This window comes from Exiguobacterium sp. s5 (genome assembly GCF_018618075.1).
Lineage (GTDB): Bacteria > Bacillota > Bacilli > Exiguobacteriales > Exiguobacteriaceae > Exiguobacterium > Exiguobacterium mexicanum_A.
In genome coordinates this window covers 57246-114916 of the sequence record NZ_JACSLK010000006.1, presented here as the reverse complement: position 1 = coordinate 114916, position 57671 = coordinate 57246, and the positions used below count along the sequence as shown (strand labels likewise).

At 51.7% G+C, this 57671-nt stretch carries 60 protein-coding genes, 2 tRNA genes and 1 other annotated feature (2 of these 63 cut by a window edge); of the genes, 44 read left to right on the top strand and 18 right to left on the bottom strand.

Annotation, left to right across the window (positions count from 1 at the left end; all coding sequences use genetic code 11):
• The 3 genes from KNP60_RS12630 to KNP60_RS12620 form a co-directional block, all read left to right on the top strand.
• On the top strand, positions 1-516 hold the 3' end of the coding sequence (locus KNP60_RS12630) for an LCP family protein (protein WP_214797602.1). 714 nt of this gene lie to the left of the window's left edge; only the last 516 of its 1230 coding nucleotides appear in the window; its start codon lies off the left edge, out of view; its stop codon occupies positions 514-516.
• A gap of 79 nt (positions 517-595) precedes the next feature.
• Positions 596-1300 (top strand): SDR family oxidoreductase, encoded by a 705-nt coding sequence (locus KNP60_RS12625; protein ID WP_034781176.1) that lies wholly within the window; start codon positions 596-598, stop codon positions 1298-1300.
• Between the two features lie 27 nt (positions 1301-1327).
• Positions 1328-1546 carry a PspC domain-containing protein gene (locus KNP60_RS12620; RefSeq protein ID WP_034781174.1) on the top strand — a complete coding sequence of 73 codons (219 nt, stop codon included), beginning with the start codon at positions 1328-1330 and terminating at the stop codon, positions 1544-1546.
• Between the two features lie 34 nt (positions 1547-1580).
• Here the strand turns inward: KNP60_RS12620 and KNP60_RS12615 are convergent, their stop codons facing one another.
• The gene (locus KNP60_RS12615; protein WP_251128517.1) at positions 1581-2432 is read right to left on the bottom strand and encodes an aldose 1-epimerase family protein; all 852 of its coding nucleotides are present in this window, start codon (positions 2430-2432) and stop codon (positions 1581-1583) included.
• Positions 2433-2506: 74 nt separating this feature from the next.
• Between KNP60_RS12615 and KNP60_RS12610 the strand changes: the two genes are divergently transcribed.
• Entirely contained in the window at positions 2507-3058 is a 552-nt protein-coding gene (locus tag KNP60_RS12610; RefSeq protein ID WP_138859961.1) for a TlpA family protein disulfide reductase, read from the top strand.
• Positions 3059-3103: 45 nt separating this feature from the next.
• Here the strand turns inward: KNP60_RS12610 and KNP60_RS12605 are convergent, their stop codons facing one another.
• From KNP60_RS12605 to KNP60_RS12590, 4 genes are all read right to left on the bottom strand, one after another.
• The gene (locus tag KNP60_RS12605; RefSeq protein WP_016508383.1) at positions 3104-3310 is read right to left on the bottom strand and encodes a DUF3006 domain-containing protein; all 207 of its coding nucleotides are present in this window, start codon (positions 3308-3310) and stop codon (positions 3104-3106) included.
• 395 nt (positions 3311-3705) lie between these two features.
• Positions 3706-4506, bottom strand: a complete 801-nt coding sequence (locus tag KNP60_RS12600) for an MBL fold metallo-hydrolase (protein WP_034781170.1) — start codon at positions 4504-4506, stop codon at positions 3706-3708.
• 180 nt (positions 4507-4686) lie between these two features.
• A tRNA-Gly gene (locus tag KNP60_RS12595) sits at positions 4687-4760 on the bottom strand.
• A gap of 16 nt (positions 4761-4776) precedes the next feature.
• Positions 4777-4850 (bottom strand) — tRNA-Gly (locus tag KNP60_RS12590).
• A gap of 128 nt (positions 4851-4978) precedes the next feature.
• Here KNP60_RS12590 and KNP60_RS12585 point away from each other — a divergent pair.
• From KNP60_RS12585 to KNP60_RS12575, 3 genes are read left to right on the top strand one after another with little or no spacing between them, the layout of a single operon-like run.
• On the top strand, positions 4979-5338 hold the full coding sequence (locus KNP60_RS12585; RefSeq protein ID WP_214708704.1) for a hypothetical protein: 360 nt from the start codon (positions 4979-4981) through the stop codon (positions 5336-5338).
• A gap of 2 nt (positions 5339-5340) precedes the next feature.
• Positions 5341-5895: a hypothetical protein gene (locus tag KNP60_RS12580; RefSeq protein ID WP_034781166.1), complete on the top strand. Its 555-nt coding sequence runs from the start codon at positions 5341-5343 to the stop codon at positions 5893-5895.
• The gene (locus tag KNP60_RS12575) at positions 5892-6305 is read left to right on the top strand and encodes a hypothetical protein (protein ID WP_034781164.1); all 414 of its coding nucleotides are present in this window, start codon (positions 5892-5894) and stop codon (positions 6303-6305) included. The genes KNP60_RS12580 and KNP60_RS12575 overlap by 4 nt, the downstream gene beginning before the upstream one ends.
• Positions 6306-6347: 42 nt before the next feature.
• Here KNP60_RS12575 and KNP60_RS12570 read toward each other — a convergent pair whose 3' ends face one another.
• The 3 genes from KNP60_RS12570 to KNP60_RS12560 all read right to left on the bottom strand — a co-directional run bounded on the left by KNP60_RS12570 (position 6348) and on the right by KNP60_RS12560 (position 12092).
• Positions 6348-9296 carry an SH3 domain-containing protein gene (locus KNP60_RS12570; protein ID WP_214797601.1) on the bottom strand — a complete coding sequence of 983 codons (2949 nt, stop codon included), beginning with the start codon at positions 9294-9296 and terminating at the stop codon, positions 6348-6350.
• A 161-nt stretch (positions 9297-9457) separates the two neighbouring features.
• On the bottom strand, positions 9458-10387 hold the full coding sequence (locus KNP60_RS12565) for an alpha/beta fold hydrolase (RefSeq protein ID WP_214797600.1): 930 nt from the start codon (positions 10385-10387) through the stop codon (positions 9458-9460).
• 19 nt (positions 10388-10406) lie between these two features.
• Positions 10407-12092, bottom strand: coding sequence for a formate--tetrahydrofolate ligase (locus KNP60_RS12560; protein WP_214754266.1), 1686 nt, complete (start codon positions 12090-12092; stop codon positions 10407-10409).
• 242 nt (positions 12093-12334) lie between these two features.
• Between KNP60_RS12560 and KNP60_RS12555 the strand changes: the two genes are divergently transcribed.
• From KNP60_RS12555 to KNP60_RS12435, 25 genes are all read left to right on the top strand, one after another.
• Complete coding sequence (locus KNP60_RS12555) at positions 12335-13240, top strand: carbohydrate ABC transporter permease (RefSeq protein WP_034781156.1); 906 nt, start codon at positions 12335-12337, stop codon at positions 13238-13240.
• Entirely contained in the window at positions 13237-14142 is a 906-nt protein-coding gene (locus KNP60_RS12550) for a carbohydrate ABC transporter permease (protein ID WP_251131399.1), read from the top strand. The genes KNP60_RS12555 and KNP60_RS12550 overlap by 4 nt, the downstream gene beginning before the upstream one ends.
• A gap of 104 nt (positions 14143-14246) precedes the next feature.
• Positions 14247-14488, top strand: a binding site (T-box leader).
• A 66-nt stretch (positions 14489-14554) separates the two neighbouring features.
• The gene (asnA, locus tag KNP60_RS12545) at positions 14555-15538 is read left to right on the top strand and encodes an aspartate--ammonia ligase (RefSeq protein WP_138859955.1); all 984 of its coding nucleotides are present in this window, start codon (positions 14555-14557) and stop codon (positions 15536-15538) included.
• A gap of 182 nt (positions 15539-15720) precedes the next feature.
• Positions 15721-17016, top strand: a complete 1296-nt coding sequence (locus tag KNP60_RS12540; protein WP_034781154.1) for an ABC transporter substrate-binding protein — start codon at positions 15721-15723, stop codon at positions 17014-17016.
• Between the two features lie 147 nt (positions 17017-17163).
• Complete coding sequence (locus KNP60_RS12535; protein ID WP_214754265.1) at positions 17164-18351, top strand: right-handed parallel beta-helix repeat-containing protein; 1188 nt, start codon at positions 17164-17166, stop codon at positions 18349-18351.
• The gene (locus KNP60_RS12530) at positions 18338-18883 is read left to right on the top strand and encodes a nitrous oxide reductase accessory protein NosL (protein WP_052090279.1); all 546 of its coding nucleotides are present in this window, start codon (positions 18338-18340) and stop codon (positions 18881-18883) included. Before KNP60_RS12535 ends, KNP60_RS12530 begins: the two co-directional genes overlap by 14 nt.
• Positions 18884-19687 (top strand): ABC transporter permease, encoded by an 804-nt coding sequence (locus tag KNP60_RS12525; RefSeq protein WP_251128358.1) that lies wholly within the window; start codon positions 18884-18886, stop codon positions 19685-19687.
• Entirely contained in the window at positions 19674-20393 is a 720-nt protein-coding gene (locus tag KNP60_RS12520; protein WP_214797599.1) for an ABC transporter ATP-binding protein, read from the top strand. The genes KNP60_RS12525 and KNP60_RS12520 overlap by 14 nt, the downstream gene beginning before the upstream one ends.
• A 63-nt stretch (positions 20394-20456) precedes the next feature.
• Entirely contained in the window at positions 20457-21917 is a 1461-nt protein-coding gene (locus KNP60_RS12515; RefSeq protein WP_214797598.1) for an MDR family MFS transporter, read from the top strand.
• 35 nt (positions 21918-21952) lie between these two features.
• Positions 21953-23062, top strand: coding sequence for a PQQ-dependent sugar dehydrogenase (locus KNP60_RS12510; RefSeq protein WP_251131398.1), 1110 nt, complete (start codon positions 21953-21955; stop codon positions 23060-23062).
• Between the two features lie 94 nt (positions 23063-23156).
• Entirely contained in the window at positions 23157-24356 is a 1200-nt protein-coding gene (locus KNP60_RS12505; RefSeq protein ID WP_052090278.1) for a M48 family metallopeptidase, read from the top strand.
• Positions 24357-24463: 107 nt separating this feature from the next.
• Complete coding sequence (locus KNP60_RS12500) at positions 24464-26212, top strand: sensor histidine kinase (protein ID WP_214797596.1); 1749 nt, start codon at positions 24464-24466, stop codon at positions 26210-26212.
• The gene (locus tag KNP60_RS12495; RefSeq protein WP_034781142.1) at positions 26209-26916 is read left to right on the top strand and encodes a response regulator transcription factor; all 708 of its coding nucleotides are present in this window, start codon (positions 26209-26211) and stop codon (positions 26914-26916) included. Before KNP60_RS12500 ends, KNP60_RS12495 begins: the two co-directional genes overlap by 4 nt.
• Before the next feature lie 15 nt (positions 26917-26931).
• Complete coding sequence (deoD, locus tag KNP60_RS12490; protein ID WP_034781140.1) at positions 26932-27645, top strand: purine-nucleoside phosphorylase; 714 nt, start codon at positions 26932-26934, stop codon at positions 27643-27645.
• 141 nt (positions 27646-27786) lie between these two features.
• Complete coding sequence (locus KNP60_RS12485; RefSeq protein ID WP_214797595.1) at positions 27787-28944, top strand: MFS transporter; 1158 nt, start codon at positions 27787-27789, stop codon at positions 28942-28944.
• A 99-nt stretch (positions 28945-29043) separates the two neighbouring features.
• Positions 29044-30429, top strand: coding sequence for an aldehyde dehydrogenase (locus KNP60_RS12480; RefSeq protein ID WP_214797594.1), 1386 nt, complete (start codon positions 29044-29046; stop codon positions 30427-30429).
• A gap of 173 nt (positions 30430-30602) precedes the next feature.
• Positions 30603-31313: a Crp/Fnr family transcriptional regulator gene (locus tag KNP60_RS12475; RefSeq protein WP_034781136.1), complete on the top strand. Its 711-nt coding sequence runs from the start codon at positions 30603-30605 to the stop codon at positions 31311-31313.
• Positions 31314-31558: 245 nt separating this feature from the next.
• Complete coding sequence (locus tag KNP60_RS12470; protein ID WP_232819585.1) at positions 31559-31678, top strand: cytochrome c oxidase subunit 2A; 120 nt, start codon at positions 31559-31561, stop codon at positions 31676-31678.
• Between the two features lie 22 nt (positions 31679-31700).
• Entirely contained in the window at positions 31701-32171 is a 471-nt protein-coding gene (locus tag KNP60_RS12465) for a cytochrome c oxidase subunit II (protein ID WP_034781134.1), read from the top strand.
• Positions 32172-33857 (top strand): b(o/a)3-type cytochrome-c oxidase subunit 1, encoded by a 1686-nt coding sequence (locus KNP60_RS12460; RefSeq protein ID WP_034781132.1) that lies wholly within the window; start codon positions 32172-32174, stop codon positions 33855-33857.
• A 57-nt stretch (positions 33858-33914) separates the two neighbouring features.
• On the top strand, positions 33915-34520 hold the full coding sequence (locus tag KNP60_RS12455) for a kinase (RefSeq protein ID WP_214797593.1): 606 nt from the start codon (positions 33915-33917) through the stop codon (positions 34518-34520).
• 124 nt (positions 34521-34644) lie between these two features.
• The gene (locus KNP60_RS12450; RefSeq protein WP_214708735.1) at positions 34645-35037 is read left to right on the top strand and encodes a GntR family transcriptional regulator; all 393 of its coding nucleotides are present in this window, start codon (positions 34645-34647) and stop codon (positions 35035-35037) included.
• Positions 35015-35695, top strand: coding sequence for an ABC transporter ATP-binding protein (locus KNP60_RS12445; protein WP_214797592.1), 681 nt, complete (start codon positions 35015-35017; stop codon positions 35693-35695). Before KNP60_RS12450 ends, KNP60_RS12445 begins: the two co-directional genes overlap by 23 nt.
• Positions 35692-36498 carry a hypothetical protein gene (locus tag KNP60_RS12440; RefSeq protein WP_214797591.1) on the top strand — a complete coding sequence of 269 codons (807 nt, stop codon included), beginning with the start codon at positions 35692-35694 and terminating at the stop codon, positions 36496-36498. Before KNP60_RS12445 ends, KNP60_RS12440 begins: the two co-directional genes overlap by 4 nt.
• 9 nt (positions 36499-36507) lie before the next feature.
• Positions 36508-37611 (top strand): hypothetical protein, encoded by a 1104-nt coding sequence (locus tag KNP60_RS12435; RefSeq protein WP_214797590.1) that lies wholly within the window; start codon positions 36508-36510, stop codon positions 37609-37611.
• A 29-nt stretch (positions 37612-37640) separates the two neighbouring features.
• On the opposite strand, the gene KNP60_RS12430 is transcribed toward KNP60_RS12435, so the two are convergent.
• From KNP60_RS12430 to KNP60_RS12420, 3 genes are read right to left on the bottom strand one after another with little or no spacing between them, the layout of a single operon-like run.
• Positions 37641-38282, bottom strand: a complete 642-nt coding sequence (locus KNP60_RS12430) for a hypothetical protein (protein WP_214797589.1) — start codon at positions 38280-38282, stop codon at positions 37641-37643.
• A complete protein-coding gene (locus KNP60_RS12425) occupies positions 38279-39445 on the bottom strand; it encodes a DEAD/DEAH box helicase (RefSeq protein ID WP_034781120.1) in 1167 nt (388 codons plus the stop codon). Before KNP60_RS12425 ends, KNP60_RS12430 begins: the two co-directional genes overlap by 4 nt.
• A gap of 54 nt (positions 39446-39499) precedes the next feature.
• Positions 39500-39922, bottom strand: coding sequence for a hypothetical protein (locus KNP60_RS12420; RefSeq protein ID WP_214797588.1), 423 nt, complete (start codon positions 39920-39922; stop codon positions 39500-39502).
• Positions 39923-40282: 360 nt separating this feature from the next.
• Between KNP60_RS12420 and pflB the strand changes: the two genes are divergently transcribed.
• Both pflB and pflA read left to right on the top strand, forming a co-directional pair.
• Positions 40283-42529, top strand: coding sequence for a formate C-acetyltransferase (pflB, locus tag KNP60_RS12415; protein ID WP_214797587.1), 2247 nt, complete (start codon positions 40283-40285; stop codon positions 42527-42529).
• A gap of 59 nt (positions 42530-42588) precedes the next feature.
• The gene (gene pflA / locus KNP60_RS12410) at positions 42589-43305 is read left to right on the top strand and encodes a pyruvate formate-lyase-activating protein (protein WP_021067805.1); all 717 of its coding nucleotides are present in this window, start codon (positions 42589-42591) and stop codon (positions 43303-43305) included.
• Between the two features lie 39 nt (positions 43306-43344).
• On the opposite strand, the gene KNP60_RS12405 is transcribed toward pflA, so the two are convergent.
• The gene (locus KNP60_RS12405) at positions 43345-44571 is read right to left on the bottom strand and encodes an NAD(P)-dependent malic enzyme (RefSeq protein WP_214797586.1); all 1227 of its coding nucleotides are present in this window, start codon (positions 44569-44571) and stop codon (positions 43345-43347) included.
• A 209-nt stretch (positions 44572-44780) separates the two neighbouring features.
• Entirely contained in the window at positions 44781-45752 is a 972-nt protein-coding gene (rsgA, locus tag KNP60_RS12400) for a ribosome small subunit-dependent GTPase A (protein ID WP_214797585.1), read from the bottom strand.
• A gap of 244 nt (positions 45753-45996) precedes the next feature.
• Here rsgA and KNP60_RS12395 point away from each other — a divergent pair, with 244 nt between their 5' ends.
• From KNP60_RS12395 to KNP60_RS12375, 5 genes are all read left to right on the top strand, one after another.
• Complete coding sequence (locus KNP60_RS12395) at positions 45997-46380, top strand: lmo0954 family membrane protein (protein ID WP_021067802.1); 384 nt, start codon at positions 45997-45999, stop codon at positions 46378-46380.
• A 22-nt stretch (positions 46381-46402) separates the two neighbouring features.
• Positions 46403-47074 (top strand): PspA/IM30 family protein, encoded by a 672-nt coding sequence (locus tag KNP60_RS12390; RefSeq protein ID WP_214797584.1) that lies wholly within the window; start codon positions 46403-46405, stop codon positions 47072-47074.
• 86 nt (positions 47075-47160) lie between these two features.
• The gene (gene liaF, locus KNP60_RS12385) at positions 47161-47853 is read left to right on the top strand and encodes a cell wall-active antibiotics response protein LiaF (protein ID WP_034781097.1); all 693 of its coding nucleotides are present in this window, start codon (positions 47161-47163) and stop codon (positions 47851-47853) included.
• A complete protein-coding gene (locus tag KNP60_RS12380) occupies positions 47850-48878 on the top strand; it encodes a sensor histidine kinase (RefSeq protein WP_034781091.1) in 1029 nt (342 codons plus the stop codon). Before liaF ends, KNP60_RS12380 begins: the two co-directional genes overlap by 4 nt.
• Positions 48875-49510 carry a response regulator gene (locus tag KNP60_RS12375; RefSeq protein WP_114166483.1) on the top strand — a complete coding sequence of 212 codons (636 nt, stop codon included), beginning with the start codon at positions 48875-48877 and terminating at the stop codon, positions 49508-49510. Before KNP60_RS12380 ends, KNP60_RS12375 begins: the two co-directional genes overlap by 4 nt.
• A gap of 86 nt (positions 49511-49596) precedes the next feature.
• Here the strand turns inward: KNP60_RS12375 and KNP60_RS12370 are convergent, their stop codons facing one another.
• The 5 genes from KNP60_RS12370 to KNP60_RS12350 form a co-directional block, all read right to left on the bottom strand.
• Positions 49597-51489, bottom strand: a complete 1893-nt coding sequence (locus KNP60_RS12370; RefSeq protein WP_214797583.1) for an ABC-F family ATP-binding cassette domain-containing protein — start codon at positions 51487-51489, stop codon at positions 49597-49599.
• A complete protein-coding gene (locus tag KNP60_RS12365) occupies positions 51486-52187 on the bottom strand; it encodes a lysophospholipid acyltransferase family protein (RefSeq protein ID WP_034781080.1) in 702 nt (233 codons plus the stop codon). Before KNP60_RS12365 ends, KNP60_RS12370 begins: the two co-directional genes overlap by 4 nt.
• A 94-nt stretch (positions 52188-52281) precedes the next feature.
• Positions 52282-52542 carry a hypothetical protein gene (locus tag KNP60_RS12360; protein ID WP_034781079.1) on the bottom strand — a complete coding sequence of 87 codons (261 nt, stop codon included), beginning with the start codon at positions 52540-52542 and terminating at the stop codon, positions 52282-52284.
• Positions 52543-52627: 85 nt separating this feature from the next.
• Positions 52628-52870 (bottom strand): hypothetical protein, encoded by a 243-nt coding sequence (locus KNP60_RS12355; protein WP_034781078.1) that lies wholly within the window; start codon positions 52868-52870, stop codon positions 52628-52630.
• Between the two features lie 128 nt (positions 52871-52998).
• A complete protein-coding gene (locus KNP60_RS12350) occupies positions 52999-53148 on the bottom strand; it encodes a hypothetical protein (RefSeq protein ID WP_021067792.1) in 150 nt (49 codons plus the stop codon).
• 288 nt (positions 53149-53436) lie between these two features.
• On the opposite strand from KNP60_RS12350, the gene KNP60_RS12345 reads away from it, so the two are divergent.
• From KNP60_RS12345 to map, 5 genes are all read left to right on the top strand, one after another.
• Positions 53437-54288 carry a CvfB family protein gene (locus KNP60_RS12345; protein ID WP_034781077.1) on the top strand — a complete coding sequence of 284 codons (852 nt, stop codon included), beginning with the start codon at positions 53437-53439 and terminating at the stop codon, positions 54286-54288.
• Positions 54289-54451: 163 nt separating this feature from the next.
• On the top strand, positions 54452-55960 hold the full coding sequence (gene cshA, locus KNP60_RS12340; protein WP_214754233.1) for a degradosome RNA helicase CshA: 1509 nt from the start codon (positions 54452-54454) through the stop codon (positions 55958-55960).
• A 100-nt stretch (positions 55961-56060) separates the two neighbouring features.
• Positions 56061-56312: a hypothetical protein gene (locus KNP60_RS12335; protein ID WP_034781064.1), complete on the top strand. Its 252-nt coding sequence runs from the start codon at positions 56061-56063 to the stop codon at positions 56310-56312.
• Between the two features lie 35 nt (positions 56313-56347).
• Positions 56348-57541 carry an EAL-associated domain-containing protein gene (locus tag KNP60_RS12330; protein WP_233005310.1) on the top strand — a complete coding sequence of 398 codons (1194 nt, stop codon included), beginning with the start codon at positions 56348-56350 and terminating at the stop codon, positions 57539-57541.
• Between the two features lie 11 nt (positions 57542-57552).
• Positions 57553-57671, top strand: partial view of a type I methionyl aminopeptidase gene (gene map / locus KNP60_RS12325; protein WP_138859932.1) — the beginning only. The gene runs 631 nt beyond the window's last position; only the first 119 of its 750 coding nucleotides appear in the window; its start codon is at positions 57553-57555; the stop codon falls past the right edge of the window.

The window sequence follows — 57671 nt, the reverse complement described above, 5'->3', positions numbered from 1 at the left end:
ACGGAAACCTCGGTTGACGGTCAAGTCGTGATCACGTTTGAAACGTTTATGGAATTGATTGACCTCGTCGGCGGCGTCAACGTCACAGCGACCCACTCGTTCAGCGAGAAAGGCTTCAATCAAACGTATGAGTACACAGAAGGAGTGTCTTACGCCATGGACGGGGACATGGCGCTCGCCTACGCCCGTCACCGGAAGACAGACACGGACGGTGCCCGCTCTAACCGCCAAACCGAAGTCATGTCGGCCGTCGCCGATAAATTGGCCAGTCCGACGGGGTGGACGAAAATCCCGGCGACGTATCGTTTCATGAAAGACGAAATGGGACTCGAAATGAATCCGTTGCAGATGGCATCGATCGGAATGACGATGGTATTACAGCCGCAGGTGGATAAACTTCAAATCGAAGGAGAAGACGCCTACATCGATAACGTCTATTACTATCAACCGACCGAAGCGAGTGTTCAAGCCATTCGTGACGCCCTCGACTTGACGATGTGGGGAACGGTGAGATAATTTCGCGAAAAGGGTTTGATTCCGTTCCGAAAGAGGAAATTTAATCAAATGAACTACTCTTTTGAGGAGGGAAATTTGAATGAAAGTTTTAGTCATTGGAGCAACAGGAAAGATCGGTAGACGTGTATTGAAAAGTTTAGCGAAATCGCATCAAGTGACCGCTTTAATTCGTTATCCTGAACTACAGGCAGAGTATGAAAAGATGGGTGCGCGCGTGCTCACCGTCGACGTCGAGAAAGAATTGGATAAAGGGATTCACGAGGCGACCTCGGGACAAGATGCCGTCATCATCGCGGCAACGGCAGGGGCAGATGGATCAAGCAAGGAAATCGAACTGCTGGACCGCAACGTCGCGATGAAAGCGATTGACGCTGCTAAAAAAGAACGTGTCCGTCACGTCGTCTTGCTCAGTGCATACGGCGCGGATCAACCGGACGCGGCACCGAAAGAACATTTCAACTTCTTGTCTGCCAATAACGCGGCCGATGAGTATATCGAACATAGCGGTTTAAACTACACGATCATTTGCCCAGTGACAATTGTAGATGGGCCAGGGAAAGGCTCGATTGAGGCATCGGAAGACTTGAGTGATGCGAATGGTGCGACGATTTCTGAAACGGACGTCGCGACGATCATCACCGCTTCGCTCGATAATCGTGGGTTGTATGGCCGTCGGATCGAAGTGAAATCCGGCAGTACCCCAATCAATGAAGCACTCGATTTTGACAGTCGTGGAGAAGTGGCGACTGGAGGCAGAACGACGCTTCGTCGACCACAACGCTAACGAAAATCTGGAGGAGAAGGTGTCCTGATGGAACGAAAATTGTATAAAGATCCGTCTGATCAAATGATTGCCGGTGTCTGTTCGGGACTAGGGAAATACCTCGGGGTCGATGTCACGTTAATGCGCATCATCTTCGTCGTCCTCGCTTTGTTCGGGGGTCCTGGTCTATTGATTTATATCGTCCTGGCCATCGTCATGAAAAAACCGCCGTCAGAGTATGAGGCGGAGCAAGAAAATCGCTTTTAACAAAACGAGCTGACCGCATCGGTCAGCTCGTTTTTTATTCGGTATAGAGCGTGTAAGTCGCCTCGAACGACTCACCAGGGTCGAGCAGTTGCATATCTTCTTTATGGCGGATGTCCTTCCGATGACCTTTGTAGTCAGCGTGTCCGAACCAAGGTTCGAGACAAGCGAACGGGGCGTCGGAGTGTGGAGGCGACCAGATGCCGAAATGGGTGAAGTGAGGGGATTCCATGACGATGGCCCGACCGCTCGGTTGATGTCGAAGCGCTGCGTACTCGATTTGTTCAAAGATGAGGGCATCTTGGTCGAACAAGTGATGAGTCAGCGGGATGTAACGGCGTTCCCCGAGCGGTTGATAGGCACCCGTCAAGTAAGGTCCTTCGAGCAATAGACGGTCGAGTGTTCGCGTCTCCCCAAAGTCAATCGTATAGTCTTCAAACGTCCCCCCGGCAAATGGGATATTAAAGGCCGGGTGCCCGCCGATGCTGAACGGGAGGACGGTATCATCTCGGTTGACGACACGATACGTCACGCTCAACTCTTCGCCGATGAGGCGATAGATGACATTCAGTTCGAATGAAAATGGATAGTGTTTACGCGTCTCGACAGAATCGCGCAGGATAAAGCGGACGTGGGTATCGGAAGCCTCGGCGACCTCGAACAGTTCGTCGCGCGCAAATCCGTGTTGGCTCATCGTGTACGTCATTCCGTCATATAAGTAACGGTCGTCGAGCAGGCGTCCGACGAACGGAAAAAGGATCGGGGCTTGCCGGCCCCAATACGTTGGGTCACCTTGCCAGAGGAGCTCCGTCCCGTCGACGTTCCAACTGGTCATTTCGGCACCGTGTGCTTTTAGTGTGACGCTAACTTTCTCGTTGTAAAGTTGCAAGATAGTTACTCTCCTTTGAATGATATGATAAGTTAAGTTTAGGAGTGAACAGTACACAGGACAAGGGGTAAATCATGCGATTTCATAAACTAGCGATTGGATTGATCATGGCTGGCCTCGTGGCCGGTTTAGGCTATAAAGGATATGACGAGTTTAATAGTCAGGCGAAGGAACCGGCGGTCAGCATCGCCACGGACGATAGCGTACTTGGCGGTCTCGAGGTCGGTCAACGCGCGCCGGCCCTTGAACTGGAGACGGTCGAAGGGGAACGCCTATCGCTCGCCGATTACAATGGACAGCCGGTTGTAGTGAACTTCTGGGCGACGTGGTGTCCTCCGTGCCGTGAAGAACTACCTGAACTGATTAAATTTAGCGATGAGACGGGCGTCCCTGTGCTAGGCGTGAACATCACGAATAATGAACGTCGCGGCCGACGAGATGTCGATGCATTTTTAGAAGAAGTGCCGCTCAGTTTCCCGGTCCTGTTAGACGAAGACGGCGAGGCTGTAAAAACGTATCGCATTGTGGCCATGCCGACGACCTATGTCATCGGATCAGACGGTGTGATCACCGCCAAACAAGTCGGACCGGTCGATTTCGATTGGTTGCGAGACAAAACAAAGTAAATGAACGGACAAAGACAGACTGGGAGTGAACCGGTCTGTCTTTGTCTACTTTTTATAATGTTGTTTGATGAGCGCATCAAAATTCGGTGTCATGTCTTCCTCGAGATAATAGTGATGATTATCTCGAATGATTGTATCGCCAACACGTGCTTCTGATGGCAAGAATCGTCTTGGGATGAAACTCGAGCCGTTGTTCCAACGTAACACGGCATACTTCCCTTCGACCCGCACCAATGTGCCGTACTTAATCATGCCTCTTCCTCCTCAACGAACAGCTTTCTGTCTCTTTATTCTTATAGAGTGTATTCCCACATTCCACAAAAGCTACACATATTTGCGCAAGGCTGGACAAGCAAATGGGAACTCAAAGAGGTGACAAAATTGTGAAGAAAGTTAGAAGAAAACGCTTTCTTTTTTGTTTGTTTTCTTCTATAATGAAGGCACGGGGTGATTTTGACGAATTTGTGAACAATGGGGGTATGGTCAATGTTTTCATCAGCTATGATTGGATTGCTCGCCTTAACCGGCGTGACCATTTATGGGATTGACCGTATGTTCACGGTCCGTTCAGAGCGCATCACAAAGAAATAGGTCTACATAATAGGGGGGATCGCAACGTCTTGGGGAGACGTTGCGATTTTTTTGTGTCAATAATCTTGCTGCCGTGACTCGCGATCTTTCGCTTTTTGTTCGACGTGCTTACGGTTCCGTTCATGGACGCGTTGGAAAAAGGCGTGCTCGGGCCAATGGGGAGACCAAACCCGTTCCTCGGGCAGAGCGAGGATATACTCTTCGGCCGCGCTCAGCCGCTCCATCATCTTGCTGCGATCGTCGCATAAATCGCCATGGCCCGGGACGAGCCAACGAATCTCATACTCATAAATGGCGGCTTGGAGTTTTTGCAAGGAATTCAAATACGCCTCGGCATCATGCTCGATGAACGGAGGCTCGATATTGGACCCGTAGTCGCCACAAATCAGGAGTCGCAACGGTTCGACGATTAAAGACATATGAGTCGACTCGTGTCCGGGCGTCAATAAAAACGTGATGGGGGTAGAGCCGAGTGCGAGCGTCCCGTCCTCGGAGATCATGATGTCGACGGCCGGTTTGACGATGGGGCGATCGATATAATACTGCTCATAAAACGACTGGATCTCGTCTAACTGCGAGCGCGCATCCGTCTCGACGAACGCCTGAGATGCGATGACGGTCGCATCGGGAAACGCATAGGCACCGATAATATGGTCGTAATGCTGGTGCGTATAGATGACATACAGCTTTTTGCCTTGTCGACGCAGTTCGACGTCTCGGCGGATGGTGGCAATCTCTTCAGGCAGCCAGTTCGGGTCGATGACGATTAAGCTCTCATTCGTCTCAATCAACGTCGAAGTCGTTCGCATGAGTGCACTTTCGTAAACAGTGAACGGTTGAAGACGTACTTGAATCACGGGAATCCCTCCTTCTTGTCTTCCATCCTTTTCCCGAATCGTCATCATTTAAGCGTCGCCGGTATGACTGCTATTATCGTGAAAAACAAAAAAAGCAGAACGTCAAATGACGTCCTGCTTCATGCACGGTACACCGTGCGGTTATGTGTGCGAGCAAATTCTCGCGTATATGTCGGTAATTGGAGCGGGTGAAGAGAATCGAACTCTCGTCATCAGCTTGGAAGGCTGAGGTTTTACCATTAAACTACACCCGCATATGAAATTTTAAAATGGAGCGGGTGAAGAGAATCGAACTCTCGTCATCAGCTTGGAAGGCTGAGGTTTTACCATTAAACTACACCCGCGAAACGCTTAACGTTACGGTAATATAATAGCACAGGATTTTAGCTTTGCAAACCCTTTTTTGAAAAAACATTGGTTGTTGCGGCTAGGTCGTCTTGCTAAGATAATAGGAGAGAGGAGTGGATGGGGCATGAGTGAGCGTAAATCCTATTTACAGATGATGAGCGAGGGCTTTCGGATGATGAAAGAAGGCAAACAAATCAATCATGAGACGAAGCTGCGCCAATGGACATTCTCGATCAGCCGTGAGGCGAATTGGCATGTGATTCTCCGGACAGAGCGCTTGAAATGGGTCAGTCCGGCGACCGATCAGTTCATCATTGAACCGTTATTCGTCCAAATCGGGGCATTACAGCTCACGCGTCATCTCGAAACGAACGAAGTACGTTTGACTATCGATGAAGAATGGGGAATTGAAAGTAAGGTCGTCTGTGACGACCAGGAGTGGGAACGATTCGTCGCGTCGCTCAAACAGATGAAGGGGGAGTAGTCGTGAGTCGAGAAAGGCTATATCGGATTGAAGCGGAAGCTCGTGGGAGTGCCTGGCGGGCCCGTGTATTGACCGGCATCCAACGATTCCGCTTTTTTAAAGGGGAATTGCTCGCACCGACTGAACGCCCTTACGTCGTCTTGAGTATCTCTCAAGACATGCAGGCACTTCCCGATTTGATTGAGACGGATATGGGTGTCCTGCTCATCCACGAACGAATCGGCCCGATTTTTATGAACTTATGCCCATATGATATTCAACTCGTTCGAGTCGAGTTGCACACGAGCACCGGAAAGACGGATCAATACTGCGCACTCAACGTGTTACGCCGTTTCGAGATTGAACATCTTGAAGATTCGGGCGAGTATCGACCGTTAGATCCGGATCGGCTCTATTTTTTGTCACGGCAAACCGTGAGACTAAATTTATTCGGGCATATGATTGCCCAAGATCGAAACAGCCAACGCCTTTACGTAACGGAGCGTCTCAAATATGCGCTTCAAGCGAAAATGGTGACCGGGCTGGCATTCAAGAAAACGAAGGAGCAAACAGCATGAAGGAATACGAAATTGACGGTTGGATCCGTCTAGACTACCCAGAACACTTTGAATACAACGAAGAAGAAGACCATGTCAGTTTTTACTCTGTCGAGGCAGATGCGCAAGGGACGCTTCAAATGTCTATCTATGAAGCGGAGGAAGCGCAAGCCCCGAGTGACGCCGCACTTCAAGAGTTGAACACGTTTTTAGGTGAGTTCCCAATCGACGTCAAAGTCGCCCCAAGCGTCACGTCGGAGGCCGGCGGCATGACGACGGCCTACGCGAGCGGAATTGAAGACGGCATGCATCTCGACGTATGGTCGTTGACAGACGGGAAGCGACTTTTGTTTTTGACGTATGTCGCCGATGAAGTGACGAATGAGAAGTTAGAGATCGAATCGATTATCGACTCGATCGAGTGGACATAACAAGAGACACGCGCCAACGTCGGCTGCGTGTCTCTTTGTGTCTTACTGGAATTTCGGAACTTCGAAGTAAAGCGTGTAAGCGTCGAGCTGTTGATACATGTTGTAAATATTGGCCGTTTGTTTTGTTGCCCACGAAATATCGGTGGCATATTGATACGTACCTGGATTGCTCGGATTGAACCGCATCTTATAGAGCGTGTTCTGTTTCCGGCTCGGGTTGTTGATATACGAGTCGCCGATGAACTTGGCCCCGCCGATGATAGCGGCTTCCGGTGTGAACCAACCTTCTTTATAAGCGCGCTCAGCACCTTTGACATGGGCGTTCCCGTCAATCGCACCGATGCCGTACATATTGTAGACGGTCTTCGGCGTGACGGCCTTGCCGTCGACGCTCGAGACGACTGTCCCGTTGGCGAGTGCGGACGTTCCGTGTCCCGTCTCTAATAACGCATGCGACAACAGATAAATCTCGTTGACGTTGTGCGTACGTGAGGCATCGATGAACGCTTGGCCACGGCCTGCTAAAATTCCTTTGCCGACGAGCGATTTGTTCAACACGGTCGCTGTCAAATCTGCACTCTTCGACAAGTCGAGGAATTGGAAATATTCACGTGACGTCGTGGCGAACGAAGTCGGTGAAACTTGACGTGTGATTTCTTCATCCGTCGCAAGACGCCAATTCCGGTCATAGACGCGAATATTGTATCCACTCGGGCGATAGTAGCTGATTGTGTAATACTGACCGATTTCACCGGTGATGGTCACCGTCTCACCCGGGTTGATCACCCCGAACGAGTGCGCCGTCAATGAGGCATCTTTCAACACCTTGACGTTTCCAGCAACGTTGGCGGCGCTGACATATCCCGTCAATAGACCCGATTTTACTTTATACCAAGTCGTCGAGCCGACCTTTTGCGTGCCGAGATATTCGAGCTTCGTATTGCTCGAGAGGCTAGTCAAGCTGGCAGCCGATGATGAGGCGGTTGCTTTCAAGTACTGGAATGAAGTTGTAAATAGCTCTGTCGAGGCGATCGTCCCGGTCGTGGCAGTCGTTGTCGCACGAGTGATGTATGATTTCGGTACATACGCGTTCGCGGCGCGATATGCGTCCGACTGGGCGAACACGTTGCGCTGCTTCGTGACCATCGTCGCGAGCGTATACGGATAAGCAGTCTCTGTGATCACCATCTCTTTACTGCCGGCAACAGGCGGCGTGTACGGTTTCGTATACGTGAGGGAGATGTACCCTTTTACGAGCGAACCGTTGACGAGGTACGAGATGACACCCCAGTCGCTGCCGACGATTGGTTTCACTTTGACGACCGTTCCGTTAGCGAGCGTACCGATAACGTTCCCGTCTACCGGTTTTGTCCGGACGTTCAACGTGCCATTGTTGGCGACGACGACCTCGACTTCCCGTTCAGCTTCTAACTGTTCTTCTGGAGCCGGTGGTTTGTCGGCGAAATAGGCGGCGGTCGCATAGCCCGTGAGCGAGCCGTACTTGATTTTGTACATCGAACTCGTCAAGCCAGCCTCAGAAATTTGCTGAACTTTCGTTCCCGTCGGAATGACGGCAATTTTTGTTTTCGGTGAAACAGACCGGTCATAGAGGACGACTCGTTGCGTCGTATAATAATCGGTCACGACGATCACCTCCGGTTTGTCGACTGAGAAATGGCGTGAAGCTGCATAGCCCGTTTTCCCGTCGTAACGTACTTTAAACCATGAGCTCGACAATCCACTCTGCGAAATCTGCTCGATTTTCGCGCCGAATGGAATCGTGTCAATTTTCGTCGCACCCGAAGCCGATGAACTATACATCGCCACGTTGCGAATCGCGTAATAAGGTTTGATCACAATCACTTCTGGCGGAGTCGTCGAGAAGTTTCGAGCCGCGGCATAGCCGGTCACGCCATCATATTCAATCTTGAACCACGAACTTGCGAGTCCGGCCTCTGACACTTGTATCACTTTGCTACCGGCTCGGATTGTCCGTAGACGTTCCGCCCCTGAAGCTGATGATTTATACAAGACGAGGTCACGAGCGGCATAGTAAGGCGTCCGCACGACGGTTTCTGGTTTTGTCTTTGAGAAATTACGTGCTGCCGCATAGCCGGTCACGCCATTGTAGCGGATTTTGAACCAAGATGAGCTCAGCCCTGGCATCGCGAGTTGTTCGACTTGGGCACCGAGTGGGATCGTCGCGATTTTCGTCGCGCCCGAGGCGGAACTGTTATAGAGAGCGACGTTCTTGACCGCAAAGTAAGGGGTCGTCGCTTCCGGTGTCAAGAGCGAAGTCGAGAAGTTCCGGGCCGGGGCGTATCCAACGGTCGAGCCGTACTCGATTTTAAACCACGAACCGGTCGCGCCGAGTGAGGCGAGGTGCGTCACTTTGGCACCTGCCGGAATCGTTCCGATTTTCGTCGCCCCTGAACCTGTCGAGTCATACAGCACGGCTGTCTTGACAGCATAGTAAGGCGTTTCGACAGGCGTCGTCGGTGTGAAGTAGCGGGCTGCAACGTAACCTGTATATTTCCCGTAAGTCACTTTCATCCACGAGCCGGTCGCGCCGTGCGAAGAGATATAGGTCACGGTCGCGTCTTTCGGGATCGTCGTGAGGATGACGGCAGAAGTCGACGTCGACGAACGCAAGTTGACGTTCGCGTCCGCTGTGTAGGCCGATGCCGTTGTCGTCGCTGTTTTTTCAACGGTTGATTTCAATGTCAAATACGTTGCCGACACGTAGCGTTTTTCGCCCTCGAATTCGATTTGGGCCCAGTTATCGTTCGTTGTGTACACTTGAACGGTCTCGCCTTGCGTCAATTTCCCGACAATGTCCGAAGTGGTCGAAGTGGCGGAACGTACGTTTAAAATAGATGTATTCACGGTTCCTTCGTATGTTGCTGCATATGAATGAGCGGGAACAAGCGTACTCAACATTGTGCTAGAGATGAGGACGGCCGTGCTCAATCGTGTGATTGTTGGCTTCAATGTGTTACCCCTTTCGGTGAATACAGATCAACATGTATGTATTCATGTAGTGTGCGGTCTAAGTATAGCGTACTTAAAAATTGGAAAGAAGAATGTAAATTACAAAAAAGGTAAATGAATTAGAAAAGTGATGTATTATTATGGAAAGAAAAAAGAACCTCCTAGGAAATGGAGGTTTTTTTTTCGATTTGTACGGTTTGATGCATCCAATCGCCGATATCGGTCCACACGTCTTGTCGTTGTCGTTCACGCAAAATCTCATGTCTGGCATTGTCATAGGAGAGAACGGTCAACTCGATATCGGCAATTTGGTGTTTACGAACGATTCCCGTGAGTCCTTCACCGTCATGGACGACCGGATCGTCAGCCCCGACAACGAACAAGATGGGTAACGTTTTCGGATGCTCGTGAATCCGGGCAGTGGACGTCACATCGAGTGAGGCGCGGGCGACCTCATGCAAGTAGCCGAGCGTCGGAATGCCACCGCAATCCGGGTCGTTTACATAGGCGGATACTTCTTCTGGAACGCTTGAAATCCAATCGCTCTCGGTCGTGGCGGGTAAGAACTTTAAGTTGTATCGTCCGAACAGCAAGCGTTCGAAAAAGCGAGATTCATATTGGCTCCCTTTGAACCGGATGGCCAAATCGATCGCATACAGTCCGATCCGCCCGATCCATCCCGAATGTGGAGGCGGAGACACGGCGATGACGCCAGCCAGGCGATGACCTAACCGTTGCCCGAGGCGACGGGCGAGCAGTGAGCCGAAACTATGGCCGAGGACGACAGTCGGCAACTCGTCTTGATAGTGATCGAGGAGTGAGATAGCGTCATCAACCATTTGATCAAATCCTTCATGTGGAGACAAGTGGGCGTAAGTGGACTGATCCCGCGCCAAAGAACCGGCACCGCGGAGATCGCATAGGAATACGTTAAAACCAATTTCTGACAAAAAATCAGCGAATTCGACATATCGTCGGTGATGCTCGAGCATACCGTGAAAGATGAAGCAATTTCCAATTGGTTGTGAGGTGGGAATGTGTAGCACATGCGTCCGATACCCGTCCGCATACGTATGTTCCGTGACGTCCATCTGTATCCCTCCGTGTCGTTTAAAATAATCCGATCGCTTTACCGGTCTCGTCGATTCCCATATTCAAGGCGGCCGGTTGCTTCGGCAGACCTGGCATCGTCAAGACGTTTCCGGTCAAGGCGACGAGGAAGCCAGCGCCGACCGACGGTTTCAACTCTCTTACGGTCACAGTGAACCCGTGCTGGTAGCCGAGTTTCGTCGGGTCGTCTGACAGCGAGAACGGTGTCTTCGCCATACAAATCGGTAAGTGTTGCCAGCCGTTCGCTTCGATTTGAGCCATTTGTTTTTTTGCGGTCGCGGTGAAGGTGACGTCGGCCGCCCCATACACTTCACGGGCAATCGTCAAGATTTTTTGTTCGATCGAATCGGTCAACGCATAGAGCGGGGTGAACGCACTCTCATTCGACTCAATCGTCTCGATGACGGCCTCGGCGAGCGCACGTCCGCCTTGGCCTCCGTTTGACCACACTTCACTGAGCGCCACTCGAATGTGGTTCGCTTCACACCAGTCGAGGACGGCCGCCAACTCTTCGGTCGTGTCTGAATTGAATCGGTTGAGGGCGACGACGGTCGGCAAGCCAAGTTTCCCCATCGTCTCGACATGTTTGGCAAGAAGTTTTAATCCGTTCCCGACGGCCCCGACGTTCTCGACGTGGAGTTGGTCTTTGGCGACGCCACCATGCATTTTCAAGGCACGGACTGTCGCCACGAGGACGACGGCGTCCGGATTTAATTTACCGATGCGTGACTTGATGTGACAGAACTTCTCGGCACCGAGGTCGGCTCCGAATCCGGCTTCGGTGACGACGTATTCACCGAGCTTGAGCGCAGTTTTTGTCGCAATCAACGAGTTGCAGCCGTGAGCGATGTTGGCGAACGGACCACCATGAACAAGCGCGGGCGTCTGTTCGAGTGTTTGCACCAAGTTCGGCTTGAACGCTTCTTTCAACAACAGGGTCGCGGCACCAGCCGCCCCGATTTGTTCGGCCGTGATCGGTTCGTTGTCTTGATCGTAGGCGACGACGATGCGCTTGATGCGCGTCTCAAGGTCGGTCAACGAGTCGGCGAGGCAGAGGATGGCCATGATTTCGGACGCCACGGTGATGTCAAATCCGTCTTCACGTGGTACCCCGTGGGCACTGCCGCCGAGTCCGATCGTCACGTGACGAAGTGCACGGTCATTCAAGTCGAGGACACGTTTCCAGACGATTTTACGGACGTCGATCCCGAGGTCGTTCCCTTGATGAAGATGATTATCGAGCATGGCGCTGATCGTGTTATGAGCTGCGGTGATCGCATGCATGTCACCTGTGAAGTGAAGGTTGATGTCTTCCATCGGCAACACTTGGCTGAAACCGCCGCCGGCCGCACCGCCTTTTAAGCCCATCGTCGGACCGAGTGATGGTTCACGTAGACAAACGATTGCTTGTTTATCGAGTTGATTCAACGCCTGTCCAAGTCCGACGGTCACGGTCGACTTTCCTTCACCGGCTGGAGTCGGATTGATCGCCGTGACGAGGATGAGTTTCCCGTCTTCTCGAGTCGCCATCCGATCGATGACATCGAATGATAACTTGGCTTTATATTTCCCGTATAGATCGAGGTCATCTTCTTGTAAACCGAGTTTTTCCGCAATCTCTTTGACAGGTAGCATCTCGGCTTGTTGGGCAATTGTTAGGTCGGATAACGGTTTAATCGTCGTCATGTATAAAATCCCTCCACTTTCGAACATTGTAATCTATTTAGTCCATTTCATTCGTGAATCGACCCGGAATCAAGGTTTAATCTTTCGTTGGGGAAGACTCGTTCGTGTTGTCATTGAGTTTATCATAACCCATCGCTTCGTAGAATTCACCCATTGAGTGCAATATATTCCACCCTTTCCGTCAAATGTATCCGTTTTCATTTTTGGTCCAGGAAGGTAAGTTGATAGTGGAGGCGATGAACATGACAGAAACACCGAAACGAATCAAACGGAGACGAAATTGGAAGAAGCCGGCGAGTTTTATCGCATTCGTTGGTCCGGCCTTTTTGGCATTTGTGGCAATCGTGCTTATTCCATTTTTCAACGGGATTTATTACAGTTTCACAGATTGGAACGGTGTGACGGGGCAATTGAATATGGTCGGACTGGACAACTACCATCGGATTTTATTTGAAGATGAACAGTTCCGCGCTTCGTTCTGGATCACAACGAAATATACGCTCGTGGCCGTGGTGCTGACGAATATCGTCGGCTTCCTATTGGCTTTACTATTGACGATGAACATTAAGACGCGCAATATTCTGCGCACCGTCTTTTTCATGCCAAACTTGATTGGCGGGCTCATTCTCGGGTTCATTTGGCAGTTTATCTATGTGAAGGGCTTTGAATCAATCGGGGCACTGACCGGGTGGAGTCTGTTCGAGCTGCCGTGGCTAGGTGACGCTCAGACGGCGTTTTGGGGCATCGTCATCGTCGCCATTTGGCAAGGTGGGGGCTATGTCATGGTTATTTACATCGCGGCGCTCCAAAATGTGCCGACAGATTTACTCGAAGCGGCTAAAATCGACGGGGCAAACCGGTTGAAGATGCTTCGTCATATCACCCTTCCCATGATCATGCCGTCGATCACGATTTGTCTGTTCTTGACGATCTCATGGTCGTTCAAAGTATTCGATACGAACTTATCACTGACGAACGGCGGGCCGTTCAAATCGACGGAGATGCTCGCTTTGAACATCTATACCGAATCGTTTGTGAATAACAACTACGGACTCGGCTCGGCGAAAGCAGTCATCTTCTTCCTCGTCGTCGCGGCGATTACCGTCACGCAAGTGTACTTGACGAAAAAGCGGGAGGTGGAGGCATGACGACGGAAAAAATTGAACGCATCGAAGCGAATATCGATCAGGCACCACGACAATTGTTGCCGCAAAAGCCGCTGCGGGCGGGTGGATATACGGCCGGTCTCGGTCTCGTCGAACTGGTGGCGATTTTACTCGGGCTCTTGTACCTCGTCCCGTTCTATTACGTCATCGTCAACTCGTTCAAATCGATCGCCGAGATTTACACGAATACGTCTGCCTTGCCGAACGTTTGGCTCGCCTCGAACTATTCAGAGGCATGGGAGGCGATGAACTACGGACGCGTCTTCTTGAACTCGCTCCTCATCACGGCCGGCGCGAACCTACTGATCGTGCTGTTCACATCGATGGCGGCTTGGAAGCTAGTCCGGACGAAACATTGGATTTCGACGGTCATCTTCTTCTTGTTCGTCGCGGCGATGGTAATCCCGTTCCAGTCAATCATGATTCCGCTCGTGAAAGTATCGAGCGTACTCGGGTTGTTAAACAGCCATTGGGGACTGATGGTCATGTATCTCGGGTTTGGGTCAGGCATCTCCGTGTTCTTATATCACGGGTTTATGAAGTCGATTCCGGAAGAAATCGAAGAAGCAGCCATCATTGACGGTTGCTCGACGTGGGGCGTCTTTTGGCGCATCGTGTTCCCGCTTTTAAAACCGATCACGGTGACGATCGTCATCTTGAACAGCCTTTGGATTTGGAACGACTTTCTGTTACCTTCACTTGTCCTCCGAGACATCGAACTGCGGACGATTCCGCTCGCGACGTTCTATTTCTTCGGACAATATACAAAACAATGGGATTTGGCACTCGCAGGTTTAGTCCTTGGGATCGTTCCGCTCCTCGTCTTTTTCTTCGGTATGCAAAAGCATATTATCAAAGGGATCACGAGCGGCTCGATCAAATAACCCTTCCCAAGGGTCTCCCCCGTCCGCTACACGGGGGAGAATTTTTTTGAAAAAAGCTGTTGACATTCGTCGGAATATTTATAATAATTGGGTCAATTCAATTGTGAACGACATTGAAAGGACGAGTACACAGAAGACGTAAGCAAAGCGAGCCGGGGAAGGTGAGAGCCCGGACTGAAATCTCTGTCGAAGAACCTCCTGGAGTCGCTACCCGAACGCTTTGCAAGTAGACGTAGCCGGAATGTTCCCCGTTATCGGAACTACGAGATGTTCGTCTCGAAAAAGTGAGTAGATTCGTCTACTAATTTGGGTGGCACCGCGGAGCTTGAAGCCTTCCGTCCCATAGTCCATGGGATTGGAGGGCTTTTTTCTATTGCTCCGTCCCAAAATCCCACAATTGGAGGAAGAAAACATGACAACGACAGCAACAAGCAAGATGAAAGCGAAACAACAGGCGATTACAGTAGTGAAGGCGACATTCGAAGACAAGTTCAGCACGGCGCTTGGGTTGACACAAGTGCAGGCCCCGCTGTTCGTCACATCGGCGAGCGGTGTCAACGACCACTTGAACGGCGTCGAACGCATCATTCAGTTCGACACGCAGTATCCGGGACACGAACTTGAAATCGTTCAGTCGCTCGCGAAATGGAAACGAGAAGCGCTCGGCCGTTACGGATTCGAGGTCGGGGAAGGCTTGTACACCCAGATGCGCGCCATCCGTCGTGATGAAGAGCTCGACGCGACGCACTCGCTTCACGTCGACCAATGGGATTGGGAACGCGTCATCGCCCGGGAACACCGGACGACGGAGTACTTGAAGGCGACGGTCGAATCGATTTACGCGGCACTCCGCGAGACGGAACAGACGGTCGAATCGATGTACGGGATTGAGGCGATTTTGCCAGAGTCGATTCATTTCTTGACGAGCCAAGAACTCGAAGACCTTTACCCGACGCTCACACCAAAAGAACGTGAGCACGCGATTTGTAAAGCGTACGGTGCGGTCTTCCTCTCGCAAATCGGTGGTGCACTCGCCTCAGGCGATAAGCATGACGGTCGTGCGGCCGACTACGATGACTGGTCACTCAACGGCGACATCCTCGTCTGGCACCCGGAACTCGAATCGGCGTTCGAATTGTCGTCGATGGGGATCCGTGTCGACGAGACGGTACTCGCTGAGCAGTTGGCTACAGCCGGTGCCGAAGAGAAACGGAAGTACCCGTTCCACCAAGCCGTCCTCGAAGGACGCCTCCCGCTTACCATCGGAGGGGGCATCGGGCAATCCCGTGTCGCCATGTACTTGCTTCGTGCCCGCCATATCGGCGAAGTCCAATCTTCGGTTTGGCCGAGTGAGATGATCACCGCGTGTGAAGAAGCCGGAATCAGCCTGTTGTAATTATATAGAAGAAACTAAAACCAGGACTTTCTTTTTCAATAAGAAAGTCCTGGTTTTCTGTGCAACATTTTCCACCCTACACGTCAATTTTGACACCTACATAATGGAAGCGTTTTCATCTAAAGTTAGGGTGTACCGATTGGAATCATGATTGTCGACTCTATACTTAGGGAGGAAGCGAAATGAAACGTAAATGGAGATTATCGACCGCCGTGATGACGGCTGGGATGGTATTGACTCTTGCGGCCTGTGGCGGCGGGTCGCTTACGGAAGATGAAGGATCGAACGATGCGAACGCGGATAGCGGGGACAAACAAGACGTCACGTTGAACGTCTTCCAGTTCAAGGCGGAAATCGCCAAAGACCTCGAGGCGATGGCGAAAGAATACGAAGAAGAGACTGGCGTCAAAGTGACCGTCCAAACGGTCGGCGGCGGAGCTGACTATGGGGCAGCGCTCAAGTCCCAGTTCGCGTCAGGCAATGAACCGGACATCTTCAATAACGGTGGGTTCACCGAAGCACAAACGTGGAAAGACAAGTTGGAAGACTTGTCGGACGAGAAATGGGTCGGTGACTTGACCGAAGTGGCCAAAGAACCGATGACGATGGACGACAAACTGTACGGGATGCCGATGAACTTGGAAGGCTATGGTTTCATCTATAATAAAGAGCTGTTCGATAAGGCGGGCATCAGCGAACTGCCGAAGACGTTGTCTGAGTTGACGGATGCGGCTGAGAAGTTGGATAAAGCAGGCATCACGCCGTTCTCGGTCGGTTATGCCGAATTCTGGATTCTCGGTATCCATTTGCTCAACATTCCGATGGCGCAGCAAGACGATCCGGATGCGTTTATCCAGGCGCTGAACGAAAATAAAGGAAAATTCGAGGACAACGAGCAATTCCAACAGTTCTTGAAACTGTTCGACCTCACAATCAAATATGGAAATAAAAATCCACTTACGACGGACTATAACACGCAAGTCACTCAGTTCGCTCAAGGTGAGACGGCGATGCTTCAACAGGGAAACTGGGCGCAACAGATGATTCTTGACGTGAACCCGGACATTGAGATGGGCTTCGTGCCAATCCCAATCAATGATGACAAAGAGAAGATGGACCGCCTCCCTGTCGGTGTCCCGAACAACTGGGTCGTCAACAAAAACTCCGAGTATAAGGAAGAAGCGAAGGATTTCCTCGAATGGATGGCGACGTCTGATACGGGTAAAGATTACATGGTCAACAAGTTCAAATTTATCCCGGCGTTCAAATCGATTGAAGCGAACGACCTTGGACCACTTGCAGACGATATCTTGGCCTATTCAAACGAAGGCAAGACGATCTCGTGGAACTGGTTCAAGTATCCGGATGGTGCGGTCAACGAGTATGGCGCACTGATGCAAGCATACGTTGGCGGTCAAAAGACAGGCGACGAGATGCTTCAAGACTTCACGAAAGTATGGGCCGATAAGGCGAAATGATAGCAACACAAGCGGCGAAATGACCCCTTCGCCACTTGTGTTTTTTTTATGAAGAAACTGTCACATGAATCCCATAAAAATGACACACATACCCCCCTAGGTTTTCGTACAATATGTTCTGAAAGCGATTCATCAAGAGGAGGGGTTATGAAACGACTAAGCGGGTTACTCGCGTTATGGTTCTTCTCACCGATTACTGTTCAAGCGAACGAGGAACCGGTGTCGCTCAAAGAACCGATTGTGATTCAATCGAACGAAACGTTTAACGGTGAAGGAAAGCGGTTCAGTAGTTGTGAACATCCTGCGTTTCAACTTGAAGGGACCGGGGCCGTGCTCGAGAACGTCGAGATCGAACAGTGCGAACGGACGACCGTACCCGCGGTGCTCGTCGTGGGACTCGGCCATCAAGTCATCGACGTTACGATTGAGGCGACCGGGACCGGGATCGCCGTCGAGAACAGTTACGGGGTCAGGTTGATTCGACCGAACGTGACAGGGAAGCGTGAGGAGGAAGGAATCTCCATCGAGGATAGCGAGGCGACAGTCATCAAAGGAGCCATCGTCGACCACGTCCGTGACGGCATTTATATTGAAAACGGGACCGGACACGAGTTGACCCGGCCGCTCGTCACGAACTCACGATACGGCGTTCATCTTATGTTCCCGACGGACGTCTCGATTGTGTCCCCGAATCTGCACAACAATGAAACTGGCGCGATGGTGATGGGGACCGAGCGCGTCCGTATCGAGAATGGACAAATCTATGATCAAGTCGGTGCGACAGGAATGGGACTCATGCTGTTCGAAGCGATTGAAACGAGCATCCGTGCCAATGCGATTTATGGGAACCGCGTCGGCATTTATGCCGAAAAATCGGAATGGACGACAATCCATGATAACGGTGTGAACGGAAATGATATCGGCCTAAGGATGAAACGGGCCAACGGGATGACGTTGACCGGGAACGATGTGACGAACAATCGCTATCCCGTCGTATCATTTGAAGCGGCCGATAACGTGATTGTCGGCAACGAATGGGGCGGGCAGACACTCGATTTGACCCAGGACGGGCAGAGCGAGATCCCGTATCGGGCCGACCCATATTTGTTTTTGCTCGCTGATTCGTATGAAGCGTTTGAATTGCTGTACGGGGCTCCAGGGTTGACCGTACTCGAGCGTGTCCTCAGGAGCCCCGACGAGGTCACGCTCACCGATGTTTCGCCACGGGCGACGACGTTCGAGTTAAAGTGGCAGGGAACGGTTGGGGCAACCGTGTTAAGTGGATTATTGATTTTATTATGGCGATTTGGGAGGAAACAAGATGATTACTTATAAGAAGATGGCAGGATTACTTACCGTATCAGGATTGACGCTCGCATTAGGTGCGTGTTCAAGCGCGGCGGCGGAACCGTTTGACATCGAATGGGGCGAGACCGAATGCGTTGTATGTAACATGAAAATCATGGACGAACAGTTCGCTGCCGAGGCAATCATGGACAACGGAAAAGGCTATGCATTCGATGACATCGGTTGTTTGATGCGGGACTGGTATCCGGAACAGACAGAAGAAGACATCGCAGCTATGTACGTCAAAGACTACAACACGAAAGAATGGGTCGACCTTGAAGAAGGAACATTCGTCTACGATAAGATGTCGAAGACACCGATGGCTTACAATATCGTCTCGTTTGCGAAGGAAGCGGATGCTGAGGCATACGTGGACGAGAACGGCGGCATGGTCATGGACCTCGACGACTTGAAAGACCATTCATGGGAGCGCGGGGAAATGAAACAGCATAAAAAGATGAACGCAGATGATGACAGCAAGATGAGTGAGAATGATTCCTCAGAAGGCCACGGACAGTAAATGATGCTGTGGCGGATCGAGTGGTCGCGCACGTTACGTCAAAAAGAGAGTTACGTCTTCCTGTTCACCTGGATGGTGACGCTCGTGCTGCTTGGCGGTCTCGGACAAGCGCTACCGGTGGCGACCGCCTACACGAACGTCAACGCGACATTACTCACCATCATCGGACTCGTCTTACCGCTTTTCGTCATGTTGACGACGGCGCTCCAGTGGGGAGGGGAGCGGGAGTCGAAACGTTTGCGTCTCTTGACGACGTACCCGCTATCGATGTTTCACCTCGTCTGGATGCGTTACACCGCCTTTCTCGCGACGCAGGCTTTAATTGTCACGCTCGCCTATGCGCTCTCGTCATTCTTCGTATCGATGCCTCTCAAGACGTGGGTCGTCCTTTGGGCATATTCGCTTGGGCTCATCGCGTATGGGGCGGCGTTCGGGACATTCGTTGGCGTCATCGGTCGAAATCGGCTTCAAGCCGTCCTCATGTCTTTCCTCGTTTGGACTGTCTTGATTTTGTTATGGCCGACGGTGCTCGTCAGTGTCATTGCGTGGATACCATACGGTGTTCAGGCGGAAGCGATGGTCGGCGCCTTGTTTTTGAACGGATTTGAGTTGTTGCGCGTCTGGGTGAGCGCAGTATTGGCGGCCCCCGATTTGTTCGGGGCCATCTATGAGACGTTTATTGGGTGGCTCGACGGCCCGGTCGGTACGGCTGTCGTCGGTGCGACGATCATCGGGGTCATTCTCAGTATGTTGGGCGCGGCGGCGTGGTGGTTACGACGGGAGGGTCGACATGATTCAACTTAATCAAGTGGGAAAACGATACGGCGAGTCATGGGCGCTCCATCCGCTTGACGGTGCGATTGACTCAGGCCAGGTCGTCGCTTTATGCGGCAGCAACGGGGCTGGGAAGTCGACGCTGTTGAATCTTATGAACGGCACGATTCCCCCAAGCGTCGGGAGCGTGTCCTTGAACGGTCGAACGATCGATGACGGGAAGGTGTACCATCGGACGTTTGGATACATGCCAGACGACTTTGCGTTCGATCCGTCTTGGACCGTGGGTGAGACGTACGCCTATTACGCATTATGGCAAGGCGTGAAACCGGATTTAGCGCTGTTGGAGCGCGTCGGTCTCGATGGATTGAGAAACCGAGCCGTCGGGAAGTTGTCGAAAGGGATGCGTCAACGTCTCCTACTGGCGCAGGCGCTCGTGACGAAACCTGACATCTTGCTCCTCGATGAACCGACGAACGGACTCGATCCGACTTGGATGCGTCTGCTCGGTGGCTTGTTGCGGGAAGAAGCTGAGCGTGGTGCGACGATCGTCTGCTCGACACACCAGCTTGATGTGGCAGCGATGCTCGCTGATGAAGTATGGATGCTCAAGGACGGTCGGCTTGCAGGTCGCGTCCTCGTCACGGACGAAGCGGCGGCTTATGCTGAAATCAAACGTTTCTTTTTCGAATCGGAAGTTGAGGCTTGTCAAACCGGCGCGGCTCGCACAAAATAATAGACAGTTGAAGTGGTGCTCGGAACCTTCCGGCACCACTATTTTATTGGGGAGATGAAACAAATGAGAAAGAATGTTACGGTCGCGCTGTTGTTGGCGACTTTTTTAGCGGCGATTGAAGGGACGGTCGTCTCCGTCGCAACGCCGGTCATCGCGAGCGAATTGAATGGGGCTGCCCTCGTGAGCTGGGTGTTTGCCGCCTTCTTGCTGTTCACGGCGGTATCGACACCAATCTATGGGAAGGTGGCCGATCTGTTCGGCCGAAAGCGTGTCCTGTTATTTGGAATCGGGCTGTTCACGCTCGCCTCACTTCTTTGCGGACTTGCCACATCGATGGAACAACTGATTGTCTTCCGGGCGCTTCAAGGGCTCGGCGCCGGTGCGGTATTACCGATCTCGATGACGATTATCGGCGATTTGTATAAATACGAAGAGCGCGGCAAGATTCAAGGGATTTTGAGCGCGGTGTGGGGCGTATCGGGCGTGCTCGGTCCGGTCATCGGCGGGTTCTTGGTCGAGACGTTGTCTTGGCGTTACGTCTTCTTATTGAACGTACCGTTCGCACTTTTATCGTTCATCATGATCGTCACGTTCTATAAAGAGACCGTGACCGAGACGACGGAACGGATTGACGTCAAAGGAGCGCTGTTGTTCGCGTTCGGTACGACGGCGTTCTTGTATGGGCTGATCACGTTCAGCGAGACGAACGTCTGGACGGCCTCGGTCGTCGCCAGTGCCGTCTTCAGCGTCATCTTGCTCACCAGTTTCTTCTTATCGGAACGACGGGCGAAGACACCGTTGTTGCCACTCGAATTATTGAAACAACCAATCATCGCGTCGATCAATGGGGCCGTCTTCTTCGCAGCGTGGGTCCTCGTGTCAATGTCGGCCTATATCCCGATTTGGGCACAGGCCGTCCTTGGGAAATCAGCGACCGAAGCCGGATTCATGCTCATGCCACTCTCGGTCGCTTGGACATTCACGTCCATCATTGGCGGTCGGACGCTTGGGGCGGCCTCACCACGCCGCCGAGCCGTCACGGGAATGAGCCTGCTCTTGATTGGGACGATTATTTTAACGCTCATGAACCCGGCGAGCGCGGACGCGTGGGTCTATCTCGCTGTCGCCATTATTGGCGTCGGGTTCGGCTTGTCGCAACCGATGTTCATCGTCGTCTTGCAGACCGTCGTATCTTACCGGCAACGCGGGACCGCGACGGCCGCAAACTCATTTTTGAGTACCGTCGGTCAGACGCTCGGTGTTGCCGTGTTTGGTGCAGTATTCAACTTTATCGTGCTCAGTGGCTTCCGTGACGAGGCGGGCTTGAGCGACGTATCACTCGAATCGTTCTTTAATCGAAGCGTCACCGAGACGTTAAACACGACGGTCCGGCTCCAAGGCGAGCAACTCATCGCCACAGGATTGAATACTGTCTTCATCGGAGCGGCACTCGCGGCGTTCATCGCGTTGTTGATCGCGCTTCGTTTACCAGCTAACCCACCCGAACCTTCACGCGACAACTAAAGACACGATATGATGGTGAAAAGGAGGCGATCATGTTGAAACGATGGATCCTTGTGTTATCTCTTGCCGTATTAGCAGGTTGTGCATCGGAACCTGCTGACGCACCGGCGCCAGAAGAGACTCCGGTCGAAGAGTCGACCGAAGAAACACCTGCGGAAGATACACCAGGCGATGCACCAACATCGGAAGCAGACGATTCGCTGACATTCGGTGCGAGCGAGTCTGTCGTTAAGCAATTGGACGTACCGTGGTCGATGGTAAGGACCGACGAAGGATGGCTTATCTCGGAACGAGGTGGCACAATCGCCGTCATCGATGCGGACGGGAATCTCGATCGACAACCGGTCGTCCTCGAAGAAGATGTGCTCGAAATCGGCGAGGGTGGTTTACTCGGCCTGGCCTTGACAACAGATTTCACGACATCCCGACAAGTGTACGCCTATCATACGTACGGGACACCTGGGGACGTACGAAACCGGGTCGTCGAATTGACGTGGGACGGGGAGCGCTTTGAAGAGACGGCTGTCGTGCTCGATGAGATCCCAGGCGCCCAGTTCCACAACGGCGGCCGCTTATTGCTCGATGGCGACGCACTTTGGGTCACCACGGGAGACGCCCTCGTTCCGGATCTCGCTCAAGATGAGACGTCGATTGCCGGAAAAGTGTTACGGGTGTCCTTATCCGGAACAGGCGAGCCGACCGATTGGATTTATTCGTCGGGCCACCGCAATCCCCAAGGTTTGACGAAAGTTGGCGACACGCTCTATGCGAGTGAACATGGGGCGTCCGGTCACGATGAAGTGAACATTCTCGAGCGGGGAAACAACTATGGCTGGCCGCTCATCGAGGCAGACCAGGAACAAGATGGTCTCGAGACACCGTGGTTCGAAGTCGGGGAGACGTCGTGGGCACCTTCGGGAATCGCGGCGGACGACCGTTACGTATACATGGCGACGCTTCGGGGGAATCGCCTTGTTGCCATCGACCGAGAGACAAAAGAGGTCACCCCGCTCGTCGAGGACAAAGGGCGTATCCGTGATGTCTGGTTAGGAGACGGAGAGCTCTACTTCATCACGAACAATACGGATGGACGCGGAAATCCGAGCAATGAGGATGATCAGCTGTATCGCTTGACCCTCGAATAGAAACTGACACCCGTGTCAGTTTCTATTTTTTTGTTGTCGATATCCAATTATCAGGTATAATGGACTTCATATGGAAAATGAAGGGGAATTTTACATGAAACAATCGCAATTGGTACATAAGAACGAAAAGCTGTATTTTGGACTGCTCGTCGCGGCCAGCGTGTTGACGGTGGTGTTAGGAATCGTCTTCACAATCGCCTCACTCGGTATTTTTTTATGGATAATCGGAACGATTTTAGCACTGTCTCTATTCACGCACTGGCTTCAAATCGGATATATTCGCACGAACGGCGTCAAAGTGACAGAGCGTCAATTCGCCGACTTGCATCATACGTATCAGCGTGTCGGGCAAGAGATGGGGATTCGCCTACTCCCGGACGTCTATATTCTTCAAGCCGGGGGCGTCTTGAACGCTTTCGCGACACGTTTCTTCCAAAAGAACATGGTCATCTTGTATTCGGATATCGTCGAGTTGTCACGTGATGGGTACACGAAAGAAGTCGAGTTTGTCATTGCGCATGAACTGGCACACATTCGCCGTAATCACGTTCAAAAACAGTGGGCCATGATGCTCGGCGGCTGGATCCCGTTTTTAGGGTCTGCCTATTCGCGCGCCTGTGAATTTACGTGTGACCGCATGGCCGCCCACTACATTCAAGACCAAGCCGCATCGAAACGTGCCCTCACGATTCTTGCGATCGGTGGGAAGTTGGCAAAAGAAGTGAGCGAGTTTGACTACTTGTACGAAGCGAGCCGTGAGAACGGATTTATCGCCAAGTTGAGCGAGCTGTTATCGACGCATCCGCCGCTCCCGAAACGGATTGCGGCCATCGCGACGAACGCGGGTGAAACGAACGTTCCGGTCTTCAAGACGGCCGGATACGTCAAAGGCTCGATTATCAGCACGATCATCTTGAGCGTCATTGTCAACGTGGCCATCGTCGCCTGGTTGTTCACGAGCGATGGATTGACGGGCTTATCGGAAGGCATCGGCTCACTTGATGCGATGTCAGAAGAACCGATTCAAGAACTTGCCTATAACGATGCATCGTACGAAGAGTTCGCGGCATTGCTGGCGGACGGTGCCGACGTCAACACGCAAGATCTGTATGGCGATACGCCGCTCCATAACTTGTTATACGGGGAAGGCGCGGACATCGACACGGTCGAGCTGTTGCTCGAGAGCGGTGCCGACGTGTCCCTCGAGAACGAGGACGGGATGACCCCGGCTGAACTCGCTGCCGACTCGGGTCAACCAACAGGAATCATCGAATTGATTCAATCGTACGAGTGAACAGAGAGGTTTATGGCCATGCGTGTGGCCATAAACCTTTTTAATAACAGCTATTGCAAACGCTTGCATAAGCCGTGATATAATGACAGCGAGGAGGCGATACGTGGATGAGCATTCGGACGAAGCTGACGGGAATGATCGCTTTGACGATTATCGTTCCCGTCATTTTGGCGACGGTCATTTCTTTTTGGTACGTCAAAGACAGGGAGCGAGAGCGGGGGCTCCAGCTCACCGAATGGTCGCTTGAGCGTGGGACGCTGCAAATGGAGCGATATATCTCGGACTTGAGCCGCCTGCCGACAAGTCTATATGCGAACCGGGACGTGCTCGATATTCTCGAGTATGGGCCGGGGCTATCCCTTCAGCAGACCGAATTGGAAGTGAGACGGGCGCTCCTCGGAATGTACTTGTCCCGCGAGGATGTGGCCCAGATTCAACTGCTCATGCTCGAGGACATGGACTCGTTCGCCGCTTATAAAATGAAAGTGTCCCCGCGTTCGAAACAGCAACCGAGTGCGATTCAACAGCAGTTGTTGAAGGATGAAGAGAGTCGCGTCCTGCTCGAGGCCTCGCATCCGCTTGTGCCGTATCATGATTTCGGTCCGCTCGTCTCGGAAGAAGAGGTCGTCACGCTTCATTTTCGGCTCGATAAGATTGAGACGGACCAGCCGCTCGCGATTCTTTCCATTGATATCCCGGAAGACGTCTTCATCGGTCAGCTCGCCTCGTTACAGAACAACCCGACTGAGAGCCTCTGGTTCATCGGAGGCGGTAATCAAGTGTTCGCGCAACTCGGTGACGGTGAAATCCCGCAAAACGTGTCGACGAACTCGTTGTCGAGCGACGGGAAGCATCACCGTATTGTCAAATCGTTCGAGTTTGAGAACCAGACGTTTTACGTCGGGAAATCGATTCCAGATCGTCTGTTGACCGAACCGGCATCGCGGACATCGTTTATCATCTTCGTTGTTGGGATGGTGTCGCTCGTATTGGCGTTGATCGGTGCGACCTACGCTTCGATGCGCTTGACGACCCCGATCAAGACACTGACATCTAATATATGGCGCATTGAACAAGGGGATATGACAGTCTCGTTCGATTCCCTGGGAAATGATGAGTTCGGTGTGCTCGGACGGCAATTCAAACGGATGATCGAACGCATTGACGATTTGATTCAACGCGAGTATCGTCTGGCGCTCGAAAATCGGACGAATGAACTGAGAGCGCTCCAAGCCCAGACAAACCCACATTTTTTATTCAACGCCTTGCAGTCGATTGGGACGCTCGCGTTGAAAGGGGACGGTAAGACGGTGTACCGTCTGATTACCCAACTCTCGTCGATGATGCGTTACACGATGCATCCGGACGAGTCGCTCGTGACGCTTAGGCGAGAAGTCGACCACCTCACGTCTTACATTCGGCTGCAGCAAGTCCGGTTCCCGGATCAATTTGAGATCGAGGTCGACGTGCCGGAGACGCTCCTCGACTTGACCGTACCGAAGATGATTTTGCAGCCGCTCGCCGAGAACTTCTTTAAGCATGGATTTGAGCGGGACGGTGCGACAGAAGCGAACCGCTTCTCGGTCCGGATTCACCAAGCAGGGCCAGATCTCGTGATTCGATGTGAGAATAGCGGACGCGATATCTCGGACGAAGAGCTAGCGCTGTTAAAAGAACGGATTGAGAAGTCGACCCAACCTTTGAATGGTGCAGAAGGCACCGGTTTAAAGAACATTCGGGATCGACTCATGTTAAACTATAATCGGGAGGCTCAGTTTATGTTGGCTACACCAGAGACAGGCGGATTTCGTATTGTCATGCGTTTCCCGGCTGTAAAGGAGGCGGATGCGTCATGACGAAAGTATTGATCGTCGATGATGAGTCGCCGGTACGGGAAGCGGTGAAACTGCTCGGGGAGTGGGAACAGCTCGGCGTCACGAAAGTGATCGAGGCGCAGGACGGGGAAGAAGCGAAACGAATCATCGCCAAGGAACGGCCGGCACTGATTTTATCGGACCTGCAGATGCCTCGTTGTAACGGCATCGAGCTGATGGAATGGGTTCATAAGGAAGCTGAGGCGACCAAGCTAATCGTATTGACCGGTTATGACGAATATTCGTACATGCGGCGTGCGATTCAGCTCGGTAGTTTTGATTACTTGTTGAAGCCGATCGACCCGGACGTCTTGAATGAGACGCTTGCACGCGCTCTTGCTGACGTCACGCCTGATGAAGCGGATCCGATTCTACAGATTGGTGCGTTCATCGAGCGCCATTATGCGGAAGAACTCAGCTTACAAGGGATGAGCGAGCGCTTTTACTTGAGCCGCGAATACATATCGCGTCGCTTCAAACAACAGTACGGCGTCAACTTATCCGAATATTTGCTGTCGATCCGGATGCTCGAGGCGAAACGTCTCCTTGAGACGAGTAGACAACGTATTTATGAAGTCGCCCAAGCGGTCGGCTTTTCGGATGATAAATATTTCCGGAAAGTCTTTAAAAAACAGGTTGGCATCACCCCGAATGAATATCGGGAGCAGTGTCACCGACTATCTTGAAGGAGGAATTTAATCATGAGTGTACACATTGGGGCAGAACCAGGACAAATCGCAGAAACGGTATTGTTACCGGGAGATCCGCTTCGCGCGAAATATATCGCGGAAACGTTCCTTGAGGACGTCGAGTTATATAACGAGGTCCGCGGGATGTATGGCTTCACAGGAACATATAAAGGGAAACGCATTTCGGTTCAAGGGACAGGAATGGGCGTTCCATCGATGTCGATTTACGTGAACGAATTGATCATGTCATACGGCGCGAAAAACTTGATCCGTGTCGGTACGGCCGGTGGGATTCAAGAAGACGTTAAAGTACGTGACGTCGTCATCGCGATGAGCGCATCGAGTGAGATGGGTCAAAACCGTGTGCGCTTCAACGGGATGGACTATGCACCGACAGCGACGTTCGACCTCCTACATCGCGCTTATATGAACGCTGAAAAGGCCGGCATCCCGGTCAAAGTCGGTCAAATCTTCACAGCCGACCAATTCTATCAAGATGATTTCCACCATTTCAAGAAGTGGGCCGACTTCGGTTGCCTCGCCATCGAGATGGAGGCGGCAGGACTCTACACACTCGCTGCGAAACATAAAGTGAACGCGTTGACGATCCTTACGATCTCAGACCACTTGTTGACAGGAGAAGAGACGACATCCGAAGAACGTCAAACGACGTTTGACGAGATGATCCGTGTCGCACTCGATACAGCGGTCGAAGTCACGAACTGATGCAAATGCCCTACAAGCCACTGGTTTGTAGGGCATTTTTGTGTCCGTGCGCCTTCCCGTGTATACAAAGTGAAACCGGCAAGCTAGACTGAAGCTGAAACGAACAGTTCGAAAATCGGGCTGTACCAAGGAGTTGTGACTATGAACAAAGCATCTGCTTTTGTCATTTATAGTATCGTCTTTTTTGCTTTCTTTGATCTTTTTGCCCAGCTTCCGGTCATGAGCACGTTCGCGACATCGGTCGGTGCGACACCGTTCATCGCCGGACTCGTCATTGCCATTTATTCGTTGTCGAACACGTTCGGCAACATTTTATCGGGAATCTGGACTGACCGGATCGGTCCGATCGTCATCTTATTCGTCGGTCTCGGGCTATCGAGCCTCAGTCTATTGTCATACCATTTCGTCGACACATCGACGACGCTTCTCATCGTCCGGATCGTGCACGGCTTTGTAGCGGGTTTAATTGTCCCAGCTGCGTTCACGTTGTCTGCCAATTTGACCGCCGCGAACCGTCAAGGGAAGAAAGTGGCATTGACCGGCAGTTTTGTCGGGTTGGCGGCCATCATCGGGCCGGCGTTCAGTGGGATCATGGCGAGCCGAACGACCGTCCCCGTCGTTTTCACATACGTCGCGTTTTATGGGGCGATGGTCGCATTACTCGCACTCATCTTTTTACGTCCGTCGAAACTGTCGCTCGGAACATCGAGCCGTCAAGAGGAAGGGAAATCACGGCTTGAACGTGACGTCGTGAAGGCGTATATCGGTGCCTTCCTTTTAATGTTCTCGCAAGGTGCGATCGCGTTCTTGCTACCACTTTATGTACAGTCGCTCGGCTATGACTCCCGCTTGAGCGGGACACTGCTTAGTACGTTCGGAATCATGGCGGTGCTCGTATTTGTGTTACCGACGAACCGTTTGTTCGATCAAATCGAACCAGCGAAACTTGCGGCACTCGGTGTCGGCATTCTTGGTGTGAGCCAACTGTTGATCGGCCGTGCCGAGACATCTAGTCTCTTATACGGGGTGCTCGCCTTGTACGGTGTCGGTTTCGCGATCTTATTCCCAGCCATCAACACGATGTTGATCAAAGCCACCAACCATGCCAACCGTGGCAAATCCTACGGATATTTTTATGCCTTCTTCTCGCTTGGGACGGTAACGGGCTCGGCTTTTTTAGGCTGGCTTTCCATCACGTTGACGCAAAAATTCACGGTGACCGGAGGCATCTTACTCGCCGCCGGGTTGGTTCTCGTCATGATGCAACAAGCGAAAAAGCGAAACGTGCCCGTGAGATAAGGCAGACCGAGAGTGTGCGGAGCGAAGGTTCAAAATGGTCGATGGCCAAGAGAAAATGATAAGATGAAGCTAGCGCTATCATCTAAGGGAGGCAGATTTATGCTCGCACCAATCGAACAGTTGACCATCGAAGAGCTCATCCGTAAACAACGTCGCTTCTATCGGACCCAAGCGACCAAATCGCTCGCATTCCGTCTCAGTATGCTGACGTTTTTAAAAGAATCGATTAAACATCATGAGGCCGAAATTCTCCAAGCGTTGGAGCAGGATTTGAACAAATCGGAACTCGACGCGTTCACGACGGAGATTGGTTTCGTCTACGATGAGATTACACGGACGACTCGTGAGTTGAAACGTTGGATGCGCCCGAAGCGAGTCCGCGGTGCTTCGATTCATCTCGGGACGAAAAGTGAGGTCATGTATGAACCTTATGGCACGGTACTGATTATCGCTCCATGGAACTACCCGTTTCAATTGGCGATGGCACCGCTCATCGGAGCGATTGCCGCAGGGAACACGGCCGTCGTGAAGCCTTCGGAATTGACACCGAACGTCGCCCAAATAATCACAAAAGTGCTCGAACGGGCGTTCACTGACCGCTACGTCGTCAGCGTCGAAGGAGATAAAGACGTGGCGACGGAACTGCTCGCAAAGAAGTGGGACCATATCTTCTTCACTGGGTCGACACCGGTCGGAAAAATTGTCATGGAGGCGGCGGCAAAACATTTGACGCCGGTCACGCTTGAGCTCGGCGGGAAATCGCCGGCCATCGTCCATGACGATGCCAATATCGAGATTGCGGCGAAACGGATCGCTTGGGGCAAATGGATGAACGCCGGGCAAACGTGCGTCGCTCCAGACTATGTCCTCGTCCATGAATCGAAACGAGAGGTATTCCTCGAAGCCATTAAACGTGAAGCGTTCACGATGTTCGGGAATGGCGTCGGGACGAAGCGGTTCACACGAATCGTCAATGAGACACATTTCGACCGCTTGATCGGATATTTGACGGAAGGCGACGTATTTTTCGGAGGTCAGACCGACCGAGATCAATTGAAGATCGCTCCGACTGTATTGACGGACATCGAAGAAGACGCAAACGTTATGAAGGATGAGATTTTTGGGCCGATTCTACCGGTACTCACGTATCGTCAACTCGACGAAGTGATTGATTTCGTCGCAGCGCGCCCACACCCGCTCGCGCTCTATTTGTTCACTGAGACGAAAGAGGTGGAGCAGAAGGTGATGAAGCATCTCACGTTTGGCGGAGGTTGTGTCAATGATGTCCTTATGCATTTGACGAACCCGAACCTGCCGTTCGGTGGCGTCGGTGAGAGCGGAATGGGCTCGTATCATGGTCGCTACAGCTTTGAGACGTTCAGCCATGCCAAATCGATTTTACGCAATACGACGAAATTTGATTTACCGGTTCGTTATCCGAACTTCAAAGGAGCCGAGAAGTTGATTCGATTCGTCTACCGATGATTGGATTAGACTGCAGAGAGCCTGCAGTCTTTTTTTTGTGAACGAAAAAATAAGAAGATTGTTTGAAATGTCACATACTTTTATGAAAATGCCCATTGCCCTCCTGTATAATAAAACCATATATCACGCACGAGGCCAGATTAGGCATGAGACCAGTGGAGGGAGCAGACAACATGACTATGAAATGTGGGACGACCCAACCGAACAGCTTCGTCTTCTCAGAAGAGACGAAACAGCTCTTATTCGAGATGATGACGTTTCAAGAATATTCAAAAGCGAGTATCGTTTGTTGGGAAGGAGAAAAATGCAGTAAGTTCTTTTATTTGAAGAGCGGTACCGTCAAATTCACGAAACTGACGAAAAAAGGGAGTTCGCTCATCATGTTCATATACGGCGCTGACGACTTCTTTGGAGAGTTCGACATCGACGATGTATTCCCGAGCTCCTACAGTATCGAGACGACCGAGGACAGTGTCATCGGCTGGATTTCAAAACAAGAGATGGACGAGCTCGTGCGTCAAGACGCGCAGCTGGCTACGGAGGTGTTGCGTTGGACTTCGATGATGCGTAAACAGTCCGAGATGAAGTTGCGTGACTTGTTGCTGTATGGGAAGCCAGGGGCGCTCGCCTCGACGTTGCTTCGCATGGCGGCAATGCACGGCGTAGAGGAGACAGAGGGGGTCACAGTTCCGAGACATCCGTCTGACGGCGAACTCGGACAATTGATCGGTGCACCTCGCGAAACGGTCAATCGAATGATGAACCAGTGGCGGAAAGAAGGCGTGTTAACGACGACTCCGACATCGATGGTGTTGCATGACATCGATTTCCTAAAAGAGCTATGTTACTGCGAAGGCTGTCCCGCCGGTATTTGTCGGCTTTGACTTGCCGTTCATAAGCGTTGAAAAACGTGCGGCGTCACAACATGAGAACATGAACAGGTGATTGGACCGACTGATGTCGGAGCAATCGCCTTTTTTGTATGCCTTTTTTTCAAATGTGAACTTTATGTGTGGAAACTACGCAAATTTGATGTGATTGTCACTTTTGAAGTGACAAATGTCACATATTAATCAGTGCCCCTTTTCATACAATGAAAGTGGAAATCAAAGGGAAAGGGGTCCTTCACGTGGAGAAAAACGATGGACAAGAACCGAACTTAAAAGGCACGTTCACATCGGTCATGATTGTCGCTGGCGTCATCATTGCCATGTGGTCGTCGGTCTTTTACTTATTTGTGACACGATAACGAGCAAGAGGAGGGAAGCACGATGCATATTCATAAACTTGAGAAGTATTGGTTAGTATTCGGCATTATTCTATTAGGCGTCTTTTTGACAGTGCTCGGTATCTCTGCGTTTGCGGCAGGGAATCAGCCGGCTTCGGACGCCGATTTGATCGACCCGGCAAAAGTGCATCAAACTGCACCGTTCGACAAACCAGGGCTTCATAAAATCGGTGACAACGAGTATGAGCTCGTCATGGTCGCCCAAGCGTTCACATTCACACCGGGCAATGTGGAAATCCCAAAAGGGGCGAAAGTCACGTTTCTCGTCACGTCACCGGACGTCGTCCACGGGTTCCAATTGACAGGGACACCGGTCAATATGATGGTCGTGCCAGGCCACATCAACTCGCTCACGTATACGTTCGAAGAAGCAGGCGAATTCTTGATTCTATGTAACGAATACTGTGGAACCGGACATCACATGATGTCGACAAAAATTAAGGTGGTGGACTAAATGAATGACGTAGCCTCAAAATTAAAACAGTGGGAAATGGAACGCGGCGTACCGGTACCAAGTATCGGTGTTAAAGAAGCGCGCCTCGCCTATGCCCATGTCGTCATTTCGGTCCTCGCCGTCTTAATCGGCGGTTTGGCAGGACTCATGCAGACGCTCATCCGAACGGGCGTCATCCCGGAAGTATTCGGTTATTATCAACTCTTGACCGCACACGGCATCATGCTCGGTCTCGTCTTCACGACAATGTTCATCATCGGTCTTCTTTACGCGCTCCTCGCTAAGTCGTTCGGACGTTTTGAGTCGTTCCCGACTCGGGTCGCATGGCTCGGATTTTGGATGATCATCGCCGGTGCCGTGCTCGTCACAATCATGGTGCTCGCCAATAAAGCGACCGTGTTGTATACGTTTTACGCGCCGCTCATGGCCGACCCGATCTTCTATATCGGCCTCGTCTTGTTTGTCGTCGGCACATGGTTGTCTGCGTTCGCCATGTTCCGGATGTATGCGGACTACAAACGGGAGAACCCAGGTATTCACCCGCCGCTTCCGGCGTATATGAGTGTCATGACGATGCTATTGTGGGTCATCGCGACGCTCGGTGTGGCCGGAACGATTCTGTTCCAGCTGCTACCGCTCTCGCTCGGATGGAAAGACACGGTCGGGATTGAGTTATCACGGACGTTGTTCTGGTACTTCGGTCACCCCCTCGTCTATTTCTGGCTCATGCCGGCCTATATCGTCTGGTATACGGTCGTGCCGAAAGTCATCGGCGGGAAAATCTTCTCGGATGCGCTCGCCCGGATGGCGTTCCTATTGTTCCTCTTGTTCTCGTTCCCGGTCGGTTTCCACCACCAGTTGACAGAGCCGGGGATTGAGCCGTTCTGGAAGTTCGTTCAAGTCATCTTGACGTTCCTCGTCGTCATCCCGTCGTTTATGACGGCGTTCTCGCTGTTTGCGACGTTCGAGCTGCGTGGTCGCGCACTCGGTGCCCGTGGGTTATTCGGTTGGGTCAAGAAAATGCCATATGGGGATGTCCGTTTCCTCGCGCCGTTCGTCGGCATGTTGTTCTTCATTCCAGCCGGAGCCGGCGGGATCATCAACGCATCGCACCAATTGAACGCGATGGTCCACAACACACTTTGGGTCACAGGTCACTTCCATATCACAGTCGGGACGGCCGTCGCCTTGACGTTCTTCGGAACGGCATATTGGCTCGTACCGGTATTGCGCGGTCGTACACTCACGAAAAAGATGAACCGACTCGGATTGATTCAAACGGGAACGTGGGCGTTTGGGATGTCAATCATGTCTTACGCAATGCACATCTCAGGACTCCAAGGTAACCCGCGTCGGACCGGACCGGCAACGTACTTCTCGGATGCGCTTACGCGCGAATGGATTCCATACCACATCGCCATGGCGATTGGCGGGACGATCCTCTTGATCTCGGTCCTCATCTTCGTTTACTCAATGTTCAACTTGTCGTTCCTCGCGCCGAAAGGGGAGGAAGAATTCCCGCTCGCTGAGACGGAAGAGGCAGCGATGGAGACGCCTCGTTTCTTTGAAAACTGGAAACTATGGATCACCGTCACGTTCGTCTTGATTGCGTTCGCTTATACGGTCCCGATTTGGCACTTGATTGAGAGTGCGCCACCGGGAGCGAAAGGCTGGGTGCTCTGGTAAACTGAAGTCAGCCCTGTAGTTTAGGGCTGACTTTTTTTGTAGGAAGGGGATGAGGGGATGGACACTTTACGGGAAACCATTCGTCGAGAACACGCCAAGCATCCGCAAGGCCGGCCGTTCATCGTCGCCATCGATGGATTGAGCGGAGCTGGGAAGACGACGCTTGTTGATCAACTGCGCGGGACCTCACCGAAGGAAGTGATGCTACATATCGATGATTTTATCGTCGAGCGGCATCGGCGTTACGAGACGGGACAATCGGAAGCGATGGAATATTATGCGCTCCAATGGGACGTCGACTTACTTGTCCAGACGTTGTTCGAACCGTTGCGGCAAGGGGAGACAACGCTGACGTTACCGTACTATGCGCGCGACCGGGACGAAATCGTCATGCGAACGATCGAGATTGCTCCGAACGCACTTGTCTTGATCGAAGGGATTTTTTTATTGCGAGCCGAGTGGCGCCCTTATTTTGACTACGTCGTCTATCTCGACTGCCCACGAGAGGTCCGGTATGAACGGGTCCTGCATCGCGACACATACATCGGCGACTTGGCGGAGCGGCTCGCCAAGTACGAGCGCCGGTACTGGCCGGGAGAAGCGCATTACTTGAAGACGGTCAATCCGAAAACCAAGGCCGACCACATCGTACAATCCATTTGACGCATCCACTTATAGGAGGATGCGTTTTTATTTTGGAAAAAACTGTTGACTCCGTTAGTGTACTATGGTGATAATACAGTCAGGTAGTGTATTAGCCGCATCATACACTTAGAGAGGTGACAACATGATCATACAATTCAACACGAGAGCCCCGGTCTACATCCAAGTCGTCGACTACTTCAAAAAGAAAATGGCACTTGGCGAACTGAAAGCGGGCGAAGAGATGCCGTCGCGGCGCGAGCTCGCGAGCGAATTGAAAATTAACCCGAACACCGTCCAAAAGGCGTTCAAAGAAATGGAGGAACAACAATTGATTACGACCGAACGGAATCGCCCAAGCCGCGTGACGACGGATGAACACGTATTGAAACGGATCCGTACCGAACTCGTCGATGAGGCGGTCGCCGTCTTCGTCGAATCGATTCAAGAACTCGACGTCACGATGGATGAGCTCGTCGATAAAATCAAACGGCAATACGGGGAGGGGAATCTCGATGATCGAAGTATTGGGAGTTAAAAAACGTTACCGGAGAAAACAAGTTATCGAAGACGTGTCGTTCACGGCCCAAAAAGGAGAAATCACGTGCCTAATCGGCTTGAATGGGACCGGGAAGTCGACCATTCTCAAAGGGATCATGGGGCTGACGCCATTCGACCGGGGCACGGTGCTCGTCGACGGCAAACCGCTCGACTTGAATCGTGTCGCGTTCGTGCCGGATCACTCGACGTTCCCGCTCCATTTCACGATTGAACAGTGCGAGGCGTTCATGCGCGACTTTTATCCAAAGTTCGACCCGAAATTGTTTGCCCGTCTTGTCGATGAGTTCAAGCTGTTCCCAGAGGACAAGTTGAATGAACTCTCAAAAGGGACGCTCGCGAAAGTGAATTTGGCGCTCGGCATCGCCCAAGACCCGGACTATTTATTGCTCGACGAACCGTTCTCGGGCATCGACGTATTCTCGAAAGAACAAATCGTCGAGTTGTTCTCGAGTGACATCATGGAAGACCGCGGCGTCTTGATCACGACGCATGAGATTGAAGACATCGAATATTTGGTCGATAAGGCCGTCATGTTGAACAACGGTCGAATCGTCCGTGAGTTCGACGTTGAAGACGTCCGCTTCATTCACGGAAAGTCGATCGTCGATGTCATGAGAGAGGAGTTTGGGGCATGAACTTATTGAAACTAATCGGATGGGAAGTCGAACGGATGACGAAACCGTATCTCATCTTGATCACACTGCTCGTCGTCGTTCAGTTCGGTTGGCTCGGATTCTTTTTATGGAGCGAGACGAATATGTATGAAGAAATCCGTCGCACCGGGACACCGGATTATATCTTGACGTTCGCCAATTATCTCGGAGGCATGGCGTTTATTTTGTCGATCGGGGTAGCGGTGACGGCGATGATATTTTTCAGTTTTTGGATTTGGTATCGGGATTTCCAAGGTCGCGGCACGTTCATGATGCGCCTGCTGCTCATGCCGCAACAGCGGATGCTCGTCTTCGGTGCGAAGCTAGTGACGATAATGTTGATGATCCTTGGATTGTTCTCCGTCCAGTGGATTGCGCTCAAACTCCAGTACATAGCGTTTTCGAGTTGGTTTGACTCGCAAATAATTCCGATGCGTGGCTCATTCGAACAGACCATCGGCTACGATGGGGCGCTCTCAATCATGTATCCTGCTTCAATCGTCAACTTTATCATCCATCAATTGCTGATTGTGATCATCATTTTATTCGTCTTCACATTCGTGTTGATTGAACGAAGTCTATGGCAGCGGACAATGTGGTCGTCGATCATTGCGATGTTGATGCTTGGAACGTTGATTGTCGTTCCTGTGACGGCACTTTTCTTCCTGGAGAACCGCTTGTTTATGGATGAGATGACGCTTGTGATTGGTCTCGGTCTGATGGCATGGATGATGGCAGCGGTGTGGATTAGTCGTCGTTACCTAATGAAGAAATTAAGTGTGTGAGGTGAGCGTATGAAACGAATGTGGAATGTGGTCGCACTCGGTGCGGTCGTCGTCATCGGTCTCGGGACGTTCGCTTTCGATATGAGGGACACGAAAGCGGAATGGGAGTTAGATGTCAAAACGAATCCTAGTGTGTGGGAGTCACAAACGGTTGGTCTATTTTACGGAACGGAAGAAGAAGGTACGACGGAACGATTCCAATTGACGACCGATCGTAGTCGTGTGATGAGCAATGTGAACTACATCGAAGAGGCGTTAAATTATCGGAGCGAGGTAGATTCGTCAGTTCGTGGTTTTTATCGAGAATTGTCTGGCTTAAGTTTTATGCAATCGATTCGAACAGCTGACGGCTATATTGGCGTCGGCCAGAACGGGAACAAAGAGATTGCGGTGTTTCGAATGAATGGACATGAAGTCACCAAACAAGTCTTTGGGAATGAAGTTGATGGCGCTTCTGAATTGATGGACAGTCCCTGGGCCGGCCTCTTTGTTCATGAAGGAAACGTGCATGTCATTTACCGAGATGGTTATGGAGAGAATCCAGAGACGAAAATTGCTAGGTTCGATGAGGCTGCCAAACAAATCGTGATCGAGAGCGTGGCGTTACAAGATGAATCCATTTCGACCGTGACTGGAACATCGTGGGCTTTCCGACCGCACATGGCGACGATTGACGCGGATAATCGGTTCATCCCGGTTGGCATGACCGAGCAAACATCCATCACGGAAAATGGAGAAACTTATTTAAGTGAGCAAGAAAAGATTGGGATTTATGCGTATGATGCGGAAACGAAGCAAGTCGTTGAATTGATGCCAGACGGTGACATGTGGAACGCGACGGTGTACGAGGGTCAATTGATTTCCTTACAAGAAGACGGGACCGAATTCGTCATCGATTTGAAGACTGGGAAGCAGTCGACACGTTCAGTCATCGATGGTTCGGTCGGCACGACCTCATACATCGGGGACCGACTGTACCATGCCCGCCCTACGAAAGACGGGGCCGTCATCGACGTCTATCAAGATGGAAAAGCCATCTCGAGCGCCACGGTGAAAGCGACGAACGACGAGGCGAAAGCATTGGTGATCAACACAGAATATTACGTGGAATAAAAAATAAGCGAGAGGCGGCCGCCTCACGCTTATTTTGATGGTTTCGGGATGATGACCCCTTCTTCTAGATCAAGCAACATGTCGATCAGTTCCGCACAGAACTCCGGGAACTGGTCGAGGAACGCACCTGGACCGACCTCGTCGGTGAAATCGATATACAGGTCCGATACGTTACCGGCCATCTTCGCCGGGAGGGCGAGGAACGCCGACCCGAATCGCCAGTTGCCGCGGATATCGAGCAGTTTACCGAGCATCACATCGCCCGGTTCACGAGCCTCCGGAAGCGTCACTTTGTAGATTTCTTTCGTCTCCCAATCGCGTAAACCGTCCTCGGTCACTTCGAAGACCGAGCAGCGCGGGACCGCCAAGCCCCGAAGCGCGTGATAGAGGGCGGGGGACATCTCGGCCTTGTGATCCGCCAAGTAGCGGCCATGCGGCGTCATCCCGTCTTCATCCGTCTCGAAAAAGACGGCCCAGTCGATAAAGAGGTCGCGGAATAGCTCCGCGTCTTTCAAGTGCCACGTGCCTTCCGAGGCGATCTCTTGTATATAGTTCGTCCATTGCGTGCTACGCGCGAGCGCGGCCTGCTCATACAATTTTTTCAGCTCGGCCAGCAATTCGGACTCTTCTACGAGCAAAGGGAATGGAATTACTTTCCGGTCTTTTTTCATCGGCGTGGTCCTCGTTTATTCGCAGGACGCTTGACGACCGGCGGTTTATCCTCGATTCGTTTCTCGATGACGTCGCCACGGTAAATCTCGAGTTCTTTCAATTCAACGCCGAGTTGACGGGCGAACGATTTCAAATGGGTCAAATCCTCATCTGTCACGAGCGAGAGGACCGTCCCAGCCGCGTTTCCGCGTGCCGTCCGGCCTGAGCGGTGAATAAAGTCGTCGATTGATTCTGGCAAGTCGAAGTGGACGACGTGCGTCACTTCCTCGATATCGAGACCACGGGCTGCGAGGCCAGTCGTGATGAGGAGCGGGTAGTCACCTTTACGGAACTCACGAAGTGTTTCGACACGTTCGCGCTTTCCTTTCAAGCTGTCGAGCATGCGATAGTTCACTTTCATTTTGTCGAGCTCACCTTTCAACGGTGGCAAGAACGACCGGTTGTTGATGAAAGCGAGCGCTTTGACGTTGTCGACGTGAGACAGGCGGCGGAGCAACTCTGGTTTATACCGACGCGTCGTCAACATGTAGCCATAGGTGACTTGTGCGCTTACCGCCCGCTCGATTTTCACGTGGGCCGGTTCGTTCAAGAATGGGGCAGCCCAAGCTTGAAGCGTGTCTGTGAGTGTCGCCGAGACGAGGGCGATTTGATGTTCATGCGCCGTATGTTTGATGATCCGTTCGGCAGATTCTGTCAAACCGCTATCGATGATTTGATCGGCTTCGTCGAGGACGATCGTATGCGTCTCGTGAAGTTTCAACTTTTTCTTCTCAATGAGTTCGACGAGTCGGCCCGGTGTCCCGACGATCAAATGTGGTTTTTTCTTCAACCGGTCGATTTGACGTTTCAACTCGACGCCACCGATGAACGAAGCGATGCGGACGTCACCTTTCTCGGTGAAGCGTTGCGCGACCGTTTGAATCTGCATGACGAGTTCACGCGTCGGCGCGACGATGACGACTTGGATGCGGTCGTTCGACGCATCGATTTTTTCGATGGCGGGTAATAAGTAAGCAAGCGTCTTCCCGGTACCTGTCGGCGCTTCGATCGTGACGTCTTTTCCGTCAAGAAGAAGTGGGAAGGCTTCGGCTTGGACCGGCATTGGTTCAGTAAAGCCAAGGCGATCCCAGGCTTCGTTAATAAATGGTTTTGTAAAGTTCATATCAATTCTCCTTATCGTGGGGCAAAAACAAAGGAAGCATAAGCGCTCCCTGTCTTAGATATAGCGAACATGTTCAGTATCTTGGTCGAATGAAGAACGGAGTGTCTGTGTGAACGTCTGTCCGTCCTCGATGAGTTTGATGTGCACATCGATCTGGTCAGCCGACGCCTCGACGCCTTCGACGGTGAAGCCTTGATACACACGATACTGCAATTCTTTCGTCAACCGTTCGTATGGGGCGAGCTCTGGATACGTCGCTGCCACGTCAATCGGGCGCGAGATGAGAGCCGCGAGCAAGTTATCGCGGTAGTCGATGAAATCCTCGTTTTCGATGTCGTCGTCAAACCGAATCCAAAAACCTGCGTCTTCAAATTCTGTGATGAATCCGTCACGTTGTTCACCGTTTTCCTCTACTTTAAGAGAGATGCGGTCGCCGGTCTTTAAATCGTGAGCGGCTGTCAATAATTCGTACGTCATGGGAAGAACCCCTTCCTCTTCTACAATGTTCTGCCTTCATTGTGTCCGATATAAGGCAAAAATTCAAGTTCTATCCCCGAGGTGTGAGGTACATCACTACGAAAACTGTATAAATCGTCACATCCCATCTGAAATGATACAGAAATGAGTTGAATCCTGCCGTAACAAGACTTATCTGTTTCAGAAGGAAGGGTGTTTGCATTATAACAGTATTTAAAGCGCTTACAAAAACGGCTTTGTGCCAACGTTCATGAGATTGTTACAACTTTCACAAGAATGTAAAACAAAATGTTCACGTTTTCACGTACACTCAACTTATAGAAAGCACGCAGTTATCTCAACTATGAGGAGTGACCCACAATGGCAACCGAAATTAAATCAGCCTGGTCAGGATTTGTACCTGGGCAGTGGACGAACGAAGTGAACGTCGGTGAGTTTATCCGTTTGAACCGACACGAATACACAGGGGACGATTGTTTCCTCGTCGGACCGACCGATGCGACGAACCGTCTTTGGGCACAAGTGATGGAATTGACGAAAGAAGAGCGGGAACGCGGTGGTGTTTGGGCGGTCGATCAAAACAACCCATCGACAATCGTCTCGCACGGACCGGGATACTTAAACAAAGAGCTCGAGAAAGTGGTCGGTGTTCAAACGGACGAGCCGTTCAAACGTTCGATTCATCCAAACGGCGGGATCCGGATGGTCGACGCTGCCCTTGAGTCATACGGTTTCGAGCCGAACCCTGAAATCACAAAGATTTATTCGGAAATTCGCAAAACGCATAACCAAGGTGTCTTCGATGCGTACACACCTGAGATGCGGGCGGCGCGGAAGTCAGGGATCATCACAGGTCTTCCTGACGCTTACGGCCGGGGGCGGATCATCGGCGACTACCGTCGTGTTGCCTTGTACGGGTTAGACTTCTTGATTGCAGAACGTAAAAAAGACTTGGCGAACCGTGGCGGTTTCTTATCAGAGTCAGATATTCGGACACGGGAAGAAATGTCTGAGCAGCTCCGGGCCCTCCAAGAGTTGAAACAACTCGGTGCGGCGTACGGGTTTGACCTCGGCCGTCCGGCGGAAAATACACAAGAGGCGTACCAATGGGTATACCTTGCATATCTCGCAGCCGTCAAAGAACAGAACGGCGCCGCGATGTCACTTGGACGTGTCTCGACATTCCTCGATGTTTACGCAGAACGTGATATCGAAGCAGGTCGTTTGACCGAGTCAGACGTTCAAGAAATCGTCGACCACTTCATCATGAAGCTCCGGATCGTCAAATTCTTGCGCACGCCTGACTACAACGAATTGTTCTCGGGTGACCCAACGTGGGTGACCGAGTCAATCGGTGGGATGAGTGAGGATGGTCGCTCGAACGTGACGAAGAGCTCATTCCGCTTCTTGCATTCACTCTCAAACCTCGGGCCAGCACCAGAACCGAACTTGACGGTGCTTTGGTCGACGAAATTGCCAGAAGGATTTAAACAATATTGCGCGAAGATGTCGATTGAGACGTCTGCGATCCAATATGAAAACGACGACCTCATGCTTCCAGAGTTTGGCGACGACTACGGCATCGCCTGCTGTGTGTCACCGATGAAGATCGGGAAACAGATGCAGTTCTTCGGTGCCCGCGCCAACATGGCAAAAGCACTCCTTTACAGCATGAACGGAGGCCGCGATGAGAAGAGCGGCGACCAAATCGCGCCGGTTTGGGAGATGAACACCGAAGACGTGCTCACGTACGACAAAGTGTATGCCGACTTCGATCGGACGCTCGATTGGCTCGCCGAGCTCTACGTCAACACGCTCAACGTCATCCACTTCATGCACGATAAATATGCGTACGAACGGATCGAGATGGCACTTCATGACCCAGAAATCCTACGGACGATGGCATGCGGAATCGCCGGTCTCTCGGTCACAGCAGATAGTCTGTCAGCCATCAAATATGCGACCGTGAAACCGGTCCGCAACGAGCAAGGCATTGCTGTCGACTTCGAGACAGAAGGCGACTTCCCTAAATTCGGAAACAACGATGACCGTGTCGATTCAATCGCCGTCGAACTCGTTGAGTCGTTCATGGAAAAAGTGCGTAAGCATAAAACATACCGCGACGCGCTCCATACGCAATCAGTCTTGACGATCACATCAAACGTCGTCTACGGCAAGAAAACAGGGAACACACCGGACGGACGCCGTGCCGGCGAACCGTTCGCCCCAGGTGCGAACCCGATGCATGGCCGCGATACGAAAGGTGCTGCCGCATCGCTCTCATCAGTCGCGAAACTTCCGTTCGAGCATGCGCAAGACGGGATCTCATACACGTTCTCGATCGTACCGAAAGCACTAGGCAAAGAAGAAGTAGCTCGTGAACTCAACTTAGCGGCACTTCTTGACGGCTATATGGGCGGCGAGCATAAAGGACATCACTTGAACGTCAACGTCTTCAACCGTGAAACGTTGCTCGATGCGATGGAGCATCCGGAAGAATATCCACAGCTCACCATCCGCGTCTCTGGCTATGCGGTCAACTTCATCAAGTTGACGCGCGAACAACAAATCGACGTCATCAACCGGACGTTCCACGGTTCATTGTAAGTAATCAAGGCTTGGCGGCCTTCTTCTGAAGGTCGCTCATTCGTTAGGAGGTCATTTCGATGACAATGGGATATGTACACTCGGTCGAATCGTTTGGAACCGTTGACGGCCCGGGAATTCGTTTTATCGTCTTTTTACAAGGTTGTGCGCTTCGTTGCTTGTATTGCCACAACGCTGACACGTGGGATTTCAAAAAGAATAACCATCGTTCGGCCGAGGACGTCATTCAAGAAGCGCTCAGCTATCGTCCGTTCATGGAAGCATCAAAAGGCGGTATCACGATTTCAGGGGGCGACCCGCTCGCGCAGCCAGAGTTTTTAGAAGCGCTGTTGCGTGAAGCGAAGAAACACGGGCTCCACACGACACTCGACACGTCGGGTGCACTTCGTCCCCCTAACTTGGACGCCATCTTAGATCATACGGATCTCGTCTTACTCGATATCAAACATATCGACGATGACATGTGTAAGAAACTGACGGGACGGAGCAACGTCAACACGCTCGCGCTTGCTGAACATTTATCCGAGCGCGGAACGAAAATGTGGATTCGCCACGTCCTCGTCCCGGAATGGACACTTGATGAAGGAGCGCTCCGCCGCACGGCCGCGTTCATTCAAAAGCTCGACCACGTCGAGAAAGTCGAAATTTTGCCGTACCATGAGATGGGTGTCTATAAATGGGAGGCACTCGGTCTCGACTATCCGCTCAAAGGGATTAAACCCCCGACGACGGAAGAAGTCGAATGGGCGGAAGGAATCTTACAAGGAACCGTTTAAAAAACTGCGCAGACCGTCACGGTCTGCGCAGTTTTTGGATTACAAATGTTTTTGACTGACGTGCTGACGGATGGCGGCCTCATCGAGTGGGCGCTTGGCGACGCCGGTCTCGACGGCGGCTTTGGCGACTGCGACTGCGACGGCGGGTGCGATTCGCTCATCGAACGGGCTTGGGATGACGACCCCGTTTATGAGATCTTCCTCGGTCAACAAGTCGGCAATCGCGTGGACGGCCGCTTCTTTCATCTCTTCGTTGATCTCGGTGGCGCGAACGTCAAGCGCCCCGCGGAAAATACCAGGGAAGGCGAGGACGTTGTTCACTTGGTTGGCGAAGTCGGAACGACCGGTCGCGACGACACGCGCCCCGGCTTTTGTCGCGAGGTCCGGCATGATCTCCGGAATCGGGTTCGCGAGTGCGAAGATGACCGGGTCGACAGCCATCGAACGAACCATCTCTTCGGTGACGGCACCGGCCGCCGAGACGCCGATGAAGACGTCGGCACCTTGAAGCACATCGGCGAGCGTCCCTTCATGTTGCTTCCGGTTTGTCGCTTTGGCGATTTGATCTTTGAACGGGTTCATCCCTTCGACGCGTCCTTCGTAAATTGCGCCTTTCGTGTCACAGATGACGAGGTCTTCGACGCCGAAACGCTTCAACAGTTTCGCGATGGCGATGCCGGCAGCCCCGGCACCGTTCATGACGACCCGAAGTTCAGGCATAGTCTTGTCGACGAGTCGCAGTGCGTTGACGAGACCTGCTAGGACAACGATGGCCGTCCCGTGTTGGTCGTCATGGAAGACGGGAATCGGGAGCGTCTGTTTCAGGCGCGCCTCGATCTCGAAACATTCGGGCGCCTTGATGTCTTCTAAGTTAACGGCACCGAATGTCGGCGCAAGCAATTCGACCGTCCGGACGATCTCGTCGACGTTATGCGTGTCGAGACAGATGGGGAACGCATCGACCCCGGCAAAGCTTTTGAACAAGACGGCTTTCCCTTCCATGACCGGGAGCGCGGCCTCTGGACCGATATTGCCGAGGCCGAGGACGGCACTTCCGTCCGAGACGACGGCGACCGTGTTGGCACGGAGTGTATAATCGTAAGACAGTTCTTTATCTTCAGCGATGCGACGGCACGGTTCGGCGACACCCGGTGAGTAGGCGAGGCTGAGCGCTTCTTTCGTGTCGACGTCGACTTTCGGTGTCGTTTCCAATTTCCCGTGGTGCATGGCGTGCATCTCAAGTGCGCGTTCGTTCAATGTTTTCATAAGTCTCTCCCTGTGTGCTAGCGATTTTCATCTGTGCGAATACGAATCCATTGTAGCGGAGAAACCGCTTTCTTTCGAGGGTTTTGCCTGCATTTATGCGAACTATTTCTGAACGATTGTTCACAAATGTCGGATTGGTGATAAGACTTGGTGCTAGGGTGGGAAGGTCGAAAAAGGAGCCACAGTTTTTCTGTGACTCCTCTCTTAGATTAAGCTTTCGTTTTTCGTTTCTTCTTCTCAGCGAGACGTGCCGCCTCCGCTTGCCGTTTTTCCGCGTAGCGGAGCTCGCGCTCGAGCTTGACGAAGCTCTGATAGCGTTTCGCATCGAGCGTTCCAGATGTGATGGCGGATCGGACGGCACAGCCCGGTTCGGTGCTGTGCGAACAGTCCCGGAATCGACACGTCTCCGCGAGTGCCTCGATATCCCGAAACGTGTCGTCGAGGTGATCGGCCCCGTCCCAAAGTCCGAACTCACGCATGCCCGGGGTGTCGATGACGAACAAATCGTCAATCCGGAACAGTTCACGATGCGTCGTCGTGTGCTTGCCGCGCTCATCGCTCTCGCGTACGGCTTGTGTCTCGGCGACGGTCTCACCGGCAAGCGCGTTCGTCAGTGACGATTTCCCGACGCCGGACGAACCGACGAGTACGATCGTGCTTTCGCTCGGCAGTGCGGCTCGCAACGCCTCGACGCCGTCGCCTGTGAGTGAACTGACAGGGAAGACATCGACCCCCGGAACCGTCAAAGCGAGCTCATCGACGAGCGCCTCGGCGTTGTCGACTTGGTCCGATTTCGTCAAGATGATGAGCGGTGTGGCTCCGGTTTCCCACGCGCCGAGCGAATAGCGCTCGAGCCGGCGCAGGTTGAAATCATGTCCGCACGCCATCGTGATCAAGATAAAATCGACGTTCGCGCAGATCAATTGTTCGCGCGTCTCGTTGCCGGCCGCTGCCCGTGACAGGACAGTGCGCCGCTCAAGGAGACGCCGAATCACGCCTTGACCATGCTCACGAACGGTGAACTCGACGAAGTCACCGATGACCGGATAGTCGCGCTCGCTTTCGGCCTCATGTCGGAATTTCCCGGTGACACTGCACGTATAGTTCGCACTTTCAGTCGTGATGGTATACATATGTTGGAACTGTGCCGTGACACGTCCCGTTGTCGTTGTTTGATTCAAATAGAATCCTCCTTTTAGTTGTGGAGGACAGTCGCCCTCCTGTTGGCTGACAAAGTGTGTACTGCGAATTGTACGGTGCTCATAAAACATCATCCTTTCGTTGTTCGATGCCTCTAGTATAACACACGATTTGAGAACGCTATCATCTCAGTCTACAGACCGAGGGAAAACAAGCCTTCCGCTCGTCGCACTATTGAAAATAACGTATTATGATAAGAGTGTACTTAACGAGGAGGGATAATCGATGAATCGCCAGGTGAAGCAAGTATTGTTCATTGTGGCCGCGATCTCTTTAGTTCTCGTTCTAATCGGCTTTTTACCGAATATGATCATGTTCGGTTTGGGGGCGCTCTTAGCACTGTGGGCTGGAGTCAGATTCATGGCCGTGACACATGTCGGCGCAAAAATCGGTTACGGCGCGCTTGCCGTGATCGGGATCATCACAATTTTATCGAATATTTGGGCGTTAATCGGGATTGTGGTGGCATGGGTATTGTTTAAAGGGTATATGATGTATGCCAACCAAAAACAAGACGTCGAGATTTTGAATGCGGACGGCTCGCGTGCGAACCGGAGCAGCTTTCAATCGTTTGATCAAGTGTGGCAGAAGTTTGTAAACCGTCGCTAAGCTTCACAAGGAGGATATTATGATGAAAACACCATTTGACCAGTTTCGTGATTTAGCTAACGAGTTGACGAAAGAATTGTCGAAAGAGATGAAGAAGTTCCAAGATAAAGAGGGTCCACGTTCGGCACCGCGTTCGAGCGGGGAGGCCGAGTTGAACCGCCACATCCGTGGTGCTGAAAAAGAAGCGATGTCTGTCGAACGTCTCGTCGAACGTCAAAAAGCGCTCCTCGATGAGCTGGCGACAAAACGTGATGACGCTAAACTGATGGCGGATAAGCGTTACGAGCAGACGGAACTCGCCAAACAAGCAGGCGAAGACAAGCTCGCCGAACGGGCAGCTCTCGAGTCGAAGCATTACGGTGAGCAGTATCGTTATTTTGAAGGTCTCCTCGATGAAGGAGCACGTGAACTCGATACCCTCGAGCGCCGAGCTCTCGAGATGCGACTGAAACTCGATGAGATGCAAAACAAACGGTATGAGTTCGCAATGCGTGAGAACCTGGATTTATTGAAAGGTGCGCTCGATCAAATCTTCGGGGCAGAGACGTCGAAGACACATCCATTCACGGAAGAAGAGAAAAAAGCAGAAGAGAAGAAACAAGAACCGGCCGCTGAAGAGAAGATCGATCCAGCGGACGAAGATGATTTCGAAGCAAAACTAAAAGAACTTGAGCGTCGTTTCAAACAAGACTGACGCAACGGTTCAGCGATGGTCCGGCGAATGGTTGGGCCATCGCTTCTTTGCTTCATGTTACATACTGTTAGAGAGGGGGAAGCAATGTGGAACGTTGGAACACACGCCAAATCATCGGCTTTATGATCATTCTATTCGCCATTGGACTATTTATCGATATCGCGACGGGTGGTAACAGCGTCCTCTTCAGCATGGTCGTCCCGCTATTGTTGCTGTATATCGGGCGTCGTTTTAGCCGCAAAGGCAATCAGCCGGTCAGCTATATCTTTTACGGGATTGGCGGTATCATGCTCGTCGGGCTCATCTTCTCGTCGGCGGCGTTCGGCTTCGTATTGTCAGGTTTATTGCTCATGTTCGGCTATCGACTGTACAAGAATCGTCCGCTCGAATCGAGTCGGTTCAAGTCACATATCCGGCAAGAACAGGCCTTTTCGTTTGGGACGAAAGAGAGCGGTCACTACGTGCTTCAAGACACGAATGAATTCTTCTTATTGCGTGACGTCGAACTCGACTTGTCGCGCGCCATCATTCCGGAGGGAGAAACGTTCTTACTATTGAACGGACTCGCCGGGGACGTCCGAATTCTCATTCCGGCCGGCTACGATTACTCGATTGATGCATCAATCGGATTCGGCAAGATTCAAGTCGATGAGTCGAACTATTCACCGGTGTTCAACCGTCGCTTTTACACGGCTTCGGACGATTATCAAGCAGCAACGCGGAAAGTCCGCATCCATATCGTGCTCATGAGCGGAAGTGTCGAGGTGATGACCGTATGAAGAAGGATTCGTATCCAAGGACGGTCGTCTGGCATCAGTTATTTAGCAGCCTACTGACGGCACTGTTCGTCACGATCGCATTTTTAATAGGTGACTCGACTTCACTCCGAGATTTGTTCACACGTGAAGAAGGGTTGCCTTTCGGTGTGTCTATCCTCGTCATCGCCGTCTTGATCGGTAGTATCTTCGGGGTCGGTTCGTATTTTTATTTGCGACGCGACTTCCGGGAAGTGGCGATCGCCTTGTGGAAGCTTGAGAATCAAAAAGAGATTACATTCCGTCCATTGTCGCCTTATCGAGATACACTCGAACGGATCGCCCGGATTTCTAAGCAACGCACGGAAATGATTGAGATGGCCAAACGGGTCGGGGACCGACCTGTCAGTGTCGAGGAAGCGCGCAGCGAAGCAGTCGTCGAAGAACGGCGCCGTGTCGCCCGTGAACTCCATGACTCGGTCAGTCAGCAACTGTACGCCATCTCGATGATGACGACGGCAGCTAAACAGACGATCACTTCAAAACCAGACGTGGCGGCCAAACAAATCGAGCAGGTCGAAGTGATGGCACAAACTGCTCAGGCGGAAATGCGTTCGCTCCTGTTGCAACTCCGTCCGGTCGAGCTCGAAGGAATGACGCTCAAGACGGGAATCGAGCGCCTGTTAGAAGAACTGTCACGCAAACAATCGACCGAGCTCGTATGGCGCCTCGAAGAAGTCGAATTGTCGCGACATACTGAGAATGAACTGTTCCGCATCGTCCAAGAAGCGATCAGCAACACGCTTCGCCATGCGAAAGCGAAACGACTTGAAATCGAAATGCGGACCGTGCAACAGACGGTCATCTTAAAAATAAACGACGACGGGATCGGCTTTAATGTCGATGATACACAAGTCGCCTCATATGGCTTACAATCGATAAGAGAGAGGACGGCTGAGGTCGGCGGGACGTTACGACTCGTCAGTGTGCCAGGCGTCGGTACTCAGATTGAAGTGCGTGTGAAACAACAAGTGGAGGGGTTAGAATGATTCGAGTCGTATTGATTGATGACCATGAGATGGTGCGGGCCGGCGTCTCGGCGTTTCTGTCGACGCAGCCTGACATCGAAGTCGTCGGAGAAGCATCGGACGGCGCGACAGGGGCCGAGCTTGCCATCGCCGAGAAGCCCGATGTCGTCTTGATGGATTTAGTGATGGAGCCTGTCGATGGGGTCGAGTCGACGAAGCGGATCAAGGCGAGTTGGAAAGACGCCAAAATCTTGGTCGTGACGAGCTTCTTAGATGATGAAAAAGTGTATCCCGTCATTGAGGCCGGGGCGATGAGTTACGTCTTGAAGACGGCAAACGCCAATGAAATCGCCGATGCGATTCGGCAAACGGCAGCCGGCAATCCGGTCATGGCCGCCCAAGTGACGGGCAAGATGCTCGAACGGCTCCGACATCCGGAAAAGACGTTGCACGAGAGTCTGACGGCAAGGGAACGTGAGATTTTACAATTGATGGCGGAAGGGAAATCGAACCAAGTCATCGCCGACGAACTATACATCTCGTTGAAGACGGTAAAGACGCACGTCTCCAATATTTTGACGAAGCTCGACGTCTATGACCGGACGCAAGCTGTCGTTTATGCGTTTCAACATAATATCGTCAGTAAAGGGTGAACAGGGTGCTTCCAAGCGCTGCACTCGAATTGTCCATACATGGCTACACGAAAAACAAGGATCACGCCGACGCGTGATCCTTGTTTTTAGTTCTTCTGTGCTTGAATTTGTTCATCAATCTCCGATAAATATTCCCATCGCTCCATCTTCGCATCGAGCGCTTCTTTCAACGCGGCAATGTCGGCGTACAGTTCATTCACTTTACCGAGGTCGCTACCCGCTGCGGCGAGCCGTGCCTCGGCTGCCTCGATCTCAGATTCGAGAGAGGCGATATCATCCTCGATCGTCTCCCATTCTTTCTGCTCTTTAAAAGTGAATTTGACGACATCGACTTTGACACGCTCTTTCTTCTCTTTCGATTCTTTTTTCACTTGTTGCTTCGTCTGTTCTTGGAGTGTGGCTAAATAGTCACTGTACTCCGCATGATAAACGTTGATCGTCCCGTCTTCGAACGCAATCAGCTGTTCGGCGATCCGATCTAAGAAATAGCGGTCGTGACTGACGGCGATGACCGTGCCTGGGAACGACTCCAAATAGTCCTCGAGGACGGACAATGTCTCCGTGTCGAGATCGTTCGTCGGTTCATCTAAAAATAGCACGTTCGGCTCGTCCATTAAAATCCGGAGCAAGACGAGGCGGCGTTTCTCTCCACCCGACAGTTTGGCAATCGGTTTGTATTGAGCGTCCGGGGTGAATAGGAAGCGTTCGAGCATCTGACTGGCCGTGATCGTCTCGCCGTCCGGCGTATAAATAACTTGAGCGATGCGTTCAATCTCATCGATGACACGGCGCGATGTGTCCTCAAATTCGACTTGTTGCCCGTAATAGCCGAGATGGACCGTCTCGCCATGGACGACCGTTCCTTGCGTCGGTTGAAGGCGATGGGCGAGCAAGTTCATGAGCGTCGTCTTCCCGCTACCGTTTGGTCCGACGATGCCATACCGTTCCCGGCGTCCGAACAACCACGTGAAATCTTCAATGAGCAAGTGATCGTCATAACCGAAGGACAAGTTCTCCACCTCGATTACTTTTTTCCCGAGGCGGCGCGAACCGACGGATACTTCGAGCGCCTCATCCTCGGCAAGCGTCTCTTGATGCTTCAAGTCCTCGACGCGCTGGATGCGTGCCTTCTGTTTCGTCGTCCGTGCCTTGGCACCACGACGCAGCCAAGCGAGCTCACGACGCAAAATGTTTTGCCGCTTTTGCTCCATTGAATGCGACCGAGCTTTTCGTTCGGCACGCTTCTCAAGGAAGAGCTCATAGTTGCCGTCATAGAAGTAACTCGTGCCATCGGCGATTTCAAGGATATGATTCGTGACTCGGTTCAAGAAATAACGGTCATGGGTGATGAGCAGGATGGCCCCCCGGTAATCAGCGAGAATCGTCTCAAGCCAAGCAATCGTATCGGCGTCGAGTTCGTTCGTCGGCTCATCGAGTAATAGTAAGTCAGCTTCGTCGAGTAGGGCTGCGGCCAAAGCGACCCGTTTCTGTTGTCCACCGGAAAGCGAGCTGATCTCTGCCGTCACGTCCGGAAGACCGAGCCGATTTAAAATCGATTTCAACTTCGCTTCAGTCTCCCATGCGTCGGCTGCATCGACTGCTTGCTGGGCTTTCATGAAGCGTTCCAACCATTGTTCGCTCGTCGGGTTCGCCTCGAGTGCTTGGCGCGCGAGCTCATACTGTTTCAACGCCTGGACGGACGGGGTCTCACTCGTGAACAACGCGTCTAAAATCGTTTGCCCGGGGGCGAAGTCGACCGTTTGGGTCAAATAACGAATCCGGTAATCGTTCGGGTGTTGCATCGAACCCCGGTCTGCGGTCTCGACGCCGGCGATGATTTTTAAGAACGTCGACTTTCCGGAGCCGTTGACCCCGATGACCCCGATGCGATTGCCTGGGTGAATCGTCATCGTGACGTCGTCGAACAAGACTTTATCTGCAAATTCTTTATGAATGCCTTCGATGGCTAATAAACTCATGATTCTTCTCCTTCAACGACGCGGCGAATCATCGTCTCTGCCAGCGCCGCAATTTCTTTATTCGGGACGTCTGCCGGATCGATGACCGGTAAAAACGTGACGTCGACCGTACCCGGTGTGATTCGGTTTGTCGTCTCGAGCAAATGGTGGCTTCCTTTAATGGCGACAGGGACGATTTTGGCACCGCTTGATGTGGCGAGCGTCAGGCTACCAGCTTTGAACTCTTTGATTGGTCCGCCTTTTGAGCGGGTGCCTTCCGGGAAGACGATAATCGACTGTCCTGATTGGATCGTCTCGACGCCGGAACGGATTGCTTTAATGGACTGGCGCCGGTCGCTGCGGTCAATGAAGATACAACCCATCAGTTCCATCCAACGCGGAATGATTGGGAACTTTTGCACTTCGATTTTTGAGATAAACGCTTTTGGATGTTTCGTCGCTGTGATCATAATCGGGACATCAAAGTTCCCTTGGTGGTTCGCGACGTAGACGACCGGTTCATTCGGGATGTTCTCTTGGCCGTGAACACGGACGCGAGCGCCGGCGATTCGTAATAGAAAGCTTGCCCATTTATAAGCGACGGTTTGGACGTATCCATAACGTTCCGGGGGCGTCAGTCGCTTCGCTTTCGGATAGAACGGAAGTGTCAGCGGTAAGACGGCGAAAAAGGCGATAAACCAGATGGCGGTGCGGATCATACATATTTCTCCTCTCGATCGTTCAGTAATGAGTCTGGACACGAAGAAAGAGTCTTCCTCTCTTGACGAGAATCCGACTCTTCGGCATGAATCTTTATTCCCAGAAGCGAGAATCGCTTTCCTCTTCTTCTTCCTCGAGTTCGAACGTGATTCGTTTATTCACCGGGTCCACAGCAAAGTAAGCCCCATCTTGTTCGATGCTCTTGAACTGCATGACTTGGTCACTGCCGATTTCAAGCGTGAGTCGAATGCGATTGTCATCGTCGACGAGCAAGATGCCGTCTTCTTTCAGCCATAGCTCCATGACAGGTGAATAACGCAATAGCCATTCGTTCGATAAAGGGATTTCGTTCATACGTGTTTGTGCCTCCTACGGGTTGAGTCCGTTTTGCTCTTCTTGTCTAGAATAGAATAACAAAAGTGGAGGGGGAAGACGAGCGTTATGTAGAACGTTTACGCGTAGTTGAATGCATGCGCGCCACGATGCGCTTGATCTTTTTTTGATTCCGGCGCTCGATGAGCAAGACGTTCGTTTGTGCGACCAACTGTTTAAATGAAGATAAGCCCATGGCGAGCAATACGGCGAACAGGAATGTACCGATCGGGTCTTTGAAAAAACCGGTTTGGAGCGAGACGGACAAACCGACGACCGAAAGAATCGTGGTGAGAAAATAAAATAGCATGAGTGACTCTCCCTTCCCAGATGATTCAATAATAAAAGCCGAACGTTATGTTCGTTCGACAGATGCATAAAAAATCCCTTTTTTTGTCGGAACAAAACAAAAAAACGCCTTCTGTCAGGAGAGGGCGTTTACTCTTGGACCATCGTGACGGATGAAGATACGTTCGTATCGACTCCGTTTGAAAAAATGAAGCTAAGTGAAGCGAGTAGCGCGAAGAAAGCAATCAATAAGCCTTTCATGAAGCGCTTCGCGAATGATCGAGATTGTACATCAAACATTTTATATCCCCCGTTCGGCCATGGCTGAAACCTAATTCGTTAAACAACACTTCCTTAATAATAACGTTTTCAAAATGTGGATACTAGATGGAAAATGCGCGTTCACAAAATTGTCACAAAATTTGAAATATAGAAGCTAGTATACGGACCCATTTAGCAAAACGGAGGGGCAATCTTGTTCACATTTTAGACACAATTGAACGGAGTAAGGAAATCGAACGTGATATGATTAGGAACGTGTGTAGGTAGGTATACTGACAGTAATAGATGAAAAAGGATGTGGATTGTATGGCATTACGTGCAGGAGAAGTAGTAGACTTGGTCGCGGAACGTTCAGCTGATTTTGGTGTGTTTATCGGAAACGGTCGCGAAGAGGTACTCCTTCATCGAAAAGAACAAACTGAAGAAGTCACAGTCGGACAGACGGTGCGGGTCTTCCTTTATCACGACTCAGAAGGACGTCTCGCTTCGACGATGACGATTCCGAGCGTCACGTTCGATGACTATGAGTGGTATGAAGTGACTGGAGTCCGGTATAACACCGGTGTGTTCGTCAATATCGGGATTCAAAAGGATGTACTCGTCTCATTAGATGATCTTCCTGAGAACCGGTCGTATTGGCCAAAAGAAGGGGACAAGCTTTGCATTCGTCTCAAGTACGATCAAAAGAGCCGTCTTCTCGGGGAACCGGCCCACTATGCGTACTTGAACTTGTTGGCGCGTCCCGCTAAAGAAGAATGGGGCAATCAAGATGTCCATGCGGTCGTCGTCAATCGACGCGAAGTCGGTGTGAACGTCTGGGTCGAAAATGAATCACTCGGTTTCTTACATGAAGCAGAGATGACACGTTGGCCACGTCTCGGTGAGCAATTGACCGTACGTGTGACGCAAGTGAAACAAGACGGGACGGTACTCGTCTCGATGAAACCGCGGGCATATGAAGCCATCGACCCGGACGCGGAAAGTATCCGTGCTTATATTGAAGAACGCGGCGGCCAAATGCCTTATGGCGACAAGACGGCGCCGGACGTGATCGATCGTGAGTTCGGGATGAGTAAAGCGGCGTTCAAACGCGCACTCGGGAAACTGCTGAAAGAAAAGCAAGTTGAAAAACTCGACAACGGCTATAAATTGAAATAAGATAACTCATGTCCAGGTGGCTATGAAAAGTTTTAGAATGTATTTCTTTCATTTTAGAAACAAATACGTTATAGTTAGTAAAGTTGACTACGAGGAAACATTGGAAAAACGTCTGTAGAACAAAACCTCAGACGTTTTTTGTATGAAAAAAGGAGAATATAATTTGACAAAATTCCAAGATTTACAGTTAAGTGAAGCATTAGTAAAAGGTGTACTCAAAATGGGCTTCGAAGAAGCTACACCGATCCAAGCTGAGACAATTCCTGTCGCACTCACAGGAGTGGACGTATTAGGTCAAGCGCAAACAGGTACAGGGAAAACAGCAGCTTTCGGTATTCCGACAATTGAGCGAATCGACACAAAGGCACGTCAAGTCCAAGCACTTGTTCTTGCACCGACACGTGAACTTGCGATTCAAGTTGCAGAAGAATTGAACAAAATCGGTGAAGCGAAGCGCGTTTACGCACTTCCAGTATACGGTGGCCAACAAATCGACCGCCAAATCCGTGGTTTGAAAAAGAACCCACAAATCGTCGTTGCCACACCGGGCCGCCTCATGGACCACATGAAGCGCAAGACGATCAAACTCGACGAGATCCAAACTGTGATCTTGGACGAGGCAGATGAAATGCTCAACATGGGCTTCGTTGAAGACATCGAGATGATTTTGAAAGGCCTTCCGGCTGAACGTCAAACGCTTCTCTTCTCTGCAACAATGCCACCACAAATCAAGAAGATTGCTGAGCGCTTCATGAAGTCGCCGACGATCATCAAAGTAAAAGCGAAGGAAATGACAGTTGAGAACATCAACCAACAATTCCTCGAATTGCGCGAAGGTCAAAAATTCGATACGCTTTGCCGCTTGATCGACATCGACTCGCCAGAACTCAGCATCATCTTCGCTCGTACGAAGAAACGTGTTGACGAAGTGACAGAAGCACTCATCAAACGTGGTTACACGGCTGATGGTCTTCACGGTGACTTAACGCAATCAAAACGTGACCAAGTCATCCGTCGTTTCAAAAACGGCACAATTGACATCTTGGTCGCGACAGACGTTGCAGCCCGTGGTCTTGATATCACAGGTGTCACACACGTTTACAACTTTGACGTCCCACAAGACCCGGAAAGCTACGTGCACCGTATCGGACGTACAGGCCGCGCTGGTAAAACAGGTACAGCCCTTACGTTCATCACGCCACGTGAATTCGGTCAAGTCAAAGCAATCGAACGCGTAACGAACAAGAAAATGAACCGTCGTCACGTACCGACAATCTCAGAAGTGCTCGAGGGCAACCAAAAGCAATCGGCTGAAGAATTGATCGAACGTGTTCAAGCGGGCGACTTCAAAGCTTACACGCAACTTGCGACTGAGCTTCTTGAAGAATACGAAGCAGTCGAGCTTCTTGCAGCGGCACTTCGTGGATTGACGAAAGAGCCAGATTCAACTCCGGTTGAAATCTCGTATGCAGAACCAGTACGCGTCAAACGTCAAGGTGGACGTAACGACCGTGGTGGATACCGTGGAAATCGCAGCGGCGGCGGAGAACGTCGTGGTGGCGGTGACCGTGGTGGACGCAGCGGTGGCGGCGGTGGATACCGTGGCAAACGTAGCGGTGGAGACGACCGTCGTCGTTCAGACGACCGTGGCCCACGCCGTCCGCGTGACTAATCAATAACTAAAACCGCATCTCCTTAAGTGGATTTGCGGTTTTTTTTATGGTGTCATGCTACACTAAATGAGTAGAGACAGAAAAATGAGGTGTCAACGGATGATTGAACTAGGTTTTGGTCTCGTCATACTAGTGGCGTGCGTCCTGGCTTTGAAACCGATTATTACGCGGACCGAGCGTCCGAATTTTCGATATATCCCGGTCGCCACGCTCCTGTTCGGCGCGATGATTTGGCTTGTGATGGCCATCGGCGTGGGCGGGAAGATGGGAATCGGCTACGGTGTGATGAGTATCGTATATTTCATTGCTTGTTTCGGTGCCTATATGTATGTGCATACACGAGCGAGCTGAACCCAGCTCGCTTTCGTGTTTAGAAAAAAGACGAGGTGATCAAGTTGGACGCAGTGGATGTGATGATGAATCCAGAAGAAGTCGAAGTGACATTTGAACCAATCCTGGGAGCCGCCACCTTCCAAGTAGAAGGTTATATGGTCCATGGACAGTTCAGGGGCGAGTCGCTCACCCCATTCTTTTACGACGATGACGTTCCGCTCGAGTATCAGCTCGATATCGCCAAACGGATGGAGCGTTTAGCGGCCGAACAGTTAAGGGATGCGACGCAATTCGTCACGTTCCGATGTCGTTCAGAGTGGATTCTCGAACAAGGAGGCGAGGCGTTTTTGGCCCCGCTTCGAGAATTGAACTTCCCGCTCCATCGCATTTATGTGACGCTTCAAGGGACGGATCTCGTTGACGTGTCACGCTTGTCACGAGTCGTCCAATATTATCGTTCATCTGGTGTTAAAGTCGCGCTCGACTTCGCAGAATCAACGAGCATCGAAGACATCATGACGGTGGCGCCTGAGATGTTGCTCGTCGATTTGGCGACGATGGTCGAGAAGAAGACGTTATCGGTCACGTATCCGCAAATGCTTCAGACGATGGAATACATCGCTTCCCGTCTCGGGGCTCCGCTCCTCTATAAATCAATCGACCATCTCGGACAGTTGCGTTATGCGTGGCGTCATGGCGGACGTTATTATATGGGCAGTCTCCTCGGGCAAAGCGATGCGATGCCGCCGCGCGAAGCGAAAGGTATGAGCGTATTGACGCAAGAAGTACCGTCGTTCTTCTTACACGATCAAGAGCGATTAAAGCGATTATATGAATTGGAGTTCGAACTCCATAAACAAATCCACGATCTCGTCCAAAGCGGGAAGTGGTCGCGCGATAAGAAAGATGAATGGTTGCTCCATATTGCCCCGAAACTCGAAGGGACGTTCGTCCGTTACTATTTGACGGACCAAACCGGGTTCCAGACGAGCGCGAACGTCTATCAGGCACAGTCCGCTTGGACGGTCGATAACACGTATCGCGGCTATAACTGGAGTTTCCGTCCGTACTTTATTCGGACGATGGCGGCGATGGACGTGCGCGGACGGGGCTACTTGTCCGAGGATTATCGCGACTTCAGTTCGAACGAAGTGACGCGGACGTTCAGTTATCCGTTACCGGACGGCATGTTCTTGTTTGCCGATTTATCTGAAGAGTTCTTATATCAAAATCGACTATTAGATTGAGAGGGAAAATGATGTTAGATTATGATTACGATGCATTGCGCGAGATTGGGCGGATTGTCGCCTTGGCTCGCGATGAGATGGCGAAAGCAGTCAAACCAGGCATGACGACGAAACAGTTGGATGAAATCGG

What these genes read in the sequence shown, in the direction of transcription:
- pflA (WP_021067805.1), top strand. Translation starts at nt 42,589, where the DNA reads ATGACAATGGGATATGTACACTCGGTCGAATCGTTTGGAACCGTTGAC.
- KNP60_RS12515 (WP_214797598.1), top strand. Translation starts at nt 20,457, where the DNA reads ATGAGAAAGAATGTTACGGTCGCGCTGTTGTTGGCGACTTTTTTAGCG.
- KNP60_RS12500 (WP_214797596.1), top strand. Translation starts at nt 24,464, where the DNA reads ATGAGCATTCGGACGAAGCTGACGGGAATGATCGCTTTGACGATTATC.
- KNP60_RS12435 (WP_214797590.1), top strand. Translation starts at nt 36,508, where the DNA reads ATGAAACGAATGTGGAATGTGGTCGCACTCGGTGCGGTCGTCGTCATC.
- KNP60_RS12360 (WP_034781079.1), bottom strand. Translation starts at nt 52,542, where the DNA reads ATGAACGAAATCCCTTTATCGAACGAATGGCTATTGCGTTATTCACCT.
- KNP60_RS12420 (WP_214797588.1), bottom strand. Translation starts at nt 39,922, where the DNA reads ATGACGTACGAATTATTGACAGCCGCTCACGATTTAAAGACCGGCGAC.
- KNP60_RS12480 (WP_214797594.1), top strand. Translation starts at nt 29,044, where the DNA reads ATGCTCGCACCAATCGAACAGTTGACCATCGAAGAGCTCATCCGTAAA.
- KNP60_RS12495 (WP_034781142.1), top strand. Translation starts at nt 26,209, where the DNA reads ATGACGAAAGTATTGATCGTCGATGATGAGTCGCCGGTACGGGAAGCG.
- KNP60_RS12440 (WP_214797591.1), top strand. Translation starts at nt 35,692, where the DNA reads ATGAACTTATTGAAACTAATCGGATGGGAAGTCGAACGGATGACGAAA.
- KNP60_RS12605 (WP_016508383.1), bottom strand. Translation starts at nt 3,310, where the DNA reads ATGATTAAGTACGGCACATTGGTGCGGGTCGAAGGGAAGTATGCCGTG.
- KNP60_RS12460 (WP_034781132.1), top strand. Translation starts at nt 32,172, where the DNA reads ATGAATGACGTAGCCTCAAAATTAAAACAGTGGGAAATGGAACGCGGC.
- KNP60_RS12475 (WP_034781136.1), top strand. Translation starts at nt 30,603, where the DNA reads ATGACTATGAAATGTGGGACGACCCAACCGAACAGCTTCGTCTTCTCA.
- KNP60_RS12530 (WP_052090279.1), top strand. Translation starts at nt 18,338, where the DNA reads ATGATTACTTATAAGAAGATGGCAGGATTACTTACCGTATCAGGATTG.
- pflB (WP_214797587.1), top strand. Translation starts at nt 40,283, where the DNA reads ATGGCAACCGAAATTAAATCAGCCTGGTCAGGATTTGTACCTGGGCAG.
- KNP60_RS12525 (WP_251128358.1), top strand. Translation starts at nt 18,884, where the DNA reads ATGATGCTGTGGCGGATCGAGTGGTCGCGCACGTTACGTCAAAAAGAG.
- KNP60_RS12455 (WP_214797593.1), top strand. Translation starts at nt 33,915, where the DNA reads ATGGACACTTTACGGGAAACCATTCGTCGAGAACACGCCAAGCATCCG.
- KNP60_RS12520 (WP_214797599.1), top strand. Translation starts at nt 19,674, where the DNA reads ATGATTCAACTTAATCAAGTGGGAAAACGATACGGCGAGTCATGGGCG.
- KNP60_RS12345 (WP_034781077.1), top strand. Translation starts at nt 53,437, where the DNA reads ATGGCATTACGTGCAGGAGAAGTAGTAGACTTGGTCGCGGAACGTTCA.
- KNP60_RS12375 (WP_114166483.1), top strand. Translation starts at nt 48,875, where the DNA reads ATGATTCGAGTCGTATTGATTGATGACCATGAGATGGTGCGGGCCGGC.
- KNP60_RS12445 (WP_214797592.1), top strand. Translation starts at nt 35,015, where the DNA reads ATGATCGAAGTATTGGGAGTTAAAAAACGTTACCGGAGAAAACAAGTT.
- asnA (WP_138859955.1), top strand. Translation starts at nt 14,555, where the DNA reads ATGACAACGACAGCAACAAGCAAGATGAAAGCGAAACAACAGGCGATT.
- KNP60_RS12370 (WP_214797583.1), bottom strand. Translation starts at nt 51,489, where the DNA reads ATGAGTTTATTAGCCATCGAAGGCATTCATAAAGAATTTGCAGATAAA.
- KNP60_RS12585 (WP_214708704.1), top strand. Translation starts at nt 4,979, where the DNA reads ATGAGTGAGCGTAAATCCTATTTACAGATGATGAGCGAGGGCTTTCGG.
- KNP60_RS12550 (WP_251131399.1), top strand. Translation starts at nt 13,237, where the DNA reads ATGACGACGGAAAAAATTGAACGCATCGAAGCGAATATCGATCAGGCA.
- KNP60_RS12430 (WP_214797589.1), bottom strand. Translation starts at nt 38,282, where the DNA reads ATGAAAAAAGACCGGAAAGTAATTCCATTCCCTTTGCTCGTAGAAGAG.
- KNP60_RS12335 (WP_034781064.1), top strand. Translation starts at nt 56,061, where the DNA reads ATGATTGAACTAGGTTTTGGTCTCGTCATACTAGTGGCGTGCGTCCTG.
- KNP60_RS12355 (WP_034781078.1), bottom strand. Translation starts at nt 52,870, where the DNA reads ATGCTATTTTATTTTCTCACCACGATTCTTTCGGTCGTCGGTTTGTCC.
- KNP60_RS12610 (WP_138859961.1), top strand. Translation starts at nt 2,507, where the DNA reads ATGCGATTTCATAAACTAGCGATTGGATTGATCATGGCTGGCCTCGTG.
- KNP60_RS12405 (WP_214797586.1), bottom strand. Translation starts at nt 44,571, where the DNA reads ATGAAAACATTGAACGAACGCGCACTTGAGATGCACGCCATGCACCAC.
- KNP60_RS12465 (WP_034781134.1), top strand. Translation starts at nt 31,701, where the DNA reads ATGCATATTCATAAACTTGAGAAGTATTGGTTAGTATTCGGCATTATT.
- KNP60_RS12555 (WP_034781156.1), top strand. Translation starts at nt 12,335, where the DNA reads ATGACAGAAACACCGAAACGAATCAAACGGAGACGAAATTGGAAGAAG.
- KNP60_RS12560 (WP_214754266.1), bottom strand. Translation starts at nt 12,092, where the DNA reads ATGACGACGATTAAACCGTTATCCGACCTAACAATTGCCCAACAAGCC.
- KNP60_RS12505 (WP_052090278.1), top strand. Translation starts at nt 23,157, where the DNA reads ATGAAACAATCGCAATTGGTACATAAGAACGAAAAGCTGTATTTTGGA.
- KNP60_RS12425 (WP_034781120.1), bottom strand. Translation starts at nt 39,445, where the DNA reads ATGAACTTTACAAAACCATTTATTAACGAAGCCTGGGATCGCCTTGGC.
- KNP60_RS12390 (WP_214797584.1), top strand. Translation starts at nt 46,403, where the DNA reads ATGAAAACACCATTTGACCAGTTTCGTGATTTAGCTAACGAGTTGACG.
- KNP60_RS12350 (WP_021067792.1), bottom strand. Translation starts at nt 53,148, where the DNA reads ATGTTTGATGTACAATCTCGATCATTCGCGAAGCGCTTCATGAAAGGC.
- KNP60_RS12625 (WP_034781176.1), top strand. Translation starts at nt 596, where the DNA reads ATGAAAGTTTTAGTCATTGGAGCAACAGGAAAGATCGGTAGACGTGTA.
- KNP60_RS12380 (WP_034781091.1), top strand. Translation starts at nt 47,850, where the DNA reads ATGAAGAAGGATTCGTATCCAAGGACGGTCGTCTGGCATCAGTTATTT.
- deoD (WP_034781140.1), top strand. Translation starts at nt 26,932, where the DNA reads ATGAGTGTACACATTGGGGCAGAACCAGGACAAATCGCAGAAACGGTA.
- KNP60_RS12365 (WP_034781080.1), bottom strand. Translation starts at nt 52,187, where the DNA reads ATGATCCGCACCGCCATCTGGTTTATCGCCTTTTTCGCCGTCTTACCG.
- KNP60_RS12535 (WP_214754265.1), top strand. Translation starts at nt 17,164, where the DNA reads ATGAAACGACTAAGCGGGTTACTCGCGTTATGGTTCTTCTCACCGATT.
- KNP60_RS12485 (WP_214797595.1), top strand. Translation starts at nt 27,787, where the DNA reads ATGAACAAAGCATCTGCTTTTGTCATTTATAGTATCGTCTTTTTTGCT.
- KNP60_RS12395 (WP_021067802.1), top strand. Translation starts at nt 45,997, where the DNA reads ATGAATCGCCAGGTGAAGCAAGTATTGTTCATTGTGGCCGCGATCTCT.
- KNP60_RS12575 (WP_034781164.1), top strand. Translation starts at nt 5,892, where the DNA reads ATGAAGGAATACGAAATTGACGGTTGGATCCGTCTAGACTACCCAGAA.
- KNP60_RS12450 (WP_214708735.1), top strand. Translation starts at nt 34,645, where the DNA reads ATGATCATACAATTCAACACGAGAGCCCCGGTCTACATCCAAGTCGTC.
- KNP60_RS12540 (WP_034781154.1), top strand. Translation starts at nt 15,721, where the DNA reads ATGAAACGTAAATGGAGATTATCGACCGCCGTGATGACGGCTGGGATG.
- KNP60_RS12565 (WP_214797600.1), bottom strand. Translation starts at nt 10,387, where the DNA reads ATGGACGTCACGGAACATACGTATGCGGACGGGTATCGGACGCATGTG.
- KNP60_RS12620 (WP_034781174.1), top strand. Translation starts at nt 1,328, where the DNA reads ATGGAACGAAAATTGTATAAAGATCCGTCTGATCAAATGATTGCCGGT.